At 51.6% G+C, this 57,671-nt stretch carries 18 protein-coding genes (2 of these 18 cut by a window edge); 6 read left to right on the plus strand and 12 right to left on the minus strand.

Annotated elements, in window-relative coordinates:
* Together EHSB41UT_RS24320 and EHSB41UT_RS24325 are read right to left on the minus strand one after the other, a co-directional pair.
* Window positions 1–7,053: the 5' end (the start) of a type I polyketide synthase gene (locus EHSB41UT_RS24320; RefSeq protein WP_165767146.1), read on the minus strand. 16,320 nt of this gene lie to the left of the window's left edge; the window shows 7,053 of its 23,373 coding nt (coding positions 1–7,053); its start codon is at window positions 7,051–7,053; the stop codon falls past the left edge of the window.
* Entirely contained in the window at window positions 7,046–19,138 is a 12,093-nt protein-coding gene (locus tag EHSB41UT_RS24325; RefSeq protein ID WP_106408270.1) for an SDR family NAD(P)-dependent oxidoreductase, read from the minus strand. Before EHSB41UT_RS24325 ends, EHSB41UT_RS24320 begins: the two co-directional genes overlap by 8 nt.
* Before the next feature lie 319 nt (window positions 19,139–19,457).
* Here EHSB41UT_RS24325 and EHSB41UT_RS04395 point away from each other — a divergent pair, with 319 nt between their 5' ends.
* Complete coding sequence (locus tag EHSB41UT_RS04395) at window positions 19,458–19,925, plus strand: hypothetical protein (protein ID WP_087107245.1); 468 nt, start codon at window positions 19,458–19,460, stop codon at window positions 19,923–19,925.
* A 156-nt stretch (window positions 19,926–20,081) separates the two neighbouring features.
* Here EHSB41UT_RS04395 and EHSB41UT_RS04400 read toward each other — a convergent pair whose 3' ends face one another.
* Entirely contained in the window at window positions 20,082–20,777 is a 696-nt protein-coding gene (locus EHSB41UT_RS04400) for a thioesterase II family protein (RefSeq protein ID WP_087107247.1), read from the minus strand.
* 149 nt (window positions 20,778–20,926) lie between these two features.
* Between EHSB41UT_RS04400 and EHSB41UT_RS04405 the strand changes: the two genes are divergently transcribed.
* Entirely contained in the window at window positions 20,927–22,204 is a 1,278-nt protein-coding gene (locus tag EHSB41UT_RS04405) for a cytochrome P450 (protein ID WP_087107249.1), read from the plus strand.
* Window positions 22,205–22,248: 44 nt separating this feature from the next.
* On the opposite strand, the gene EHSB41UT_RS04410 is transcribed toward EHSB41UT_RS04405, so the two are convergent.
* Window positions 22,249–23,103 (minus strand): SDR family NAD(P)-dependent oxidoreductase, encoded by an 855-nt coding sequence (locus tag EHSB41UT_RS04410; protein ID WP_087107251.1) that lies wholly within the window; start codon window positions 23,101–23,103, stop codon window positions 22,249–22,251.
* A 134-nt stretch (window positions 23,104–23,237) separates the two neighbouring features.
* Here EHSB41UT_RS04410 and EHSB41UT_RS04415 point away from each other — a divergent pair, with 134 nt between their 5' ends.
* The 3 genes from EHSB41UT_RS04415 to EHSB41UT_RS04425 all read left to right on the plus strand — a co-directional run bounded on the left by EHSB41UT_RS04415 (window position 23,238) and on the right by EHSB41UT_RS04425 (window position 25,665).
* Window positions 23,238–23,465, plus strand: a complete 228-nt coding sequence (locus EHSB41UT_RS04415) for an acyl carrier protein (RefSeq protein ID WP_087107253.1) — start codon at window positions 23,238–23,240, stop codon at window positions 23,463–23,465.
* 179 nt (window positions 23,466–23,644) lie between these two features.
* On the plus strand, window positions 23,645–24,919 hold the full coding sequence (locus EHSB41UT_RS04420; RefSeq protein ID WP_087107255.1) for an AMP-binding protein: 1,275 nt from the start codon (window positions 23,645–23,647) through the stop codon (window positions 24,917–24,919).
* Window positions 24,916–25,665: a lysophospholipid acyltransferase family protein gene (locus tag EHSB41UT_RS04425; RefSeq protein WP_087107257.1), complete on the plus strand. Its 750-nt coding sequence runs from the start codon at window positions 24,916–24,918 to the stop codon at window positions 25,663–25,665. Before EHSB41UT_RS04420 ends, EHSB41UT_RS04425 begins: the two co-directional genes overlap by 4 nt.
* A 7-nt stretch (window positions 25,666–25,672) precedes the next feature.
* Here the strand turns inward: EHSB41UT_RS04425 and EHSB41UT_RS04430 are convergent, their stop codons facing one another.
* The 6 genes from EHSB41UT_RS04430 to EHSB41UT_RS04510 form a co-directional block, all read right to left on the minus strand.
* Window positions 25,673–26,455 carry an alpha/beta hydrolase gene (locus EHSB41UT_RS04430; RefSeq protein WP_165767147.1) on the minus strand — a complete coding sequence of 261 codons (783 nt, stop codon included), beginning with the start codon at window positions 26,453–26,455 and terminating at the stop codon, window positions 25,673–25,675.
* A gap of 23 nt (window positions 26,456–26,478) precedes the next feature.
* Entirely contained in the window at window positions 26,479–27,309 is an 831-nt protein-coding gene (locus tag EHSB41UT_RS04435) for a tryptophan 2,3-dioxygenase (RefSeq protein WP_087107260.1), read from the minus strand.
* Between the two features lie 20 nt (window positions 27,310–27,329).
* Window positions 27,330–30,590, minus strand: coding sequence for an efflux RND transporter permease subunit (locus tag EHSB41UT_RS04440; protein ID WP_087107262.1), 3,261 nt, complete (start codon window positions 30,588–30,590; stop codon window positions 27,330–27,332).
* Entirely contained in the window at window positions 30,520–31,695 is a 1,176-nt protein-coding gene (locus tag EHSB41UT_RS04445) for an efflux RND transporter periplasmic adaptor subunit (RefSeq protein WP_165767148.1), read from the minus strand. The genes EHSB41UT_RS04440 and EHSB41UT_RS04445 overlap by 71 nt, the downstream gene beginning before the upstream one ends.
* 135 nt (window positions 31,696–31,830) lie before the next feature.
* Window positions 31,831–45,999 carry a type I polyketide synthase gene (locus EHSB41UT_RS24330; protein ID WP_106408271.1) on the minus strand — a complete coding sequence of 4,723 codons (14,169 nt, stop codon included), beginning with the start codon at window positions 45,997–45,999 and terminating at the stop codon, window positions 31,831–31,833.
* Window positions 46,000–46,036: 37 nt separating this feature from the next.
* Window positions 46,037–47,653, minus strand: coding sequence for an FAD-dependent oxidoreductase (locus EHSB41UT_RS04510; RefSeq protein WP_087107267.1), 1,617 nt, complete (start codon window positions 47,651–47,653; stop codon window positions 46,037–46,039).
* A 220-nt stretch (window positions 47,654–47,873) separates the two neighbouring features.
* On the opposite strand from EHSB41UT_RS04510, the gene EHSB41UT_RS04515 reads away from it, so the two are divergent.
* Window positions 47,874–48,749: an SAM-dependent methyltransferase gene (locus EHSB41UT_RS04515; protein ID WP_087107269.1), complete on the plus strand. Its 876-nt coding sequence runs from the start codon at window positions 47,874–47,876 to the stop codon at window positions 48,747–48,749.
* Window positions 48,750–48,782: 33 nt separating this feature from the next.
* On the opposite strand, the gene EHSB41UT_RS04520 is transcribed toward EHSB41UT_RS04515, so the two are convergent.
* Window positions 48,783–57,452, minus strand: coding sequence for an SDR family NAD(P)-dependent oxidoreductase (locus EHSB41UT_RS04520; protein WP_087107271.1), 8,670 nt, complete (start codon window positions 57,450–57,452; stop codon window positions 48,783–48,785).
* A 2-nt stretch (window positions 57,453–57,454) separates the two neighbouring features.
* A protein-coding gene (locus EHSB41UT_RS24335; protein WP_106408272.1) for an SDR family NAD(P)-dependent oxidoreductase crosses the window boundary here: on the minus strand, window positions 57,455–57,671 show its 3' portion. It continues 11,750 nt past the right edge of the window; only the last 217 of its 11,967 coding nucleotides appear in the window; its start codon lies off the right edge, out of view — the gene reads right to left on this strand; it ends in the stop codon at window positions 57,455–57,457.

Here is a 57,671-nt window from a genome sequence, read left to right on the forward strand (position 1 = left end):
TGCCGGCAAGCCACGGCCGCGACGATGGCTGACCAGCGTATCCATAAATACATTGGCAGCACTATAGTTGCCCTGCCCGGGCATACCCAGCAACCAGGTTGCAGAAGACAGCACCACGAAGAATGTTAAGGGTTTGTCTTTGGTCAATTTGTGCAGATGCCATGCCCCGGCCGCTTTTGCGGCATGCACCCGCTCAAACCGCTCAACACTCTGGTTCAGAAGAATGCCATCATCGAGAGCACCTGCCCCATGGATAACCCCTAGCAGCGGGCCATGCTCCTGCTCCATAAACGTCAGTAGCCGTTCAAGGCTGGTGCGGTCACTGATATCGGCCTGCCGAGGGATAACGCGCACACCTTTGCCAGACAACCTGTCAATCAACGCCTGAGCCTCAGAGCGGGGCGCGTTGCGATTCACCGTTACCAGAGTACCGGCTCCCCAATCGGCCATCCGTTCCAGTATGCTGAGCCCAAGATCGCCCAATCCACCCGTGACCAGATAAAAGCCGTTTTTATGTAATTGCGGTACCGGCTCTGGTGGAGCGGATCCGTCCTGTTCAGCCATCCGGAGGCCATAGCACTGCTGCCCGCGCCAAAGCCAATGGGTTTCCGGTGCCTTATCCTTGATGGCGGCACGGAAGAGGGTCAGCACCTGTTGTTCAACGGGGGCAAGGGAGGCATTCGGGGTACGGGTGTCAAGATCCCCCAGATAGCAGCACAACTCTGGATGCTCCCGCGCCATAACCGAGCCAATGCCCCAGAACAGGGATTGCCCCGGATAAGGAATCTCACCAGCACTGTCGTCTGCCAGTCTCTCTTCAGGAATGACCCAGTTATTGCAGGTCAGTAACCAGAGTGTCGGAGGCTGTACAGATTCATAAAGGGTTTCGAGAAGGTGGGGCAAAAACGGAACAAAGCGTGAGAGAACATTATCGGCAGGAGCCAGTAAGAGAATGTGGGGCGCGCTATCCTGATGACCATTATCTTCAACAAGCCACTGCCGCAACCTGGATTTCCCGTCTTCCCCGGTAAGCGCCAACTCCCCCAAATCAAATGACGTGCAGGGGATACCGGTCTTTTGGAAAGACTCAACAATACGTTGTCGGGTAATGGAGTTACCCGCCTGTTGACGACTATCGCCGATTACCACTACACGGCAATGGCTATCAACACTCTCATTCCGGGTATGTACAGATGGTATCGACAAAGGCTGCCAGACCAGTGACCAGAGGTCTGACAAAGAAGGCCTGGCATTAAATGCAGCATCCGTCGCCTGTCGTGCAGTGATGCCCTCCATAGCCAGCCAGCAGTGTCCGGCAGGATCATAGAATTGCAGTTGGGCGTTCATACCCTCAACAGAGCCATCATCTTTCAGGGCGTAGCTCAGCCGCTGGTAATTGCAGAAGCCACCATCACACGACTGTACTTCCGACAAACATTTATTTTGCGCCGGGATACAAACCTGAAGCCGCTCTACGGAAAAGGGCACCAGAGCCCGTTGCTCAACACTGGGCAGGCAGAGCTGGCCACAACTGAACAGGTTATCAATCAATGCACTGTCAACAGGGGTATGCTCTTCCCCCGCATTCTGCGGTCTGGCCATTTCCACCAGACAACTATCAGCTTTTTCCTGCCAGCCCTGACGGTACCAAAACCAGTCCGCCCCCCAGTTCACCCCCTGCCTTTTTAGCCGGTAAGCCAGCTCGTTCTTCGGTAACGGGTTGCCTTGGCTTGCTTTGAGTGCATCGTTATCTATCGACGGCAAAGGCTCTTTATTCGCCAGAATCCTCCCTCGACAGAACACCCCACCAGCATCATTTTCAACCGAGAATCGCCACTGTTCGCCTTCGGACTTAAGATGAAGCATGACCTGATGACGGCTGCTGTCATCAGGCAACAACAATGGATGGTCAAACTCTATAGCTTCCAGTGCAAAGCTGTTCTGCCCACTGACACGGGAGAAAAGTGCAATGGTCTGGGCAATATACCAGGCACCCGGAACAACCACCTGATCGCCAACTCTGTGTTGATAGATAAGAGGCGTCGTCTGCTTATCCAGCTGGCGGACTTCTTGTATCGGTTGAACGTGTTGGATGTTTGGGACTTGTTGAACAACAGTCTGAGGACGTAGAGCACTATAGTATTTACGTTGGAACGGATAGAGCGGCAGATTCATAAAACGTGCAGCCCCCTCTCCCAGCACCCCGCTCCAGTCAGGTTCCCCCCCCTGCTCAACCCACTGTACAAACCCCTGCCACAGTTGTGATCCGCGCCCCTGCTCCGGGACATTTCCATCAAGACAGGCCAGTGCGTTGAAATCACTGCCGACAATAGTTCTGACCAGGTTAATCAGCACCGGTTTGGGGCCCATTTCCACCCACAACCGTGTCTTTTGTGCTTCCGATTCCTTACCCGCGAGTAACGTTTTTACACTGTCGTAGAAACGTACCGAGGACAGGATATGGCGCACCCAGTAATCAATTGAGGCCATCTCCGCATCAGCTTGCTCACCGGTAACATTGCAGATCAATGGCCAGCGAGGCTGAGAGAACTGTATTCCACCAATATGTTCCCGAAACCTGGCTGTCATGGGTTCCATCAGTGGCGAATGAAAGGCATGGGATACCATCAGCGGGATGTAATCGATGCCTCCGGACTCGAGTGTATTCTGAAGTTGAGCCAAACCCGACAGGGAGCCGGAAACGACAGTCTGCTGCGGCCCATTAACTGCTGCGATCACAACATCAGGCACAGACAACAGCGGCAAAATATCCGCTTCTGCGGCCATAACCGAAACCATACCGCCCTGCCGTGGCCCCTCAACCGGAAGCTCCTGCATCAATTGCCCGCGAGCGGTGATCAGAGTGATAGCATCCTCAAGACTGAACAATCCCGCTACACAGGCCGCGGTAATTTCTCCCACACTGTGACCCAGCAAAACATCCGGTTTCATACCCCAGACCAGCCATTGCTGCGCCAGAGCATACTCCAGCGCAAACAACGCCGGTTGCGTATAACGGGTCTGATTCAACAGCCCACTATGTTCATCCGAAAAGAGCAGATCGGTGAGTGGTAGAGTGAAATGGGGCGCTAAAAGCTGAGCGCATTGATCAATGGCCTGCGTGAATGCTGACTCCCGGCCATAGAGGCTTTGCCCCATCCCGGTATACTGCGAGCCCTGCCCGGTAAACAGCCATACAATTTCAGGATCATCCGTTTGCTCAACGGCCTGCCTCTGATTTGCAGTAAGCTCTGTAGAGAGTTCAGGCCAGCTGTTGGCAGTAATAACACGACGGCACTTAAGCAAGGCCCGGGTCTGGGCCAGATTCCAGCACAGATCCCTCAGGGTAAACCGAGCGTGTATGCCAATATCTCCGGCAAGTGTCGCATACTGCTGGAGCAAATCTTTCAAGGCATTCTGGGAGCGCGCCGAAAAAATCAGCGGCCATGGCCGTTCATCATCCTTTCCACCAGCCTGAAGTTCCTCAGAAGCCTGCGCGGATTCCAGAATAATATGGGCATTGGTACCGCTCATGCCAAAGGAGCTCACCCCGGTCCGGGCTGGTTGCGGTAACGGCTGGCTAACTGTTGGTACCTGCAACCCGTCCTTCCAGTCGATACGCTGACTCAAAGGCTGGCAGTGAATCTGCCCGGGAATACGCTGATTACGGAACATCACCAGCACTTTCAGGACTCCGGCCAGACCTGCGCCCGCTTCCAAGTGCCCAAGATTGGCTTTCACCGTCCCCAGCCACAAGGGGGACTGGATATCTCGCCCTTCACCGTACACGGTCTGAAGGGCTGAGGCTTCAATCGGATCCCCCAATGCCGTACCAGTACCATGGGCCTCGATATAATGAATATCAGCCGGCGACAAACCGGAATTAACCAGAGCCTCCCGGCACACCAGCTCCTGTGCCTCCGCACAGGGGACGGTCAAACCATTGCTGCGTCCGTCATGGTTGATCGCACTGCCACGTATCATTGCCAACATCGGGGTCAATATTGGATGATCACTGCGAACAAGATCGGCCCGACGCAGAACGACAACAGCACAGCCTTCTCCACGCCCATAGCCATCAGCGTTCTCGGCAAACGCTTTGCAGAGTCCGTCCGGTGCGATAGTCCGGGCATGGGTCAGGGTGACAAAGTGATCCGGGTTAAACATTAACTGCACACCCGCCACCAGCGCCTGGTCACACTCCCCACCGCGCAACGCCTGCACCGCCAGATGAAGCGCTACCAAGGATGACGAGCAGGCGGTTTCGACCGTCAAGCTTGGCCCCTGCAGACCAAGGTGCCAAGAGAGCCGGCCGGCGGAAAAGCTTTGCTGGCTTCCGGTCAGATCATAGGTGTCCTGTACCGAATGGTTGACAGCATTCTCAGCGACCAGCCGCTCATGGTAATCACTGGAGCCAATGCCGATATACACCCCGGTTCGTGTGCCTTCCAGATGGTCTGGGGAGAGGCCCGCATGTTCCAGCGCATGCCAGCACTGCTCCAGCAGCAACCTCTGCATGGGGTCCAATTTCTCGGCTTCCCGAGGGGAAATCCCGAAAAAGGCGGCGTCAAACATTTCCGGATTTTCAATAAAGGAACCCCTGCGGCACCAGCTGTTTCCGGGAGCCTTCCCTTCCGGGTCATAGTGACTGTTGCTATCCCACCGGTCTGCCGGAATGTCGCCGACAGTATCCCGCCCCTCTTCCAATAAACGCCACAGGTCATCTAATGAATCAACGTTACCGGGCAAACGACATGAAGCCCCGATAATGGCAATAGCACCGGGGGGAATCGTATCTGTAGAAAGAACCTCTTTCGGCTGGGCTGGCTCTGGTTGTGATTGAAGTGTCTCTGGAGATTTGGCAGTTCTGGTTGTAGCCTGCGCCAAAGGTACTAACCGGCGGGACAGAGCCTCTATATTACGGGAGCCTATGACCCAGGCGGGTGGAATAGTCAGGCCAAAAGCCTGTCCCACACGATTAGCCAGCTCAACCGCTGTCAATGACGTCAGCCCCCGGTCAAACAGGGCGTCTTTAATTGTCAGTTCTTGCCGCTCTAGCCCCAACAGAGCTGTAGCCTGATCCAGAAAGCAGTTGGCCAGATCCGTCTGTAATGTGTGATCCGAAACAACCTCCCTTGCGGGCTCGATATTTTGAGGCTGTGGACCTAGGAGCGCTTGAAACGGTTGTTCATCAGTGAAACGGGCAATAGCCAGATGGGAAGGCAGATTCCCTTGTTCCAGCGCTATCAAACACCTATCCAAAGCGGCCAGCATCTGCTCCGGTTTTGATGGCAACACTCCGGACAACTCTGAAGCAGCATCCCGGACCATACCGGTTCCCTGCCATATTCCCCAGTTGATCGAAACCGCTGAATGTCCATTCGCGCTCAGGTATTCAGCCAGACCATCCAGCCCGCCATTTGCTGCCCCATAAACCGTTTGCCCGACGTTGCCCACCAGGGAACAGACTGATGAACAAAGCAAAAGATGACACTCTTTATTGGCTCTTTCACCCTCCGATAGTGCCTGGAGACGTGTCAGCATCAGAGCCCCTTCCACCTTGGCCCCGGTGACTGCCTGCCAATCATCCTTTGTCTGATTTTCAAACAGGGCATCCCGCAAAACGCCGGCACCGTGGATAATCAACGACAACGGGTAACCATCACAGGCGGCCAACAGTTGTTCTGGTAGACGGTCATCACTGACATCACCTGTCAGAGCAACCAGTACACAATCGTCTTTTACCTGCTCCTTCCAGCGGGCCAGAAGACATTGATTAGCATCGGATTGACTGTTTCGACTTAACAAAACGATCCGCTGATAGTCCTGTTTGATGGCCCAGGAAACCAGATATTGCCCCATCCCCCCAAAAGCACCGGTAATCACAATGCTTCCTGAACGGGTGGAATGCGAGCGGCTCTGGGACTCAGCAGGGTTATTTATTACCTGTCCGTTCATGGCCTGCAATTGATCGCCCCGCAGACGCAGTACCATAGGGGAGGATGCCGATCCACAGAGTGCGGACCAAAGCAATATCTTCTGGCTATCGATATCCCATGAAGAGCCAAGCTGCAGCAGGCGTATCGGTAGATCCGGCCACTCTTTTTTGAGTGAAGGCAGCAGACCGCCCAAAAGGCCCGATATCAGAGTGTCACTAAGGGTTTCCTCGCTTCCACCCGTTAGCAGAGTGATTGATTGGCAAGCACGTTGGCCACTCTGAAGCCGCTGGCCAATACCTTGAAGCTGCTGAAAATATTCCCAAACCTGCGCCAGAGCAGGTTCTGTTTCCGGCAGGGAGATAAGCAGATGACCGGTTGGCGCCAGGTCTGAGAATGCATCACCCACCTGTTCTATAAGCGATGCCTGTTGTCCTTTTTTCGACAACAGGGGTTTCAGACGGGCACTCAGTGTACCATGTAAGTACCAGATCTCACTGGCCGCCTGGTCTGGTGTGGCTGAGGTATAGGGCTGCCAGCTGATGCTGTAGAGCATGGGGGCGCTATTTGTATCAACACCGGGATCAACATCCGCATCCGGCGATGATAATGACGCGGGAGAGAAATCCTGTGTCTGTAATGGATAAAGCGGCAACCCGGTCAGATTCATCCGTTCATTGCCGTATAAATGCTCAGACTCAAGACCGGCACCAGAAAACACACGTTGAACCAGTGCCTCGCAATTTTCCTGAGCATTGCCGGGGTTTAATTTTTGCAAAAAGGTCTGCCAGCTTTCAGCCATATCCTCTGGGTAGATTGGCTGGTTAGCCACCCGGAGTTCAGGGGGATACTGATCTTCAGGTTGAGAGGAGAGCACCTCCAGAAGGTTAATTAATTCCTCCCGATCACCTGCAAAAAAAAGAGCCTGCCAGGGCATTGTTGATCGTGTGCGTGCCAAGGTGCTCGCAAACTGCACGACAGATAACTCCGTTTCCTGACGACAGAATTCCAATAATCTTCCGGCCCACTCGGCAAGTGCAGCACGACTGAATGCGGAGACCAACACTGGCACCCGCTCTTCCCCCTGAGGAGTTTGCCCCCACCATCTTTCACTCATGATCAGGCTCCTCAAGGATAAGATGGGCATTCGTACCACTGATACCAAACGCACTGACAGCCGCTCGTCGTTTATCTTTGGTGTTAACCGGCCAGGGGATTTGTTCTCGGGGAACAGTCAGATTGAGAGAATGCCAGGGAATCTCGGGGCTAAGTTCCGAACAGTGCAGGGATGCTGGAATACTGCCATGGTTCATGGCGAGTACTGTCTTGATAACACCGGCTACACCCGCTGCAGCCTCACTATGGCCAATATTGCCTTTTGCAGACCCCATCCATAGCAGCTCGGAATCCCGGCGGCCTCGGCCATAAACTTCACCGACTGCGCGGGCTTCAAGAGGATCACCCAGCCGGGTTCCGGTGCCATGGGCCTCCATATAATCAATATCACTGCCCTCAAGGCCAGTACGTTTCAGGGTTTTACGGAGCAGTTGAATCTGCGCCTCACCATTGGGGGCAGTTGGTCCCTGGGAGTGACCATCCTGATTGATAGCACTGGCGCTAATAACTGCCAGTACAGGATCACCGTCTCTGCGTGCATCTTCCAGCCGCTTAAGCACCACCATGCCGCAGCCCTCGGCGGGGACAAAGCCATCCGCATCAGCAGCAAAAGGACGACAGCGGAAACGAGGGGAGAGTACATTCATACGCGCGAGCATCGGATAATGCCCAGGCCGCTCAATCAGACTGACCCCACCGGCAACAGCAAGGGAACAATCATCATTCAGCAACCCCAAACAGGCTTGATGAATAGCAACCAGAGACGAGGAACAACCGGTATTGATTGGCATATTGGGACCCTGTAGCCCCAGGCTATACGACAACCTGCCAACCATTGCGCTGTGTTCACTGTTTATAAGATTGGTCGCGTTTATTGCGCTGTCCGGAAGGTTCAGCATCCGCCCCTGATGACCATTGGCATAGAGCCCGATCCAGACGCCGGTATCACTGCCATAAAGTGTTTCACGCCGCTGTCCCGCCCGTTCGAGGGCATTCCAGGCCGTTTGCATCATCACAAACAGTTGAGGATCCAGCTCGCGGGCTTCAGCGGGGGCGATACCAAAGAAGCCGGCATCAAACAAATAGATGTTTTCAAGGAAGCCACCCTCGATATTACTAAAGCCAGTCCCGGTCATCGTGTTCAGCCGCGACTTCGGTACCGGGCCAACCGCATCGGTTCCTGACTTTAAAAGCTCCCAAAACTCTTCCGGGCTATCAGCCCCACCCGGGTAGCGACATCCCATGCCAATAATGGCAATTCGCCGATCAGGTGCAGTCGATGTGCAAGGTTTGCTGTTTGGTGCGGGATCATCAGCGTTCTCTGTCAGAAAGCTATACAGACGCTCAGGGGTTGGAAAGTCATAAAGCAGACTTATTGGCAGGGGGCGGCCAACACGCTTCATCAGCCGACTGCGAATCTCCACAGCGACTAAAGAGTCCAGACCCATCTCTCGAAAAGATTGTCGGGGGGATAGCTGATGATCCTCCGGCCAGCCAAGGCTCTGGCATAACAGCCGATCAAGCTCGCTGCGGGTCAGCTTATCTTTAGATCGACTGTCGTCTATCCCGGTTTGTCTCGTGTCGGTTTTGATACCATCGGCTGTCACTGAAGAAGCCGCAGGCTCCGGATAAACCATAAGCTGCCCACAGTGACTCTGAGCCATGGTTTGTGCAAGCAAGACCGAGAGGCTGGATGCCTGCATCGGATAGACGCCATCCCGAGCAAAGGCAGCCAGTGCTTCCGGACGGGGAGGATGACGAGCCGCCATCCCAAAATCAGGGATTACGGGCAGATTAAGACTGCAGGCAGGAAGTCCTGAACGTATCCGGAATTCGGCCAAAGTGTCGAGCAGAAGATTGGCTGCGATATAGGCACCCTGCCCCGGGCCTCCCGCAACAGTCACGACCGACGAACACAGCACAAAGAAGTCCAGTGCTCGTCCACATGTCAGTTGATGCAGCTGCCAAGCACCCAGTGCCTTGGCAGACAGGACATCCGCCATCACCTCCCAGCTCAAGCCGGCAAGGGTAATGTCGTGTATAGTACCGGCCGCATGGATAACTCCTTTCAGCCCGTCTCCAGCCTGCAGCCAATCCTTTTTGAACAATTCTGCAAGAGTTTGCGGCTGGCCGATATCACCATGAACACAATGAATCGTTATCCCATCAGCTCGAAGGCTGGCCAGCCTCTTCTCAACACTCTGTGAGGGAGAGTTACGCCCCAGCAGAATTAATGTACGGGCACCGTGTTCTACCAGATACTCCATCCATGCCTGACCAACAGCACCAAAGCCACCGGTTATCAGGTAACTGCCGTTTTTAGTCAGGGTCACAGCCCGGGGGCTTTCAGCAGGAAGAGAATCCATAGTCAGGCGATAACACTCACCCTTGTGCCAGTGCAGGATAAGCATTGGCTCTGAAAGAATCGATTCCGAGAGAATGGTTTCTATAAGCTGTGGCCTCTGCTGAGGAAGTGAACTCTCAGCGGAAAAATCCAGATGACGACAATGGATTTCCGGCATTTCCTGATGAATAGCCCGCAACAGGCCAGCTGTACATGACAATGCAAGAGAAGCCGATAGTGAATCAGGTACGGTTTCATCATCAAAAGGCTGCGCGCCCCGAGTGATCATCCAGAATGAACGAACTTCAACAGCTGTCGAATCCAGATCATGTTCTACTTTCAGCAGCCTTCGGAGAAAGATTAATAGTGGTTCGCATGCAGACCAAACCTGTTCCAGCAGCCCTTCGCCGTCGACAGCGGGGAAATAGAGAATATCTGTGGGCGCCCGTTCCATCAGGCTCTGGGCATTCGCCACACTCTCCAGCTGTAGCCACTCACAGGATTCGCCAGAAGCTGTGAGTTGCCCCGTTATCCCGTTCACATCAGTAGCACTGCTGCAAATACACAACCAATGCCGTGTGTCTTTATCGGCACCCTGCTCTGGATCACCGAGAAGAACAACATCGCTGGCCGACGCCATTAAAAGTTTCTGGAAGGCTCCTGAACCGGGGACAGGTACAACACGCCCCCCATGGAACTCCGCCGCAGACAGCTGCTCAAACCATTGGGATGCGTTAATCAACGGATGCTCTGTTCTCTGAGGGTGGTCAGTAAAACACCACCAGCCATCAAGCAGGCCAAAGATAAGATCAAGCCAGGGCACCGGCTTCAGCATCTCCACGAAAATGAACTGGCCTGAAGGCGCGCACAAAGTACGGATATGCTTCAGGCACTGCTGAATATCCGGTGTCGCATGAAGGACATTAACAGCTATAACAATGTCGTATGGTCCTAGCTGGCTAACCGGACTGCCTGCTGGGTTCTGTGAGATATCAAGGGTCTCAAAAGTAAACCGATGGTTTGGGTTATCCAGTCCTATCAGGCTACTCCTCGCCATGGTGACAAAACGCTGGCCAATATCAGTAAAGGTGTAGTGAACCGGCGTGTCTGCAAGCTCTCTCAGTACCGATTCTGTGGTACTGCCGGTTCCCGCTCCAATTTCAAGAATACGAACCGGGCCGGACAAACCTCGGGCCAATGCAGCAACCTGCTGGGCCACTTGCTGATTGATAAGCCTGGATGTCGCCATATCCCGATAGATGCCCATAACATCCTGACTGTCACCATCAGGAAAAACCAACGACAAAGGATCAACAGTACCGCTTAACACCTGTCCAAGCTGTGGCGCACATCGTTTAAACAGTCGAACGGCGGGATGGCTTTTCTGTTGTTCCGGTATAAGGGTATTAACTGAGGCTGCCTGATGCGGTTCCTGCCATTGCCAGGAATGTCCATCCGCAACCGGCAGGCAGTAGCCGTTGTTACGAAGAATCGTCAACAGCCTTCGGTAGAGACGCCTTCTGGGTATATGAGCAGACAATGGATCCGGGAAAACTTCGGGATCAAATGTGCAACCGGGTGTGGTTTCGACGCCCAGTACGGGGAGCGCTTCCATAATAGCTCGCACACTCAGTTGATTCAGAATCTCCAGCAGCTGGTTTTCCTGATCAATGGGAAACTCGTCCGGTCTATCCGTTGCGGACAGTGGGTATTGTGTCCAGCAGCGGCCTTTAAGCTGAAAGCCTTGCGGGTGTCGGGGCTCAGCTTGTTGTTTGTACGATGGCTGTTTTTGGGGATGACTCTGAAAGCGGAAGGTTGTTTTGTTGTAGGGATAGACAGGCAGTCTGAGAAGAGGTCGCCGGACGTTTGGGTAGACTACTGACCAGTCCAGATCATACCCCTGGGTAAACAGGTCAGCCAATGTCGTGAGGGCCAGACTTGGCGCTACCGGAACATTATCCCGATGCCTTTCCGGCATATCCGACTCTGGAGAGCTTTGCCACAATCCATCCCACTTATCTTCAGTTACCGCTGTCGTTTTATCCGGGGCTGAATCTGAACGGACCAGCGACAGGTACTGCTCCAGCTTCTGATTGATATCCGCCAACGAATCAGCAAGAAATGCCAGCCGCCAGGCAAAACCGTCTCGGGTCAGGGCCAGACTATGGGCCAGTTGTTCAAGGTTGGTCGCTGGATATTCATCAATATACTGCTGCAGGTTTACCGCCTGCATCATCAGCGCCCGCGGTGTTTTCGCAGAGAGAATGATCAGAACCGTTTCCGCAAATGAAGGTTGCTCACTCTGTTTGTTATGTGGCGGTGACTCCACCAAAACGTGGGCATTGGTACCGCTGAAACCAAACGCGCTGACCCCTGCCAGAACCGGCTGATCTGCATCGGGCAGAGACGTGCCTGCCGTGACAACTTTTAAGGAAGGTGGTTTTTCCTCACCGTTATCCGAGTGAGGGAGTAGTGCCGTGCAGCGAGGATTGACCTGCTGAGCATTTAAGCTCGGCGGTACATAACGCTTCTGAAGACAAAGAACCGTTTTGATCAGCCCTGCAATACCGGCCGCCGCCTCGGTATGGCCGATATTACTTTTCACCGAGCCGATCAGCAGACTTTTATCAGGTGAGGCAAACACATCCGCCAGCGCATTGGTTTCAACGGGATCGCCGAGGGGCGTGCCCGTACCATGGGCTTCTATATAAGCCACTTGCTCTGCATTTACCCCGGCGCTCTGCAGGGCGGATTGCAACAACCGGGATTGTGCTCTGCCATTAGGAGCGGTTGGTCCCTGGCTTTGGCCATCATGATTGACAGCGGTTGCACGGATAACGCCATCAACCCTGTCGCCATCCGCCAACGCTTGTGACAACCGCTTGAGTACCACAACCCCACAGCCCTCTGCCCGAACATAACCATCAGCTTTATCGCCAAAACTGTGGCAACGGTCTGTGGGGGACAACGCCTTAAGCTGGCTGAAATAAATACTGCTCTCAGGCCCCAGAATCAGGTTAGCGCCCCCGGCGATCGCTAGATCGGCATGCCCCTGTAACAGGCTTTGGCAGGCCAGATCAACGGCAACCAACGATGAGGAACAGGCTGTATCTATGGCGAGATTGGCGGCATTCAAGCCCAGCCAGTAAGAGAGTCTTGCGGCCATGGCACTGAACGAGGTGCCCAGAAGTGAATACGGGGTAATCGTGTCAGCATCGGCCATCACGGTACTCTGATACTCACTGCCGCAAAAGCCGGCATAAACGGATGTCATGCTGTTGAGCAGCCCGGTACAGGTTTGCCCGGCCCGTTGAAGAGCCTCCCAGGCCACCTCCATAAACAACCGAAGCCTTGGGTCCAGATACGTGGCCTCTTTCGGCAGTACTTCAAAGAACTCATTATCAAAGTCGTATATATGATCGAGAAAACCACCAGCTCGGCAGATCATACGACTCGGTGTTCCTGCTTCGTGGCTATAGAAGGCTTCTGGCTCCCATCCCCGATCAGGAATGCTGGTGATTGCATCAGTACCCTGCTCAAGCAACTGCCAGAACTGCTCCGGGCTGGTTACACCTCCCGGAAAGCGACAACCCATCCCGATAATGGCAATCGCATCTTTCTTACCTTTGATAGCGTCGGGTGAAGGGCTATCACTTGCTCCCCTGTTATCAGACTGGCTGTCCAACGTTTCCATCAGGTGGTCAATCAGAGTCTTGATAGTTGGGTAATCAAATAACAGAGATGCAGGCAGATTAAGCGCCAGCTTGTTGTTGAGATAACGCCTGAATTCCACCCCCAGCAAGGAATCAAGCCCTTGACCTTCCAAAGGGCGCCCCATATCCAGATGGCTGGCACCACCGGGTAAAATGCGCTGCAAGCCGGAGATAATGAGTTGCTGCAGGTGCTCACGGGTTGGCTCTATCGCCTGTTGATTATCCTGATCACCCTTTTCACCACCTTTATCAGAACAGCTAAGTGCCTTAGCCTCTGAACTCACCTCTTCAGGTAAGAGTGGCTTGATCAATGGAAGCGCCGTGACCTTATCCGACTGCAGATCGAGAGAGAGAATGGCGACACTTGTCGACTGTTCCGGTTGGGCTAACACCGGTTCCCATGCGTCCAAGGCCTGATCAGGATCTAACGCCTGCAACCCCTGCTGATGGATGTAGTGCCACTGGGATTCCGTCATATCACTAGCCATTCCAGTACCAGCCCAGTGTCCCCAATAGATAATCTGTACTGGAAGACTCTGTGCCCTGCGCAGGTTAGCAAGACCTTCCAAGCTCGCGTTTGCGGTGACGTAGCTCCCCTGTCCCGGAATGCCAAAGAGCCCGGAGACCGATGAGAACAACACTAGATTCGCGGCAGGCCAATACCTGACCAATCTATGATGCAGATTCCAGGCGCCCCATACCTTTCCGGCCATCACCCGTTCAAATTGTTCCGGATTGGCTTTTATCAGAGCACAATCTTCTATAACGCCGGCCAGATGGTAGACCGCAATCACCCTGCCTTGGGGCCGGATTTCATCACACAGGGCATCCGCGATTTCGGGACTGGAAATATCTCCCTGCCAGAATCGTACTGATGCTTTAGTCGCAGCTTTGCTATCGGATTTTCTGTCTGCATCAGTCTGCCATTGGCCCAGCAGCGATTGTTGTTTCGATGTCAGTGGCTTTCGTCCAACCAGCAGTAATGTGGCTGAGACCTGAGTCCGTAACCAACCGGCGAGATGTATTCCCATGGCCCCGGTTCCCCCGGAGATCACAATTATCTCTTCAGCATGGGGCGAGAGAGCTATTGGCTCGGATGTTGTTTGAATAGATGACCTGGAGCTACCGAGATCATTCTCAAGCACCAGTTTCCCGATATGGTGAGCACCAGCCATAAAGCGCAAAGCCTTTTCGCTATCGGACAGTGGAAACGTCTGAACCGGCAGAGGCTGGAACACCTTTTGTTCAAAGAGACCGTTCAGGTGTTGCAAGGTGGCGGTTATATGATCGGGATTGGCAGCAGCCACAGACATAAGATCGAAGTGGTGATAGCTGATTTCCGGATAGTGTTCAGCCAGCCATTCTGCAGATCGGATGTCAACCTTGCCCAACTCAATAAAGGTGCCCTGGGCAGTGAGCAGGTCGAGGCTGCGATCAAGGATATCGCCAGTCAGGCTGTTGAGAATCAGGTCAACTCCAGACTCGCCATTATCTGGAAACAACTCCCGAATACCCTGATAAAAACCGGTATCTCGTGAGCTGAACAGATGCTCGACTCCCATTTCCCGCAAAGCATCCCACTTCCTGGCACTGGCTGTTGCGATCACGCGCGCGCCACGGAAACGGGCGATTTGCACTGCGGCCATCCCGACACCACCGGCAGCACAGTGTATTAACACCGTCTCCCCAGCCTGAAGATTGCCGAGTGTCACCAGTGCATGCCAGGCCGTTAACCAGACAACCGGAATGCCGGCCGCCTGGGAATAATCAAGCCATTCCCCTTTCCGGCACAGGTATTGCTCGTTCGTGGTCGTGTACTGAGAGAAGCCACCGGGAGCCAGACCGTAAACGGCATCACCGGACTTCAGGCGCTGACAGCCCTCTCCAACCCGGGAAACTGTACCCGAGACTTCCAGACCCGGCTCTCCCGCCTCACCGGGATAGAGCCCCAGAATATTCATGACATCACGAAAGTTCAGCCCGGCACAGCGGACAGCAATTTCCACCTCGCCAGCTTCCGGAGATTGGCGAGGTGAGGAGGTAATGCCAAAGCCGCCCAGCTGCCCCGGCTGCTGAATGATGAGCTTCCGCTGTTGCGTTTCGAGGCCAAATTCGGGTGAGGCCGAGCGCAACCGCAAACCGTGGAAACCGTTCTCTTTCCAGATAACAACCGACTCGGCAGGCCTATCCTTCAGACACGCCTCTATAGCCCCTTGATTATGTGCAACCGTGATGCAGTAAAAGCTCTGCTCGGAGTGCTCAGCCACAAAGACCCGGGACAGCCCCTGCAGGGCAGCCACCATCAACCTTGAGGCTTCGTTATCGTCTTCTGTCAGTAACCAGACTAAAGGCTGGGAGGGTTCTTGCCGCTTGATGGCCATCTGCAGCATTGCCAGAGCTTTGTCGATGGCCGCCATAACCTGCTGACGGGCGGTGTCGCGAGTGCCGGACAGCGTCCAGATAACCAGATGATCATTCTCTTCTGAAATGGACAAATCCATTTCACTCGGCCAAGGCCCGGCCTCACCGCAAAGCTCCCAGCTCAGGTTATAAAGCGACGGTGGATGACTATCGAAAGACACACCAAGAGGCTTCCAGCCCAGTTCGGGAACAGCATCAGAGGCTGTTACAACAGGGGGGGAATAAGGTCGAACAATAGCCTGAGACTGGCCTTCTTCAATAGAAGCCCTTTGAATAATGGCATGGGCATTGGTACCACTGAAGCCAAAGGAACTGACGCAGGCCCAGCGAGAGGCAGGGCCGGGCTGGTTCTCACTGACAACCTTGAGAGACAGCTCCTCCCACGGAATAGCGGACGACAGCGGTTGACTGTTCAGGTTAGCGGGCAGTTCGCCATGCTCAAGGGCCAGCACGACCTTGATTAAACCGGCGACACCCGCTGCGGATTCCGTGTGACCGATATTGCTTTTCACCGCCCCCAGCAACAATGGACGGTCTGCATCTCGGCCTTGACCATACACGGCATTCAATGCTTCTACTTCTACCGGGTCTCCTAAAGCGGTTCCCGTTCCATGAGCCTCGGCATAGCCGATATCCCCTGCCCCGCAGCCAGCCTGTTGCAAAGCCGAGTGGATAACCGCTTGTTGTGCCAGTCCGTTCGGTGCAGTCATCCCCTGACTGTAGCCATCATGGTTCACCGCACTGCCTGCAATAAACCCTCTGGGTGCCTGTGTGTGTAGCGCCGTTTCTACTCCAGCGTTATTGCACCGGGTCAGTATGACAATACCGCTCCCCTCGGCACGGACATAACCATCGGCCTCGGTAGAAAATGTACGACACCGGGATGTTGGTGATAGCACTCCTAGTTTTTGGTAATAAAAGGTTGTTGCAGGGTCCAGCAGCAGATTAACGCCACCGGCAATTGCCAGATCACACTCGCCAGCTCTCAGGCTCTGGCAGGCTTTATGGATGGCAACCAATGAGGAGGAACAGGCAGTATCAATCGCCAGATTCGGCCCGTGCAGATCCAGCCAGTACGACAATCGGCCGACCATCGCACTGTGTGCAGTAAAAAGCAGGGTGTTGGCGGTTATATCCCCCTGCATACGACGGGACAGATGCTCGTTGCTGCTGATGCCGATAAACACACCGGTCCGGCTACCCCGTAACTGGTCACGCGTAAGCCCTGCATCAGTCAGCGCCTGCTGTACCACTTGAAACAGCACCGCCATTTGTGGATCCATCTCTTCAAGGGCGGATTCCGGTATACCAAATGCGGCTGCGTCAAAATGGCTGATATCATCGAGCAGCCCGGCACCTTGAGGCAGCTCCCGGTTGAATGATGCTGCCCAGCGCTGATTGGTTAAGGGCTCGATACCATCCTTTCCGGAGATCAGCAGCTCCCAGAATTGTTCTGGGTTATTAATACTTCCGGGAAAACGACAACCGATGCCTACAATGGCAATCCGCTCATCCTTTACCTGTTGATTCGTCTCTTTAGTTGATGGTGATACACCTGTTTTCTGCAGGTAACCAATCACAGCTGCGGGGGTTTGGTAATTAAACAACAGTGTTTTAGGAAGAGTCCCGGCACAGAGGGATTCCAGCTTCTGATGTAACACCTGGGTCAGTATGGATGATAAGCCCTGATCCCTAAGTGCTATGTCGGGTTTCAAGTCATTGCGATCAATACCAAGAACGGAGGCACAAATCGTGAGTACGTTCGCGGAGATTTCATCGTGGGACAGGAGTATTGGTGCCTGCCATTGTTGTTCGGAAGGACGCCTCTGCAGTGATGGTGTGGGAAATGCCCGAGTCTGAAACGGATACCCCGGCAGAGACACAATGCGCCCCGAATCCAAAGCCAGCGTCCAGTCTACAGAATGACCATCCCGCCAATTGGCAGCCAGCGCTTGCAGAGAGTTTGATCGTTGGTCTTTTACCGCCGGCACATCATGCGGTGGATGCAGCAACTGCGGATTTTGATAGCGGGAAAGCTGCTCAAGCAACTCCTCCCGATTGCGCCCCGTAATTAATACACGGCAGTCAAATGACTCTCGACCTACGGCCAGAGTGTACATGACATCCTGCAGAGAGATGGTTGGGTTTTGAAGCAGCCAATGTTGGATATTATCCAGCTGCTGCTTCAAAGCCTCTGGGGTTTTGGCTGAGACAGGAAGAAGAATTTCGTTATCGTCTTTATCCTGGGCAGGCGCCTGAGAAGGAACCACGGTATCAGATTCAGACTGTGCCGCCTCAACAATGACATGAACATTGGTACCACTGATACCAAAGGCGCTGACACCCGCCAGTTTGTTTCCCGCACCCCAGACTATTGGCGTTTGTGAGAGCTGTAGCCCCGGATAATCACCACCCGCTAACAGGGAATGTGATGCGTCCAGTGCAGATGCAGGTCTCTCATGGCTCTTTAAGACAGCAAGAGCATGCACCAGGCCTGCCAAACCGGCTACGGCTTCCGTATGACCGATCTGCGCTTTCACCGCTCCCAGAGGTAATGCATGTCCCCTTGCAGCTTCGCTATGACTGAACACCTGTTGCAGCGCCGCGAGTTCAATCGGATCCCCAACTGGGGTGCCGGAACCATGGGTTTCAAGATAACCAATATCCTCCGGCAGACAGCCCGCATCCGTCAGTGCCTGCTGAATAACGGCTTGTTGTGCCGCCTGATCGGGAGACGTGGGAATTTTTGTACGACCATCATGGTTGGTGGCCAAGCCGCGTATGATCCCGTTTATGGGCCGTTTTTCTGCCAGTGCCCGCTCCAGAGGCATTAGCACTAATGCAATGCATCCTTCTGCGCGTACATAACCATCGGCTTGAGTAGAAAAACTGGCACAGCGGCCTTTAGGAGACAACATTCCGGCCAGCCCAAGACGACAGGTGTACAATGGATCAAGATTGAGCTGTACGCTACCAACCAAGGCCTGATCGCACTCTCCGGCCTGCAGTGACCGACAGGCCAACGCCAGCGCACTTAGACCTGATGAACTGGCAGTATCAACAACACAGGCCATACCACTGAGATTGAGCGCATGGGCTATACGCCCTGCCAACATCGCCCGGTTATCCCCCGTAACCGGTTTGGCATCCGGGTTCAGAAATGGTTGTTGTTCCTTTGATCCGGCTAAACAGCAAGAAAAATCATCCTGACTGGCACCGACAAAGACACCGGTTTTGCAGTCCGTAAGAGCAGTATTAGTTAGTCCACTCTGCTCAAGAGCATGGTAGGCCGTCTGCAGCATAAGCCTTTGCCGAGGATCCATCCCCGTGGCTTCTGCATCTGATAGCTGGAAAAAGCCAGCATCAAAGTGATCATAATTTTCCAGCCAGCCAGCACGTTTCCCGTATTGGCTCCAGAGTTGAAACATGTCCTTATCAGACAAGTGGTCTGGTATACGATTCGGCGGGCAATCGCGAATACAGCGATCAACACTATAAATATTTGAATTAGATAAACAGTTCCATTTGGATCTATTATTTAAAGCCTGATCAGACCGGTCTTCATCTCCGGGCAAGAGAGCCGCTATTCCACCAATGGCGTACTGCACACATTCCCCTCAAAGCTCGCCAATAACCATTGCTTGGAGAAAAGTAGTCGTACACGTCTGATATCTTCAAGTCGATCAAGGACAGGTTTTAGAAGTCAGCTTAAATTTGCCGCTACCAAACTGTAACAAACAGTCTATTCTTGTCTTCTATTTTTCAACATGAGTGAACAGCATATTGCCTTAATGCACCGTAGTACCTAATCACTGGGTTATTTAATTATAACGTTGAGAAAATTTGTTATATCTCCTCTAACGGCTGGATATGTAATTTGTATTCTATTATCCAGACTACCGAGCTAAACAGAAAGAGATCTTCATTATGTTTGCACGAAAGTATATAAACACTTTTTGTGGTGGAACTGTTATGGCTGCCCTAATGGCCATCGGATCTTCACAGATACAGGCAGATGAAAGAAATTCTTATGACCAGCTAAAAGATTGCTACTTCGGACCCGCGTCCTGCAAAGTTACGTTCAACTTCCAACAGTGCAAGCCAATGGTGCCCGTCACTGACGCTGTCACAAAATCTGCAGAGAGAATATTGGAAGCTAATCTTACCAATTGGCAGCCATATCACTTAATGGGTGAGGATAAGATAAATCATGACATCATTCTCACTAACCACTTCCGTTATTTTATAAACTTTGATGCAGATCCGGTATGGGCGACTGAATCGATAGTAGCCTCAGAAACAGGTGACATTTATATTGTGTTCCATACTGACAGCACGAAATATCTCTTATCAAAATGCACACCTAATGCGTTTAGCATCTACCAACAAGAATGAATTTAACACTGTGAAATAACAGGGTCATCAAGGCAGCCCCTATCATCCCTGATCGGAACTTCACTTCCAAAAATTTAAAATTAGAACAGTGAAGATTCCGATCCTTCTAGTTACAAATAGGATTAACTCATCTAAAACAGAATTAAAAAATAAAAATCAAGAATGACTCAACAAGGTATCAACAATCATCTTAATAATTTCCCCTCTGTTCATTTCCAGAAAGAAATGATTCCCTTGATACTGATAATGGCTATGATTTAGCGTCGTGTAAAGCGACCATTTTCTTATGAAGTCCTGGATTGCCACATCATCACAATCCCCGGCAAGCGTAGTAATAGGTACTGAAACCGTGTTGGCGTAATGTCCACTCCAGGACTCCACCATGGCATAGTCTGTTTTCAAAATCGGCAACAACATTTGCAACAGTGCAGTTTCTGACTGCAACACTTTAGGAATGCTACCTAGCCGGGTTAACAGCGCAATGATCTGATCATCGTCTTTGTCAGACAGAAACAGTTTGCGCTGATAATGAGGAGGCTCACAACCTGACAAAAAAATATGGACTGGCACCGGGAACTGAAATGACGGTGCGGAACGAACAATTTCATAACTGAGCATGGCGCCCATACTGTGCCCGAACAGACTATATGACTCCCCTTCCTGCAAGCGCTGACTCATCTGGTGAACCAGATCCGCAACCATGTCCTCTATAGTCGTAAGTAATGGTTCGTGAAAACGACTCCCACGCCCCGGCAGAGATAAGGGAACAAAAACCATATCTTCTTTTCCAGAATCCCAATCCCTATAGATGGTCTCGCTCCCGCCGGCATAGGGAAGGAAAAAAATGATCATGGTGATGAACGTCCACAATGAGTGAAATGAGACTCAAGTTAGTGGAATTTTCTTCAAAAGCCATGCCTCCATACAACCATGGTCTACGATCTTTGATCAGACCGGTTTAATACCAAGATGCAGACTCAAGACAAGCTCAAGGTTGGATCATGACCAATAAGGAAAAGCAGACAAAAGAGCACTTCTGCCCAGACTTTCGTTCTGATTCATTCCTGCAGAACAGCAAGAAAGTATTCAAAGCCATGCATGATTCCGGCTGTCCGTTTGCCTTTTCTGAAAAAGACCAGTACTACGCTGTTGCTTCCTACGATGAGGCACGGGAAATACTTGGTGACCATGACCGCTGGGAGAACAAATATGGCGCCGGTCTAAGCTATTCACACCCCAATTGCGATGTACTTCTTGGTACAGATCCACCGTTGCATACAACCCAGGTTAATATTCTTGCCAAGGCTTTTAACCAGAAAAAATATCACGAGATACAGCCTGCGCTGGAGACGTATATACAGAGCCAGTTGCAATCCTGGTACAGCGATGGTCAGGTCGATATTCAGCGTCAATTGTTCAAGGTCTTGCCGGCATATGCACTCTGTACATTGCTGGGCCTGGGCGCCATTACCAATATTGAGAAGGAGTGGCCTGAACACTTCGCCGAAGCAGCTATCGCCATTGCCGAAGAGCTTTATCAGCCACAGGATACGAAAGCCGAGAAAATTACCACCCGCGCAGCCCGTCCTGAGTCGGCTGAAAGCGTGATGAAATCTGTCGCCCTTATGAGAGAATTTATCGGGTATTGCAAAGATGGGATGAGATCCGGAGCTCTGGATGAAAGCAGCAATCCGGTCTGCTGTTTATTAACAACCTGTGACAGCGATGGGTTCCTCCTTTCTGAAGAGGACATCTTTGGTGTGCTTAACTTCCTGCTCCTGGCTGCGGGTACATCAACCACGATACTGCTTGGAAATATCACCTACAGGTTGCTTAGCAATCCTGAACAGTTTGAGTTGATAAAGAATGATCGACGTTTGGTAGAACATGCCATAGAAGAAACACTCCGCATAGACTCCCCGATCAACGGCCTGTTCCGGACAAACCGCGAAGAAGAAACCCTGGGGCCTTACACCGTTAAAAAAGACAGCAAAATTTTAATGCTTTTTTCCGGAGCGAATCTTGACCCTAAAACTTTTGATGCCCCTGATACCTTCAATATCCTGAGGGAGCTTTCCGATATCAAGAAGCATCTCTCGTTCGGCTACGGTATACACTACTGTCGCGGGGCGGAGCTTTCCAAAATACAGGCACGATGTGTGGTCAACATGTTAATCGATAACTTCATTGACCTGAAGCTAATCGGGGAACCAATCATTCAAACCAGAGCACCTGCCCTCAATGGTTTTGAATCGTTAACTATTGGCTGGGTCGTTTAGATAATGATGTCGTAAGAAAGACATCGACAAGAAAACAATAGAAATCATTTATCATTATGACTGTTTTTATTGGTCTGCGAGAGAATCATCGCCTTGAATAAATGAAAGCCGAGCACTTTATATAAAAGCACCATTCTCTTGGCCATATAGCCCGTATAATATGTGCGCCTTGGCTTAGGATCATTGATAATTTTCTCGATCATTTTCGCCATGACCATGGTGGAACAGGCCTTGTTATTTTTACATTGAGAAAAAGCTTTATCCGTCTGCGCTATCACAAACTCATACAGCGCCTTGTAGGATGAACTTTGCGTTCTCTGTACAACATCCCCCCTCGCGCTATGCCAGATATCCGTATCAAAAAAACCTGAAACAACAGTACTCACATTAATATTGTATTGTGAAACCTCCATCGAAAGGCTGTTGGACCAAGCTTCCAAAGCATGTTTTGTCGCTTCATACCAGGCTGAGAGTGGACAAGAGATTACACCTGACACAGAGCTGGTACTTATGATCAGCCCCGATCTGTTTTTGCGCATATGCGGTAAGACTTCCTGGGAAAGACGAGACAATCCAAATAAATTTGTCTCAAATAGACGCCGCGCATCATCAAGGCTGACATCTTCAATCGCACCGTAAAGACCAAACCCAGCATTATTCCAGAGAACATCAATTCGCCCTTCACAATCCATGATTCGGGACACAATTGATTGGATATTTTCCTCATCAGTGATATCAAGAAAGAGCGCTTCACCACCTTTTCTCTGTATCTCCTGCATATCGTTCACGCGTCTTGCAGCGCCATAAACTCTATACCCTTTACCACATAAATATTCCGCAGTGGTTCTTCCTATTCCTGATGATGCTCCAGTTATCAGAACTACTTTTTTGTCACTCATTAGGAGTACATCCCGACCAGAAAGAATAGCGAAAGTTTAGCCGGATAATACGTTCAGACCTCGCTCATTTTCTCTGTGAGAATGCAGTACATAGTCTATATTCACCACCGAATTCATCCTCAGCAGATCAAGCTATGGCGACCCCACAGGAAGTTCTAATAATACTGGCAAAGACAGGCCTTCCTGACGTTGATGAAAACAGTGATCTGGCAAACGACTCCCGGTTCGACTCCGTTAAGTTGATAACCTTCATACTTCTTATTGAAGAAGCTTTTGGTATAAGACTGGACTTGAAAGGCTTTGAAAAAAAACAGTTTCGCAATGTTATTGCTATAGCAGAGGCTATCAATCAACAGTCATAGGCTCTAACACCTTCCATTCATAGCTAACTGGATAGTCAAATGTACTACTCATGGGAAAAACGTGAGTTCTGCGATCAGGATAAAGATGGTGACAGAACCTTTCTAAGTATCGAAGGGAGGGATATTGACTGGCGTGCATTCCAGATTGCTGTCACTAAAAAAAAAATATCTTAGAGACAATGGCGAAAGGCTATTGCTGCGTCCTTATTGGGGGTAGAACACTGTCATCACTGGAATGGATGATGGCCTGCTTTTCTGCCAAGCAGCCGTTCACGCCTCTCAATGCCGATACTGGTCAAGCAAGAAAGGAACAGATGCTTGACTCTATAAAAAGTTATTACCTAATTAATTGCCAGACTGATGAAATATCATCTTACGGTGTCGATCAAAATTCACCTGGTCAATTCCAGGATATCGCATATATCATTTTCACTTCGGGTACCACAGGTACACCTAAAGGTGTGGTTATCAGCAATAAAGCCATTAACAACATGATAAAATGGATGCTGTCATGGCCTTTCTACTCGCCAGAAACATCAGCTCTCAGCTTTTTCCCATTCAACTTCGATCCAACGATATTTATTCTTGCCAGCATGTCGGGGTGGGGGGGCAGGCTGACACTGTTAGATAACGAACACCTCTCTCATCCCAGTGAAATTATCAATACGATACGTAGCAACAAAATATCTTTCTGGTTTTCAACGCCAACGCTGTTGCTGAAGTTTCTTCTTATGCATGATTTTCACTGCAAGAGTTTACCTAGCCTGAGCTTTTTCTTCTTAACAGGGGAAGGATTACCAAAGGCTTGCTTAAGATATCTGGCAGAAAAGTTTCCCGCTGCCAAAATCCATAATGCCTACGGCCCAACAGAAGCGGTTATTGGTGTATCAACCTCAGAAATTTCCATTAATGATATCAATGACGAAGGCTATGTACCTGCTGGTCGCCCTCGTGAAGATATCGAGATTTTTATTGATAACCCTGTGGGCGATAAAGAAGGTGAAATCATCATTCGTAGTGATTACCTGGCATCGGGATATCTCAAAGATGGCCTGGTCACCTCTCTGGGCACAAAGCACAATGAATATCCAACCGGAGACCTTGGCTTTGTCAGTGAAGGTCGTCTTTACATAACCGGTCGGGTTAACCGCCAATTTAAATATTCAGGAATGCGTATTGATCCCCTTGAGATTGAACTTGCGATTTCAGACGTTTCAGGGGTTCTATTTGCAAAGCTTTCACCTAAGAAGGTTATGGATATAGTCGCCTCAATACATGCAGACATTGTACTTGAAGAGCATTGTGTAAAAGAGGACATGCAGCAGGCTATCCTCCATAAGCTGCAAGAGAACTTTCCGAAAGAGATGATCCCCTCCAGTTTCACCTTCACTTATTCATCTCAAGTGAAGCTTACCAAAAACAATAAGTTTTCCCCTCAGGACAATGAGCCATGATCAAAAGAAAACACCACATCATGGCCTCTATTATTTACCTGTTATGGGAAAAGAAAATCATACCGGTTATGTCTCGCATGTTTCCTGCCAAAAATAGTGATGAACTAAAAAGCTCTCTTAAGAACTCAATGGCAAGTTCTATCGTTGACATTCAAAACATGGGTGAAACCCACCCTGATGATATAACTCTGCTTGGTAACCCAGCATTACTAAAAAATGGTGCCATTATTGCCGGAATCCACATAGGTGATGACTCAAAGATACAAATCAAACTCAACAGCCTTGGTATTACCAATATGGCTATCGAAGGTAACGGTGGGTTTATTTATAGAAGTCTTGAAAAAAAGATGACACGTAAAGGGTTACGCTTTATTCGAGGTGACAACAATGCTCTTCACAAAGCCTCAGAAGCGCTTAGAAACGATGCTGTTATCTATATCTCTGCCGATATCAGGACTCAGCAGACCACAACAGCAAAGCTATTGAATACCGAGTTTTATGTTTCTGACTTTCCTTTTTACCTTGCAGAACTTGAGAATAAGCCACTTTACCTCTCATACATAATTAATAATGATATTCACCTCGAGCCTATCGAAGCTCTCCCAACCGATGATGTGTCCTCTCTGAAAAAAATACAAAGCTTAAAAGCAGCCTACTATAAAAGAGCCAGTGAAGTTATTGCTCAGTATCCTGAAGAATGGTGCTGGATGCTGATTGGTCTCAATCTGATCAAACCGGTTCAATAATTGTTATTCAGATAAGGTTATCAGCCATCAGCACATCAAAATGGTTATGATTACCTACGATTCTAAACCGTGCTTGATAACCATTACACCGCAGCAGCTCTGCGTAATAAAAACTTTGCCGAATAAACTCCGTTGTATCATGCTCAGAAACAACAATTTCATAAGTGATATTCTTTGGCGGAAGATGGTAGATGGGCGATAGAGGCTCGATATCATCACGCAACAATCCTAAAGCACCGTTGACCGGCGTTTGCAGAATGGGCCTCAAATCATAAATGCCACTAATCAATATAGCCTTATCAATTCTCACTCCTGCCGACTGAAAACGCTTACCTGACCTTGTTAACATCATCGCCACCAAATGCGCACCGGCACTATGGCCTATTAGCCTTATATTGGCTGTGAAGAAACCATAGGTTGCTGATTCTTGTGCCAACCAGAACAGTGCCTTCTCACACTCACCAATCATTTCATCAATCGATCCTTCTGGTGCCAGCGTGTAGTGCAGTGCCGCAAAGCCGTATCCCGAGGCGATACAGTTTTCTGCCATCATGGCTGCGGTCTTGTGGTCGGTCTCCTGCCAATAGCCACCATGAATAAACACTACCAGCGGTGAGCCCCTTTGTACTGGCGGAAACAGATCAAGAATATTGTCGCGTTTATCGCCGTACGACAGGTTTTCATAAACCTTTAAGGTATTTCTTGCCCGCTGACTTAATTGCCGGTAGCGAGAAAGATAATACTCAACGCTTTCAGGACATTGCGAACTTGGGGAGTACTCTCTTATCAACTCTTCCCGACTGAGGTGGCTTATCACAGGCTTTGAAACAGTCGGAAACGAAGTTGATAAAGATCAGGGAAGAGCTGTTTCTCCATAATTTTTTTAAGATAAGGAACTCCACTTGTCCCCCCCGATCCCGGCTGCATACCAATAACACGTTCGACAGTAACGGCATGTCGATGTCGCCACTGTTGTAAAAGACAGTCTATCTCGATCAGTTTCTCTCCTAGGATAAAAAGATCCTGATACCGGTCAGAGTTTCTGTATATAGTCAGCCAAATATCCACAACAGCAGAATGTCCGCTATATCCCTGAGAGTAATCTCGCTCAAGAAGCTCCGCAGGTAGCAAGAATCCCCTTTTGTTTAGATAAAGAAGAACATGGTCATATAAAGAGGGTCTTTCCAACTCCGCAGTTAATAGCGTATACCCTTGTAGCATCTCCTCGTAACGCCTCAAGCAAGATAGATCCCTATCTCCCAGTGCGTATTCAATCAGTCGGTATCCATAACTCTGTAATCCGGATGAATTTCCAAACGCAGACCGAAACGCAAGAAAGTCGGTTGGCGTTAATGTTTGCATACACTCCCACACCGAGATCAATGACCGCAGAATTGCGTGAATCCGTTCTATTTGAGTCACGGCAGGTAAACATCGAGATTGCTCCAGCAGCTCACAGGTTTCCCGAATTTCATGGTGTAACAGCTTGAACCACAGCTCACTGATCTGATGAATCATGATAAACATCATCTCACCGGCAGCAGCCGGTTGCTGGAATGTCTCCTGGAGATTCAGCAGAACATCCAGTTTCAGAAAATCAGCGTAATTTTTCTGTTTTTTATCACCGTCTCTTTCGGCACTCATTTCCACGTCCCATGGTTGTCTTAAATCTTATCGACATTGGCGAGGCGAAAACATTTGGGGCCAGCCAGAAAGACCATAGTCGGTAGAATGACCAGCACAAGCACCGTGCTTACAGATAACCCGACTATCAACGTCCCGCACAGCCCCAGCCATCGGGCGTCCACCATGCATAAAGGTAACAACCCAAGAATCGTGGTCAGACTGGTACTTAATACCGGCCCCAGACGTTTGACACCGCCATTGACCACCGCATCAATAAAGTCCCGGTCCTTGAGCTGCCGCTTTTTTACAAGCTGATGCTTTATCGCCGCAATCACCACAATTCCGTCATTCACTACAATACCGGCCATCACGATCATGCCTATCATCGAGTAGAATGAAATCGGGATGTTAACCAGAACAAAAATAACCGCTGTTGCGGCCATGGCCAGAGGAATCATGGTGATAACAAAAAGAGGGAGGAGATAGCTATCCAAAGCCAGTACCAAAACCAGATAGATAAGCGCCAAAGCCAGCATCAATGCCATCATGGCATCACTATGGTTTTCATCGATAGCCTCATTATCGCCCTTGAGAACAAGACTGTAGCCTTCCGGCAATCTTTCCCTGATGGACTGAATCAAAGCCTCCACCTGGCTTAATAACAACCCGGTGTCATCGGTTTCAATATTGGCAGTGATCAGAAGACTCCGCTGCCCGTTGAAATGGGTCAAAGCCTGATACCTTTGCCCGGGTTCCCTGACGGTCAGATCCACCAGCAACCGCTTTTCCCCACCACCGCCAGTCACCCGTGGCAGGGCATTCAGGTCATGGTGATCAGAGGAGAGCAGTACGTCGCTGTCGCCTCGGCCCTCAGCAAGCGTCCCAAGTGGAAGAGGATCCCCAAACGTGAGAGCCATCTCCTCTGCCAGGTCACCAGAAGTGATACCGTATCGAGCCATGGCATCACCATCCGGCGCATAACGCCAATCACTTAATCCACCACCCTGGGAGTTCAGGATGTCATAAACCCCGGGGATACCTCTTAACTGTTTTTGCAGATTGATACCAATAGTCGAAAGTACATTCAGATCCTGCCCAGTCACGACAATCTGTACTGCTGGCACCAGCAGGGAGCGTCCTCCCTTATGGAAAAATCGGATCTCAGTACCAGGCCATGACTTCATTAGCTGTATCAGGGAACTACGCAAGTCAGAAACGATAAAACCTGAATTCCTATCTCTTAAATCCCGGGGCTTTAACTGCAGGCTAACGCCAAACTGGCTGTCGTTATCACGTTCAGCAATCAGGGATGTATAGTCCATACGACTCATTGGTGGCTGTGAGGACGGGAACAGTTGGTAACGCTGAATTTCGTGCTGACCATCCAGAAAGATCTCAACCTCCCGGGCGACTGTGTCCATAGTTTTGCGATCAAGAGGCTCGGGGAGAATAATTTTAATATCAATAAACGGATCATCGACCGGAGGCGCAGTCTGCTCCGGCAAGAGTGCTGCAGCCGTGAGACCGGTCACGATAGCAATAGCCGTTATCACACAATACCGCCGTGCCTTTTTTTGGCTGGCTATTGGGCCTGTACGCAAATAGTGGCCCAGCCAGGATTTCCCCCTCTCAAGATAAGGGGCCGCCCACGGTGTTGCTGCAAGCTTTTGGGAACCAGTGTGAGAATCAAAAATATAGCGGGACAGAGGCAGAATAATCAGAAACGCGACCAGATAACTGACAATAATAATGGCCGACAGAGTATGGGGTATCGCTCTTAAAAAGCGTCCTTCAACACCATTCAAAAAAAACAGGGGAACCAGTGCCAGCAACGTCGTCATTTGACCGGCCAACGAGGGAAAAAAATAGCTTTGCAGGGTAAAGCTAGCAGCTTGATTAAAAGTCAGCCCCTGTTGATGCAACGCATCGAACAGACCTTCCAGAATCAGGATAAAAATATCCGCGATCAACCCCATGGAAACAATCAGCCCGACAATGGTGATGATATTGATCGACGATCCCGTGATATAGAGCACGCCAATGGCTCCGACCATGGAAATTATCACACCGACTCCCGCCAGAATGGCCGAACGCCACGACATCATCAGCAACAGAACCACCATCAGAATAATCAGCGTCTGGGCAAATGCCTGCAACAGCATGTTGAACTCATACCCAACATGCTCACTGGTATCATCAATAAACTGTAACTGGAGCCCACTCAATGAGGTTTGATGCTGAAGTTGAACGACACCGGCCCGAAGTGCCTCCCGAACATGACTGGACGATGTCTGTATATCACTCCCTGCCACCCAGGAGACCGTCAGCATTACGCAGGGAATGGAACGCTCCCCAGGGTTACTGCAACGCATCAACCCTGAACGGGTATTCGGTTGATGCACGACACGGGAAATATCCGCCAAACGGATAACCCGCATGCCACCCTCCTCCTCGATAGTGGCAATCGGTATATCAGGCAGCTGACGGCTATCTACAAAGTATCCGGTATAAAACCCGGAAGCATCGAGCGGCTCGCCTGATGCCAATGAACGGGCCTGCCCGGATGACCAGATGCCATAACGGGAAGCATCCCGCAATACGGCCGCCAGGGTTTGTATGCCTATATTCAGGGCTGCCAGAGCCGCATAGTCCGGTTTTATCACAACCTCATGGGGAGTCCGGCCATAAATCTGCACTTTCCCGACTTCGGGCAATACGCTTAATTGATCTTTTAATGTGTCCGCCGCACGGGTCAGATCCTGTATACTGACGCCGCTGAGCAGCACCTTCATTTGTGGAAGATTGGCAATGGAGGCCTGCACAATCAGGGAGCGCTCTACATTGAGGTGCGGCGGGATCCTGGCTTCTGCTTCCCGAACCTGCTCCCGGATCTGGGCCATCATATCCGGCATATTGCCGTCCAGATCCAGGTCAAGATAGATAACGGCATGATGATCACCGGCACCACTTTTGATGGATCGGATAAATGACAACGATTGCAGGTTTTCTTCTATGCGACGAACGACTTCACGCTCGACCTGCTCCACACGGGCACCCGGCCATTTTACGTAGATCACCGCAACGGGAAGCTCAACCTGGGGATATTGTTCAACACTGATATGACTGGCTGATGTCCATCCAAAGACGAGCATAAACAGCAAGAGCAGCCATCCTAACCGGGTAGAGAGAAAAAACTTCTCACCAGGAAAAGGACTGATGGATGGCATATCAGGCACCGCCCTCAGTAACAGCGCCAGAGTCAGTGTCTGCATCAACCTCATCACTGACGAGAACGCCATCAAGATCTATTCCATGAGGCTCCCGGACAATCACATCACCGGCTTGCACACCTTCAAGAATATTGACCATCGAGCCATCGGTGGCCCCAGGCACAACAACTGTCCGGTAAGCGTGCCCATCCTGAATGCGGTAGAGATATGCTTCCTTACCCGTCAACACCAGAGCGCTTTTCGGAACAGCCAGAACACCCTCTTCACACGACTGAAAAATAGTCACTTTCATGTCCTGCCCATCAACCCACGCTTTTTGTAGATCGGGTTGTAGTTCGGATGGTTGTCCACCCAGTTTCAATGTGACCAGTCGCGTCTGGGTCTGCTGACGAATTCTGGGGGAAATACTGCTGATCTCAGCCGGAAGACAGCGGTTCTCCCGATCACAAACACTTGCCGTCAGACCAACACTGAGTCGAGCAACATCACGATTAAGAAGGGTCAGGTTCACGGTATCCTGCTCGTCCGAAACAAGAACGACAGCCGTTGTACTTCCAGGGATTGAAGCCTCCAGCACCATTCCGTGCTCTCTGATATTGAATTCCGCAATAACGCCATCAAACGGTGCCCGGAGTACAGATTGTTCCAGCGCCAGTTCCAACAAGGCCAATTCAGCCTCAAGGTCACGCTGCCGACTTTTCAGTGCTTCCTGTTCCAGACCTCGGGCCTGACGTTCCAGTTGGGTAATATCCAGGGCGTGTGTCGCCTGATCACGCTCCGACTGGGCCACGGATTTTTGCTGGGCCAGTGCTTCGATACGTTTTAACTCCCGCGCCTTCTGACTCACCTCCCGGTCAGCCAGGCTGGCAGATATCTGTAGCTGTTGCCTCTGTATCTCCAAACTGTCCAGCCGGGCGCGGATGCGCTCACTTTCCAGTTGCAACTGTTTTGTATCAAGCTGGCCAAGGGGCTGCCCCAGGGGAAACTCCGTACCGGGACCCAGGACGCGTGCGCCAACCGCCAGTTTTTGGTTCCGGGTATCCTTGCCCAGCGCTGAGACTTTCCCACTCTGTTCAAAGAACAGTTCTACGTGCCTTGTCGCTTTGAGCTGACCATAACCCTGAATGGTTTCGCAAATGGAAACGCGAGAGGCAACATCCGTGGCAAGGCGCATGGGAATCGCCTGCCCTGCCGGTGAATTTTGCAGATCATCTTTCTGCCAGAAGCATCCTTGTAACAGCAAGACTGTCAGTACAAAGCTCGTTATCGGACTCACTATTTGAGAAAGGGCATTCATTCTGGAGCGATCTCACCAGCCAGCCTTGGCAGCCAGTTCTTCTATAACCTCGGCCACCCCTCTGGCATTCCCTGCTTTGGCAACGGTCAGGTGATCACCGGGGTTATCTTTGATAACCAGCACATCCCCAACCAGGCTGTTCCAGCCCAGATCATTGTCTATATCCTGTGCTTCAGCCATCGGACGTTCAGCCGCCCTGATCAAAGCCACAGGACAATCAAAAGAGATACTGCGCTCGTGCTGGTTCACACGGGAAATACGCGTGGTATTCATAATAAAGTCTGCCAACAGGTCATCATCCAGGTGCTTGAAGTCATCATGGCTGGCTCTCAGCCAGGAGATACCAAAATTGATGGCGTCTTCCGTAGACATATCGTCAAGGTTCTCGGGGAGGCTGCGACTATGGTCCTTGAGTTTCACCACCCGGTTCAGCATATTGATAAACAACAGCACACGGTTTGCGACCGTTTCGGCACCCTGCATCTGAAAATAGTGACTGTTCTGAGAAACGGGCGCATACATATCAATAACAACAAGCCCGGTCACCTGCAGTTCCGGATCAGCCATAGCCAGCCGCGCCATTTCAAACGCCACCACCGCACCGATCGACTGCCCGGCAATCAGCAGATGACGAACGCCCTGGCGCTTTAGAATATCCAGATTTCTGGCGGCAATAGCCTCGGTACTGCTGACCGATTCACTCTCAATTTTTCCGGGATATTCGAGGGCAACAACAGGAATGTCTGATGCGGGAAGGTTAAGCGCAGCACACAGATCCCGGTAATCCATGGCATGGCTCCCACCTTTGGGAATCAACACCAGCGCGCGGGCACTATTCTCACCTGATTTAACCTCGCCTGATTTCAGGGTAACCAGGGCATCGAAGTTATTGTCCTCAATAGTTCTTCCACTGGCCTGGCCTTGCTGTTCCTTAGTCTGAATCGCCTGAATATGCGTCCAGACGAACCGTCCAAGATCATTCAGGGTCGGATAGTCATAGAGCAAAGAAGCCGGCAGAGAAACAGACAATTGCTGATTCAGCCAGTTACGTATTTCCAAAGCCAGAACAGAATCAATACCGGTCTGCTGTAAGGGAACGGAGGGATCAATAGACGTCAGATCAAAAATATTCAGCAGATGCAGGCATTTCTTTTCCAGCGTGGCCAGAATGTGTTGCATTGGTTCAACGCTGTCTTCTATTGGCAGCAACCGGTAAGCGAATTCATCGCTTTTCTGGATTTTTTCCGGTCTTGGTTTGTCGATCTGGATACGGGATTTGAAAAATGCCTCGCTGGCAGGCATCACCATAAACTGACAACAAGCCCCCGTCGTGGCTTCCGACCAGACTGTGGCAAAGTATTCCAATACCATCTCTGGCGTTAGTGGCGAGACACCGATCTCACTCATACGTTGTTGTGTTGCAGTGCTGAGTTCGGCAGCAGAACCCAGTTCAGTGATTCGCCCCCAGTTCAGACACAGGGCAGGCAGTCCCTGTTGCCAGCGGTGCCAGCAGAGGGCATCAAGTCCGGCATTGGCGGCACAGTGTGCGACCTGTCCCAGCGCGCCTGTCAACGATGACGCCGCTGAGAACAGAATAAAATGTTTCAGCTCATCACGGTCATGCAAAAACTGTTGAAGATTCCATGCCCCCTGCAGCTTGGGCCGCAGGCAGTCCCGGTACTCTTCCTCTGTCAGGTTCTGAAAGGTTTTGTCATTCAAAACCCCGGCCCCGTGGATAACTCCGTAAATGGTCCGGTCACGCAGACAAGCTTCCATGGCCGTATAGTCGGACACATCAAACTGCAATGTTTCAACAGTGGCGCCTTTAGCCATCATCTCAGCTAGCTTTTCTGCGACATCCGGGGAGGGTTCCGATCGGCTCACGAGTAATAGGTTCCTGACACCCTGATCAACCAGCCACTCCGCAAACAGCAGGCCAAGCCCTCCAAGTCCACCGGTAATCAGAAACCATCCGTTATCGCCTGACAGCTCCGGCAAGGTGACTGGCCCAGCGTTATCCTGCTGGTACGGCACGATGGTGGAGGTTAAGCGCAAAGGTTGAGTTATCTGCTGTTCAGACTCAGGACGGGAGAGGTGAATCTCTTTACTGATAAGACGTGTTTTGTCTGCAGTATTACCAAGATTGGCCAACTCTTCGGACAACGCTTTCAATCGGGCTTCTACCGTAAGGTCCGGAGACATATCCAGTTTTAAGAAATGACAAGCCGGGTATTCATATTCCAGTGTTCTCAGAGCTCCCCAAAGCGGGGCATGTGCGCTTTCATAAGCTCTGTCATAGCCACTAACATCGCCTTGTGAATGCGCAGGTTGCGTCTGCAGCCCCACACCATAAGCCACCCTGCGAGACACCATCACAATATGACAACCGGCCTTGAGTTGTGGCAGCCACTTCTGCAAAAGAAACAGCGATCGACTGTCCTCTGCCAGTAAGGTGTTCTGATCCTGCGATGAAGTTTTTTCCGTCAGCGCATCACTAACCAGCCAGAGCAGGCCGTCGGCACGGGTTGCAACAACGTCCCCTTCCGTAGAGTTTTTCTGACCACTGACAAGGTTGATATTGTATTGCTGCAAATATCTCTGCAGCGCCGCAAAATCCTCCGAGCCTTCAGCATTCGCCGGTTCCCCCAACAACAACCAGTTGGTTGCAGGTTGCGTTTTTTTGCAGACGCAATGAAAGAGACTCTGGCCGCTCTCGTCTGATGACAGCGCATCATCAGACAGCGCTAACTCCGGACAACACCACTGCTGATAACCATACAGAGGCAATAACCGAAGCCACTGTTCACGCTTTAATAGCGGATGGTTCGGACGCAATGAGGTATCTGTAAATCGCCACCAGCCATCAAGCAGCCCAAAAATCAGATCGATCCACAAGCTGCTGCTGGTTCCTTCGATAAACAGTAAATGGCCTTTATCCCGTAGCAGAATATGAAGGTTCTCAAGAGCAACACCAATATCACAGGTGGCATGGATAACATTGGTGGCGATAACGATATCAAAGCTATCCGACTCCAATCCCTGCCCGGATGGTTCCTGTTCCAGATCAAACAAACTGAAAAAGACCTTGTGATGTCCTGCCAGCTGTAGGTGAGCAAGGTTCTGTTTGGCCCTGTTAATAAACTGCGGGGCGATATCGGTGAACTGGTAATCAACGGCAATGCCGGATAATTGCTCAAGTACGGCAAGCATGGTTGCCCCGGAGCCAGCCCCCACCTCCAGAATGCGCAGCGGTTGCTGGTTCTGGTGAGGTGTTTCCTGATCACCAAAGACATCGCGAATACAACGGCCTGCCAGCTCATTAGCCAGTTTCGCAACCGGCATATCCCGGTAAAGAAAATTCACATCATCGAGATGGCCTTCCGGAAACAGGAGTTCGACCGGATCGGACTGGTCGAGGATGATATCTGCCACTTTGCGTGAGCAGCGGATATACAGTTCTATCGCTGGAGAAAATTCAGGGTAACTGGTCGTTAAAGCCTCAAGTTTCTGATCGGTATTTGCTGGAACCCAGGCTTTGTCCGTCCGTTGCCAGGTATCCACATCACCGTCTTTTCTATTCCAATACCCGGCGGTTTCTCCATTGATAAGCAACCAGCGTAACAGTCTCCGGTTTTTCTCCTTGAGCTTTTTCTGCTGACTAAAGCACTCCAGATCAACAACCGGTTCCTCCAGAAGACCCAGAGTGCTCAATGCGTTAAGGCTATCCTGCACGGCTATAGCTTCCACCGCACTATTAAACTGTCGGACCCGATGCAGGGCATCGATTTCTTCCGGTGCAATCGACCACCCTGACTTTTTGCGAGCCTTGTTAACAGCAACAGGCGAGGCAAGTTGCCCGGCAGCAGCTACCGGTATCGGCTCAGGAATCCAGTTCAGGGTATGCAGAGTGTGATAATCAGCAGCTTCCTGTGCATTCGCCCCTAAGCCCTGAGAGTTATCAGCCTGCTCCAGCTGCCGCAGCAGACGCTTAAGTGGCGCCCGCTTGATAATGTAACGCTCGATATCAAAGACGCACTCACCATCCCGATTCCACATCCGGATATGACCGGTTACGGTCTCCATGTTTCGGTCATCAACCACCTTATAGTGGGCGGTAACCGGCCATTTCAAGGTACCGTGGGTTGTCAGGCCAGCCAGTTCAAAAGGGGTATAAGCAGCAATATGCTCAGGGTTAATGTCTCCGTCAGCCATCAGGCTGGCGCCGATCGAGAACGCATTATCAAAAAAGACCGGAGCAAAGGGTGATGCGATGTCTTTGTTATCCGGAGGTTCCATCGTCAGCATCACCGACTTGTCGCCGGTATGAACAGACGTCACCCATCGCCATAGCGGGTCGTACTGAAGCTCAAACAATCTGTCGGCGCGATCAACCCATTCGGCGGGGGAGATCGCATGCGGATGTTGCGCCTCCAGTTTTCTCATCCCATCAAACGAGATATCACAACCATCATGAGCATACGGCGCGCGGCTTATCCGTCCCCGGCAATGAACAATCGTTCTCCCTTGGCTATGGCTCCAGGTCATAAACTGCAGAGTCTCGCCTTCTGTTTTGTTCTGTTCATCCGGCAAAAACTGTAGGTAAATGACATCCTGATCCCTGGGCACCATTGGCTCAATAAAATTACAGTGCACAACCTGCAAACGGGTGGTTTTCCAGTAATCCGCCGCGGTATCCATGGCAATGCAAAGATGCACCGCCCCGGCCACAACAGGTTTCTGGTAGACCCGGTGATGGTAGAGCCACTCGGTCTGCTCACGGGAGACCGGAACAATAAAACGAATATCCTGACAATTATCCGGGGCTGGCTGTCGCATACCAGATAAGGGATAGGCACCCTTATCAAGCCACCAGTCCAGCCCGTCAACAGCCGGCGATAAGCTTTGCCGATAGTCCTGCTCCTCAAAGGGATAGCCAGGCAGCGCTATGCGCTGAGGGGCATTCTGATATTGGCTCTGGAACAACTGCCGCCAGTTCAGGCCTTTTCCCTGCAGGTAGAAGGCAGCCATTTGTTCGGCAGTTATATGTTCCCGATCTTCCCCGTCATCAGGATGATGGCCTTCCAGAGCCAACTGGCTGGCGGATAAAGCCGCATAGCGAACCGGAGCAAAAGATGGTGCCGGTTGCTGTGTCTGAATCTTATCCTTGACCTTTAGCAGTTCACTCTGAAGTTCTGCCAAAGAGCAGGCCATAATCACCAATCGATGTTGGAAATGATCACGGCTGATCAGCAGACTGTAGGAAAGATCCAGAAGGGAAAGGTTCGGAGACTGCTCCAGAAACGCTGCATACCGTTCACAGTATCGCAGCAGTCCCGCTGCTGTTTTTGCGGAGAAGGCAAATACAAAAGGATTCTCTGTATTTATTGCGTGTTGCGATGAGGGCTTTGGCGTTATCTCAACGTTTACTGGAGAGTCTTCAAGCACCAAATGCACATTACTGCCACTCAGTCCGAAGGCACTGATTCCTGCTCGAGCGGATGTACCCTTATCAGGCCACGCCATCACATCGGACACAGGCCTGACCGGCCATTCTTGCCACGGGACTTTCTCGGTTAGTGGTTCACCATGCAGATGCGCCGGGATTTTTTTCGCTTGGAAACAGGCCAAAATTTTCAGCAGGCCCGCTATACCCGAGGCAGATTCAAGATGGCCCACATTCCCCTTGACCGAACCTATCCACAAAGGCGCGTTCAGGGAACGTTCGCCGCCAAACACCCGGTTCAGCACTTCGACTTCCACAGGGTCACCCAGTGCAGTTCCGGTGCCATGGGCCTCGATATAATCGACCGATGCTGCAGCGATACCGGCATTGTCCAGGGCTCGCTCAATCACCTGCTGCTGGGCTGCACCATTGGGAACAGTCAAACCGGCACTGGCGCCATCATGCCCGCTGGCGCTGCCAATAATGAGCGCCAAAGCCTTATCATCACGCCCGATATCTTGCTGACGTTTCAGCACGACGATACAGCAGCCTTCCCCCCTCCCATAACCATCGGCATTGGCGGAGAACGCCTTGCAGAGTCCATCCGGAGACAACGCCTGAGACTGGGAAAGTGCCACAAACCCGGCGGGGGAAAACATCAGTTGCACGCCTCCGGCAATCGCCAGATCACACTCTCCACTTAACAGGGATTGGATCGCCGTATGCACAGCTACAAGCGATGAGGAACAGGCCGTATCAATGGCCTGACTTGGGCCGTTCAGCCCCAGGAAATGAGAAATGCGCCCTGCCGCAAAACTGTTATGTGTGCCCGCCACATCGTGGGCACTCAACTGGCTTAAGTCTTTCGACTTCACCTGTTCATACTCAGAAGGGCCTATACCGATAAAGACACCGGTACGGCTCCCCTGCAGGGATGAAGGTGGAATACCAGCCTGTTCCAGTGCCTTCCAAACAGTAACCAGTAACAGCCTCTGCTGAGGATCAAGAGCGGTAGCCTCATGACTGGACATACCGAAGAACAACGGATCAAACCGATAGGGCGACTGGATAAACGACGCATCACGGCAATAGGTTTTCCCAGGTGACTGTCGGTTTTGATTGTAAAACAGATTGATATCAAAACGCTCTGTGGGGACAGGCGATACTGTGTCTTTTCCGGCCTCAAGCAGCGTCCATAAGCTATCGAGAGAGTCCACATCACCGGGCAGGTTCAACCCTGCGCCGATAATTGCGATGTGTCTTTTATTTATCTCTTTCCGCTCAGACCCAACCTCTCTGCGCTCATCATCTGAAGGAATGTCACCTGAAGGAGCAGCCTGTACATCCATCGCTCCACTTTGGTCCAGCCGCAATAAAAGCTCTTCTGCCAAAGCGATAAGGTGCGGAGTATTAACAGCCAGGGTCGCCGGCAGGGTCAGTCCGGTTTCTGTCTGGATCACTTTGCCTAGAGCAACCGCCTTCAGGGAATCCAACCCCAGAGTGAACAACCCCTGATTACAGGGAATCGTGGTGGCATCCTCAATTTCCAGCATCTGCGCGACCTGCTGCTGTAGCCACTCCAGCAAGGTCTGCAATCTGTCTTTCGGATCGGAAGCCCGTAGTTTTTGTAGCAAGAGGGAACCAGCCGAATAACCAGCATTTTCTGATGGCAAACGGGCTGCCCTCAACAGATTAAACAAAGGGCGAGGCTTAATGGCCGTGATCTTGAACAGAGCTTCTGTATCAAGATGGGCCACCATAAGCACCTGGCTGGTGGGTTCTGCAAGAAAACAGCCCAGCACCTGTCCAAACGCAGCCAGAGCCTCGTTCTTGGAGAGTGGCGGGCTGACCGCTATGGCTTCCGGGGTCAGCTGGCGGGCAAGTGTCGTATTCTCCCAGGCTCCCCAACACAGACTCAGGGTATGAGGTCGGGCTTTAGCAAACTGGTTTAAGGCAAGGTTGGCGGCAATATAGCTGGCCTGTCCGATATTACCGAGCTGAGAAACGGCGGAGGAGAACAGCACCATAGGCAGGGAGTCGATATCACGGGTCAGCTCATCCAGCCAGAGCGCGGACTGGTATTTCACTGCAACTAACCGCTGCCAGCGGTCACTCTCCTGACTATCCAGCAGTGCATCGTCCGAATAACCAGCCCCATGAATAACAAGGGACAGTGTGCCTCGCTGCCGACACTCGTTGATCACGCTATGTAAATCATCACGCTGACTACAGTCACCCTGTACCAGGGTTATACGGCTAAGGTCTCCTGAAAGTCGGGAGAGAAACGCCTGGCTCTTTTCATGATCTTCAGGGTGACGACTCAGAATGAACAACTGCGCTTTTTCATGATCAAGAAACCACTGAACAATCGACCGCCCCAGCTCTCCCGTTCCCCCTGTTATCAACACAACATCCAGAGGTTGCATAGCCGAAAAAGATCGATGCTCGTTCTGGCGCAGGGCTGTTGACTCAAGGCGGGTCGTGTAAGCAGCGCCCTGTTCGATCCGGAGTGCATCTTCAAGCCCGCGGTGCTCAAGCGAGCCATGATTAAGCAATGAGGCGACCACCTCTGGTACGCTTTTGTCGTCTATTGCCCACTCCAGATAGCTCCCGACAGTTTCCGGATATTCCATACTGGCTGCCAGAGCAAGCCCCGCCAGCAAGCCATTCTGAATACTGTGATGGCTGCCGTGATTTTCTTCCTCAACGGGTACGGCATGGGCAAGCCACAAGCGTCCGTTTCGCAGCTCCGGCAAAATTTTCTGACAAGCAGACAGTGCCTGTAGCGCATCATCAACGATTAACAGTATGTGCGTGTTGTTTTCGTGGTTTGTCTCTGAAGTGACCTGATGGCCTTGCTTCTCAAGGGCGTCAGACAAGGACTGAATCAGCGACTTGTGCCGCATTTCATCCACAGCGCGGACAGACCAGAGTCCAGACGGCCCAGAAATTCCGACAAGAGGAAATGATACGACAGTTTTTCGGTAAAATAAGGACTGCGCTTGTTGGTAAGTCTGAGGCTGCCCGACCTTCGCAGTTTCCGCCCAGTAACGTCGCCGCTGAAATGGGTAGGTTGGAAGAGCCAGCATCCGGCCCGGATCGCTGAAAACATCCTCCCAGGCGTAAGGTGGGGTGTTATCACTATGAATCGCCAACGCCCCAGTACAGGCCTGCTCGAGCTGGAATACCAACTCGTTGAGCGTCTTCGCCTCAAAGGCGACATAATACTTGTAGTGCGTTCTATGCCTTAATAAGGTCCATGACAAATCACGTAACTGCTTATGGATCACCTGGGAGCGGGGATGAAAATAACGCCCGACATAGTCTTTCAAGGCTTCCAGACATGCCTGCAAAGCCTCACGACTTTTGGCAGAGATAATAAACGGCCAGGCTTTTGCTATCTCTTGAGACTGGGCCGTTGCTTCTGAGGCTGTACCAGCACTCTCCACAATCACATGGGCATTGGTCCCACTGATACCGAAGGCACTGATGCCGGCACGTAATGGCTCGCCTTCCCGGGAATACCAGAAACTATTCTCTGTGACAGGCTCTACAGGAATGGTGGACCAGGGAACCTCAGGAGACGGTCGGTCACAAAACAAACTTCCTGGAATGCTCCGGTTTTGCATCGCCAGCAACACCTTAAGCAACCCGGTACCTCCAGCTGCCGCCTGGGTATGGCCAACATTCCCCTTTACTGAGCCCAACAACAGCTTGCCGGGACGCTGACGACTCTGGAAAACCTCAGCAACAGCATGGACTTCCATCGGGTCACCCAAAGGTGTGCCGGTGCCGTGCCCTTCCAGATAATCGATATCATCAGGCGTGCAGCCAGCATCCTGCAGAGCTTCGGTAATTACCCTGACCTGAGCCCGGCCATTGGGTGCCGTTAACCCCTGACTGCGACCATCCTGATTGATGGCGCTGCCACGCAACCGTGCCAGTATCACCGGAAGTGAAGGTTCATACACCGAGAGTACAATCGCGACACACCCTTCCGACCAACCTACTCCATCCGCATCCGCGCTATAAGGTTTGCAACAGCCGTCGTTAGCCAATGCCCCCAGCTGGGAAAACTCAATATACATCGCGGGGGTCAGAGTCAGCCCCACGGCGGCGACAATAGCCCGGGAGCACTCCCCTCTCTCAAGGCTCAGGCGAGCCAGATGCAGGGCGACCAAAAATGAAGAGCAGGCCGTGTCGATGGTGATAGCCGGTCCGGTCAGGTTCCATTGATAAGAGATTCTTCCCGAAGCGGTACAGCCCAGATTACCGGTTCCGGCAAAACCATCCAGCTCCTGATAGTCCGAGGCAGCCAAGGTTCCGTATTCATTGCCCATCTCACCGACAAATACCCCGGTGTCGGAACCGTTAAGATCCTGTTCCGTCAGACCGGCACGTTCGCAAGCTTCCCAGGTGGTTTCCAGCAGCAACCGCTGCTGCGGGTCCAGCTTGAGAGCCTCCTGCTCTGACAAAGCAAAGAAAGAGGCATCGAAGCTTGAGACATCATCCAGAAAATTACCGTAGCGGGTCGACATTCGCCCCGGAATACCGGTTTCAGGGTGGTAATAGCGGTTTACATCCCAGCGCTCGGGAGGAACCTCCGTTGCTACACACCCGGCCTGCTGGAGCAGTTCCCATAACTGCTCGGGAGTTGTCACCCCACCCGGCAGACGACAGGCCATGCCTGTTATTGCTACCTCGGGGATGGCTACCTCGGGAATGGCTGCCACTGGTTGCTCGACACATGTCTCCGGCGTACTTGATGTGTCTATGGAGTCTTTCGTTTGCTCTGTAGAATCCTCAGCCACCGGAGGTTTTGTCGGCAATGACTCATCACTCTCCGGACTGACCGTTTCCAGATAGGCGGCGAGATCTGCGGTTGTGGGATAATCAAACAACAGGGTCGAGGGCAGCCGAGCATTAAGATCCTTAGCCAGTAGATTACGAATCTCCAAGGCCATCAGAGAATCGAGCCCCAGGGATTTCAATGGGCTCGTCGCCGGCAAATCCATTTCCGGACGAAGCTTCATAACCTCCCTCACCCGCTGTTCGACCAGAGCCGTTTTATCAGATACCGACACACTGCTCACAGGCCGCGTTTGTGCATCGGGTTGAGGTTGATTCAGGGAAGAGGCTGGATGCACCAGCCGCTGACGAAGCGCAGGTTCAACATCAAGAATCGCCACCCGGCCAAGTGATGGCCCTGCAACGTTCAACAGCTGTTCCAAACACTCTGTCACCCGAGCCACCTCTATTGGTCGAAGGCCTCTATCCCGTATTCGGTTACGGTCATGTTCGCTCAGTGCACTGCCAATACCACGGCCTGCCACAGGGCCTAAATCAATCGCGAACCCCGGCATACCTTTAGCTGCACGATAATCGGCAAGGGCATCCAGAAAACCATTCGCGACCGCATAGGCAGCCTGCCCTGCTCCACCAAAGAGTCCCGTCGCTGAAGAAAAAAACAGGAGCTGCGCCTCAGGCTGAAACTGACAGGCCCAGCTATGCAGGTTCCAGCCTCCGGAAACCTTGGGGGACATCACCCTGTGGATTTGATCGTCACGGGTATTTAATACAGTGGCATCGTCTAATACCCCGGCCAGATGGATGATCAGCGAGCAGGTTTCCTGACGGATAGCGTCCAGCGCGTGATCAAGATCATTTCGGGAGCTGATATCTGCGGTAACAAAGCTGACCCGAATATTGCTGTCTTGTGATACAAGAGAGGCCTGAACAGATTCTTCCGGCAGAGTACGTGCGAGAATCACCAAATGGCCGACTTTCTGATCAATCAACCAACGGGCAACGGCGAGGCCAATCGCTCCGGTGCCTCCCACAACCACACAGGTCGTTCCGTGCAATACCTGATCAGCCCTAGGTTGTTCACGAACCAGAGGTTCCAGTACCCGAACAGTGCGCTGCTTACACTCCCACTCGATATAGCGTACAGGGTACGACTCTGCTGACCGGTCATGGCTAAACTCGCTCAGTTCGCACATCAAAAACTCATGCTCGTAGCGATCGAAATACACGCTGCGAAGATGCAGATCAGGGTGCTCCAGTGCAATAGTGCCAAGCAGTGGCGTCAGGGAGCGATGAAACAGCAGGGATAAATTGTCGGCATCGGTTTGATTGCCAATGCCGACCATGACCAATTGTGAAACTCCACCAGAGCAGCTTTGCTGCAACCCCGTCAGAAACTGAACCCATAGTGAGAGCTGTTGTGCCAACGTTGCCTGCCAGACATCACAGTCCAATCCGGCAGAGAAGACATAGAGAAAGAGGTACTGAGTAAGGCCATCTCGCTGATCGCCAGACAGGAGCGCCGACAGATCATCCTGCGAACGACCATCGTCCAGCCTTGTCGTATCCAGAGAGGCAAATATCGATTTATCTTTAGAAAGCTCAGCCCCTAATGAGCTTTGTTGAGGATCGTAAATCAGGACCACCCTGGTATCGGCAGCCATTGGCACATGCTCAACCGGTGGCAGTGGTTGTCTGGACAGGCGATACAGCAAACCATCGCAAGACGACCATTGTTGCTTTTGCACGGGAAGAAACTGGAGCGCCCGTAACCGTAGTAACGCACTACCCTGCTCGTCCAGATAATCAACATTTGTTGTTAAGCCATTCTCGGAAGCCTCTTGATTTTGAGCCTTCCGCATCCAGCCATATACAACAGAGGGTTCCCTGTCTCTGGTCCAGACAGGGGTGACGGTAACAGACCCGATCGAAAAGGGTAAAACCGGATCAGTTCCTTCATCGATCAGCTGTAAAATACCCGGAAAGACATTGTCAATCATGACCGCCTGCTGGACGACTCTCATCACATGAGCTTCAGAGTTGTCAGCGGTTCCGGCAGTCTCAACGGCCCAACCTCCCGCATTAACTGTCATCAACGCAGAGTGGGAGCCAACATGTAAGCTCTCCAGCTTTTGCCAGCCAGCACCCCACTCAACGTCCCCTCTGGACAAGGCCGCTATAACTTCATCGGTACTGACCGCATCGGGATGATCGCGTATGTGTTTTTCGATAACCGCGGCAGTGTCACTGCCTTCTTTGGCTTGCTCAATCAAACCTAATGGAGCACTGGCTCGGGCCAACAGGATCTCTTTTCCTTCCTGCTCACCAAACACCGACAGAGAGAGGGACTCATTACCGTTTTCGGTTTTCACCATCCGAACCGTCAATGTGTCTTCGTTCACGACCAAAGGCCGCAGAAACTCCACATGTTCCAGAGTTGAACCTTGTATTTGCCACTGCCTGCAGGCTTCCAGCAAAACGGCAATGTAAAAGGCACCCGGGATAGTGACCTTCCCAAAGACTCGATGATCCCAAAGTGCGCCATTGCTATGACGATCTATCGTCAAGATAAACTCGGAATGCTGATCCAAAAGTGGTGTCGCTTGTGGTGGCGTTTCAGAACGCGGATGCTGGGTAAAGGCATAGCCCGGCAGGATCATTTTCTTGCCGCCGCTATTGGCATACACAGCTTTCCAGTCGATACGGCATCCCTGAAGATGTAATTCAAGAAGTGTTTTCAGAAAGGTATCTGGATCATTGCGATCCTGGGTAGACAGAATAGTGACCTGAGGTTCATCGGCTGCGATTTGCCTGACCATCCCGGCAAGAACGGGCTGTGGACCACACTCCAGAAAGACCAAAGGCTTTCCGTGATACTTTTTCAACAGGTAACGTACACTGTCCAAAAACCTGACTGGACTGGTGACATGTGTCTTCCAATAAGCCGGATCACATTCCGTCAGCCCCAGTTCCGTACCGGTAACATTACTGATAACAGGGATAGCGGGTGGCCGATAGTGAAAGCGGTCCAGAAGCTTGCCAAAGTCCTCCTTCATCGGTTCCATAAGCGGGCTATGAAACGCGTGGGATACATTCAGGGAAAGAGAATCGATGCCCTGCTGTAACAGCTCCTCCGCCAACCGGGACAGTACAGACTTCGTGCCGGAAAGAATGGTCTGACCTGGGGTATTCACAGCAGCCACGGCAATGGTCTGCTCATACTGTGAACCCAGCACTTGGGAGATTACATCCTTCACCTGATTTTCGGCCGCCATAACGGCCATCATTCCACCGCCATCTGGCAAGGCCTGCATTAAACGACCACGCTCGCAGGCCAGTAATAACGCCTCCTCCAGAGTCAAAATGCCAGACAGGCAGGCAGCAGTGATCTCTCCCACACTGTGGCCAAGCACCACATCAGGTTGAATCCCCCAGGATAACCAGAGGCTGGCCATGGCGTATTCCAGAGCCACCAGTGCGGGCTGAGTGAAGGCGGTTTGATCAAGCTGTGGATGCTGTTCGAGAAGCAGAGACTTCAGGCTGATATCCAGTTGCCCTTCCAGAATATCCGAACAGCGGTCTATGGCCTGGGCAAAAACAGGTTCCCTTTCATACAAATAACAGCCCATGGAAGGGTACTGGCTTCCCTGCCCGGTAAATAACATGACCAGAGTGGGTGAACCTGCGGAGGTATCAACAGGATCATCCTCACGCTCCAGAGCCTGAACAAGCTCATCGACATTGCGACAGAAATAACCGGCCCGAATCGGGAAGTGCGTGCGGGTTGTCGCCAAACTAAAAGAAAGATTGATAAGAGAAACAGAATCCTGCTGACCAATAAACTCATGGAGTTTCTGTTTTTGTCCCACGAAATCCTGAGTTGTTCTTGCTGAAATCAACAACAGATTTTGTTTCTCAAGTTTCTCCGCCACTGACACCTCCTGAGCGGTTACAACACCAGCACACGTCTTATTTTATTTTTTGAACAACCATCTCTGACGAAAGCACACCACTGACAAAATGCTTCAGAGGCTGCACGTGCTCCTCCTTTCTCCATTCCGCAAACAGGTTTTCAATAATATGGTGGGTGTAAAAAGCCTCTGTCTGATAGCTGAAATAGCGAACAACCGGATGCAGGAAGTTGGATTCTTCGCCCCGGTCTCCGCAGTCCCTTGGTGGTCGTTCGATATCGAAGGGGTAGTCAAAAATGGTCGGCCCATGCTCAATGGAGAGCATCAACAGTCGATGGTGTTTCGCCAGATGTTCAATTGCATAGGCATAGGGTAAGTCCTGATAGATAGTGACGGAGCCGTCGTCCGCCAATACCAGACAGTCCACAAGGAACTTGGGTTGCAACCACAAAGATGCCGTCGTATTCACACGTTCAATGGCATAGGAACTGATAGCATCAGTGCTGGCGTCTATCTTTTGAGTCGGGTATGCCTTGTCAAAATATTTTTCACAAAGAAAATCAACCAGCGTCCTGATGTTGTAGCGGAAACCATGAATAAATCCGGACATGGTTTTACGGTAATCGTTGTACTGGGTCAGCGTCCCGGCGAAATACATATCCTTAACGTTGACGGACTCCCACTCTGCCGTCTGCCTGGGTAGCTTTTCACGATCACACAACTCAGGGCGACACTCCTCAGAGAAGAAGTCGGTATCCATGGCGAAACCCGTGCAATGAATAACACGGTCGTAATAAATGGTTTCCACTTCTTGTTCTGCACGCTTGTACTGAACAGTAACCTGAAAGCCATCACCATCCTTCTCAATCTTTTGGATATCCGCAGTGAAGGCCGCATTCTGGGACTTCAGCTGATAGGTATCGAGAAAGCTGTTGTTAATAGCGCGCAGGTGCCCTACATAATGGGTGCTCCAGGCCATTTTTAATGTATTTGGACTGGTCATATGTATCAGGCTGGCGTACGGCGTCAGTGCATTGGCCGTTTCAAAGGCCGAGTTACCTTTGCCAATAATCAGCACCCTTTGCCCGGCCATCGCTTCGGAATGCTCTGGAGTGAGATCCCGGTAGGAGATTGTCTGCTCAATGCCCGGGATGTGAGGTGTATAATCTTTCCCGAACCCTGTCGCTATGATCACTATACGACCATGAACAGATTCCCCCTGCTCACTGTTGACGATGAAGTGTTGTTCACGGGTGACGGATTCAACGTTGAATGAATAGCGTACCGGTATTTGAAAGTAAGCCGCATAGTAATTTAAATACTCAACCATACGATCAGCATCGGGGTAGTATTTAGTATCAAAGTCCTTGAACTTACGTGCCTGAGTATCGCAGGGTAAAAGAGAATTCCAGTCCCAGCGTTCATTGATCTCACTATTATCAATGCCGGTATAAACCTTATTGATAGAAATTAGCTGCCGATGAACCGGGAACTTTTCAAAGAAGTGGCCACAGCGATCATTGGCCTCAAGAACAACACAGGATAATCCTGCCTGCTTAAGAAAATAGGCCGCCTGTAAACCTGCGGGACCACCACCTACAACAATAACATCGTAAAACGAATGTCCTTTATTGTCGTATGAATTGTACTCATTGAGAACGTTGACTTGGCTCATAATGGTTCCTTTGGGAGGAACGAAAAGTAAGAGGGTTTTAAAATAGATATGACATGATAGAAATGCGAATCCCACTCAGATCGTTTCATCAAAAAACGACAATATTAATCAACCTGCTTGTACGAGATGGTTCTCTCAATATTGGTACGATTCTACATCGCCTGCTTGAATGGAGTGATAAGAGAAGCTCCACTCCGTCGCTAAAAGACAGGATACAATTATGGAATTCAAAGCCCTCTACTTATTGTTCTTTGTTCTGGTTATGGCTTTGTTTTTGTATATCCGTACCAAGAAAAACAGTTCAAACAACGAGTTTCACTCTCTGGACGATTTTGTTCTGAATATTCAACGAGAGAGCAGCTGGGCAAACCTCGGTTATTGGAAAAACAGCACGCAATATCCGGATGCAGCACGCCACCTTGCCACTTTACTAGGTAATCAACTGGGGCTCTCCCCAGAACATAATGTTCTTGATGTTGGATACGGCTGCGGTGACCAGATTCTTTTATGGAAGAACGATTATCGGGTCGCCTCTGTGGTTGGGTATAACAACTCAACTATTCAGACTCAATACAGCATGAGCCTGTGCAAAGGGCTCGGTGATGTTATTTTGTTGAACAAATCTGCCATGGATATAGACAGCAGGGATAATTTTCATCGGGTTATCGCCCTTGACTGCGCTTACCACTTCCCATCACGCCTCGTTTTCTTGCAGAAGGCTCACAAAGCCATGGTGACGGACGGACAGATCGGCCTTGTCGATATGATATTCCGTTTTGACAAAGCGACTCTGGCTGAAAAACTATTTATGAGGCTGATTTTTAAAATCTCGCACATGCCATCTGAAAATTTGTGGGATGAAGCAACCTATAGAGCACATTTATCTGACACAAATTTTAAAGTCATCGATTTTCACTCCATCGGGGAGTGGGTCTTCCTGCCTTTCCAGAGTTTCATTCACCAGCACCATCAATCCTTTCACAGCATGACGCGCGACAAGGTCTGGAGAAAGTTTTTGGCAGCCTCAAGAGTCTTATCATGGATGTATAAGAAACAGTACATCGATATGGTTGTTGTCACAGCCACAAAACAATAAGTGCATCCAAAAGCAACGGTATCAGGAAGACAATCAGGCACTGGCAAGTATCACATGGGCATTGCTGCCACTCAGTCCGAAAGAACTGATCCCTGCATACAGGGTACCGCTATCGTCTACTGGCCAGGGCGTTAACGACTGACATACCTGAACTGGAATATCTTGCCAAGGGATTTGTCGGTTCAGGGTTTGCGCATGCAAGTGAGGCGGTAACTGTCGATGCCGCATCGCAGCCATTACTTTAAGCAAACCGGCCATTCCCGCCCCCGCTTCAAGATGACCAATATTGCCTTTCACACTGCCAATCGGGAGCGGGCTTCTCCTTGCAGCAAACACCTCGGCCAGCGCCATAACCTCCAGCGGGTCCCCCAGTCGGGTTCCGGTCCCGTGCGCTTCAAGATACCCAATATCATCCTCCGATAGTCTGGCCTTGCCGAGTGCCTGCTGAACCAGACGCTGTTGCGCCTCGCTGTTAGGGACAGTGAGGCCGGGACCGGCACCATCATGGTTGATGGCGGTGCTGGCAACTTTTGCCTGAGCAGGGATAGCGAGCTGGTCGGCCCGGCTTTCCCGGGTCAGAACCAACACACCACATCCTTCACCACGACTGTATCCATCAGCATTATCAGCAAACGCCTTGCACAGACCATCAGCGGAAATGGCTCTGGCACGGCACAGGGCGATATACGTCTGCGGGAGCATAATGGTCTGCACACCAGCAACCAGTGCCAGGTCGCAATCTCCACTGTCCAGCGCCTGACAAGCCAGATGCAAGGCAGTGAGTGTCGAGGAACAGGCCGTATCCACGGCCATACAGGGTCCCTGTAACCCGAGGGAATGAGCAAGCCGACCTGCGGCAAAACTGATATGGCTGCCGGTCACCGAGTACATATCCGTTTCCGCCCGGAGGTGCCTCTGAGTATGGCTAAACTCCGGTGGCCCAATGCCGAGAAAGACACCCACCCGCTCTCCGCGGAGATCATCAGGCACAAGACAAGCGTTCTCCAAAGCCAGCCAGGCATTTTTCAGCAATAGTATTTGCTGCGGGTCCATCTTTTCAGCTTCCCTGGGGGATATTCCGTAGAACAACGCTTCCTCAATACCGGGCAGCTCAACAAAGTGTCCATAGGGACAGTAAGATCGATCAACCCTATCCTGATCAGGACTATAAAATCCCTCCAGAGGCCACCGGTCTGGCGAGATCTTCTCCCGGGTACATCGCCCCTCTGCCAACAGCTGCCAGAACTGATCAAGGTCGTTCACGCCACCAGGCAGGGTGCAACTGGAGCCAAGAATAACAACCGGATCCACAGCGGCTGTGCAACGCTCTTCAACCAGTGTCGCTTGATTGTCTTTATTTGGGGAGGAGCGGGGAGATTTAAAACGGTCACACTGCTTATCCAAAAGCGGCAACAGCTTTCGAGCCAACCCCCCAAGATTTGCAGCACTGATAATCAGAGCTGCATCCAGAGTAAGTCCGAGGTTCTTGCTGATGGTGTTGGCCAGGCTGACCATCATCATCGAGTCCATACCCAGGGCGAAAAAGCCTTCTTCCTCCGAGAGTGCGGCATCAGGCTCCATACCCATCAACTGCAACACCTGCTCTTTAAGCCAATGCGTGAGCAACCGCGCTTTCTCGATTTCGGCAGCCTGAAAATACTGATCAAGGAAACCATTATCTTCACCTTGAAACGAGTGTTCAGGTTCATCGTCCAGATTCTGGCTCTCAGAAAAATTGATGCGTTCCCGCATCGCTTCACTCAGATCCGCAACCACAGAATGTCCCGTGGCAGCGGTTGCCGAGAGCCGCCCAAGCGCTTCATGAGGTGTTAATGGATAGATACCGGATGCAGATAGTGCATCCAGTGTTCGACTGCGGGTCGCCATACCCGCCTGCCAGGGGCCCCAACTAATAGTCCGGCAGGAAAGTCCCTCACGAGACAGCCGCTCAGCACCGGCATCCAGCCAGGCATTGGCGGCGCAGTAGGCGGACTGAGTTGCCCGGCCGGTCACACTCGCCAGGGAAGAGAAGCAGATAATATGATCGGGTCTCAGGTCTTCGGGGAGCGATGCCAGCGCTTCAAACCCCATAACCTTGGGCCGCATATTATTTCGCAAAGTCTGCAGATCAAGCTCTGCCAGCGGCAGGTTCTCGGAAACCCCGGCACAGTGATAAACGACAATAGAGTCTGACGACCGGGAACGCATGGTTGCCAGCAGGTTCGCCAGCACATCTGGTTCACCAATATCCCGCAGCTCAATCTGAAGGCTACCCGTTTGCGGCAACCGGCTCTGAAGCTGCTCCAACAGTTGCTGCCGTTCGGGATCCTCCGGTCTATGGCGGCTAACCAGTACCAGTTGCTCAATCCCCTGCTCCACCAGCCAGAGTGCCGTGTGCAGTCCAAGGCTTCCCAGACCACCAGTAATCAGGGCCTGACCAGACAACAACGGTGCATTATTCTCGGGTGAACTACTGCTCTCCTGCAATATCGGGCGATAGAATTGCCCCCTGCGATAAGCCATTTCTGTCAGAGATCGGGTCAGAGATCGAGACAGAACATATTGCCGGTATTCATCCCGCTGTTTTAACTGTTGAATAACCTCAGCGGCATCGTCCCGAGCGCCAATATCCAGCAGTACGAAAGTCAGGTCTGGATATTCCTGAGCAATACCTCGTACAAATCCCCGGATAGCACTCTGCTCTGAACTGGCAATATCGGAACCAGCAGAAATATCACCCGGCAGGCGTTCACCTTGCCGGGTCAGTACCCAGACCACCTCTGGCAACGATTCGTTAACAAGGTGGGACTTTAACGCCTGAAACTGCTGCTCCACAGCCGAGAAGACGTCTCTCCCAGGCTGATCGTTCGTTGGCCACACAATCACATGACTGTTATCGTCTGTCTTTATATTCGAGTCAGCTGCAGTTTGGGATTGCAGGGCTTGCCAGACGCGCTGGTAAACCTTAAGGCTTTCACTCTTAATCTCACTAGTGGTCGCACTTCTGGTCACACTCTTTTTCGATGCGTCATGCAACCAGTACGCTGAACGATTCCAGGGGTAACCCGGTAAATCCAGAGGCTGGCCTTCACGGCCTTGCCACACAGCTTTCCAGTTCACCGAGCCACCGCTCATAAACCATTGCTGCAATCCTGCGCCAGGGTCAGAGAAACAACAGGTTTGAAGGTCATATTGTGCGGATAATGGCTCAACACACACAACAACCCGGGAGTGTGAAAGCTGACTGCTATCTATCGATGGCATGCCTTCGGTATCGACCTTCATAATCGGGACAGTCTGGTTTTCCACCAACTGGGAACAAGTCTTGAGTAAATGAGGATCTGCACGTCCTGTCGTTTTTTTATCCACCAGCTGCTGAGCCATGGCAAACGCATCGTCCAATGACTGGTCATCACTGAGAATACCGGGCAGTGCCAGTCCTTCCGCTACAAGACTGGATCCGTTGATCCCCCAAAGCCGCCATGTAGCAACTAATGCGCAACCAATCCCTGCAATCGCAAGATCTCTATTTGGTGAATCCTGTGCCGGCTCGGATAACTGTAAAAGCAGGCCTTCCAGTGCGATGCCCATAAAGGCTGCCCAATGCTCAAGAACCTCCATAAAAGTCTGTTCAGAACGGTAATTAGCAACAAGCTGACGCAGGGCATCAGGGGCTTCTGGCAAATTCAGCCATAGAACGGTTTCATCAGCAGCAAGGGGATCACATCGCTTCTGCTGACCACTATGAGCGGCAAGCCATTGCTCAAGTTCCTCATAGAGATCACTGAGATTTTCCGCAGGAACAATAAGCCGATATTCAAACGATGATCGTCGTACAGCCAGATTCCAGGCCAGATTTTCTGCGGTTACAGCTTCGCTATCAGCCAAATCCTGACAATACGCCAGCATCTCTTCAACCATGGCACGCAAAGATTCGGGAGAGCGTGCTGACAGCAGAACCAGTTGCCAAGACCGAACTTCCAAAGCAGGTTGCGTACGGGAAACAACTTTCCGTGCAGGAGCCTGTTCCAGTATGAGATGAGCATTGGTTCCACTAAATCCGAACGCACTGACCCCTGCCCGGTAAGGCCGCCCGGTTTCTGGCCAGCCCGACAAATGCCGGACTACAGAAATCGGGATAGCATCCCAGCGAATTTGGCGAGACACCGGTGTGCAGGAAAGGCTGGCGGGAAGCTGGCCATGCTGCATGGCCAGAACAGTTTTAATAACGCCGGCCACACCTGCTGCCGCCTCGCTATGGCCGATATTACTCTTGACCGAACCGACCTGTAGCGGTGTTTTACGACTGCGTTCATGGAACACACTTGCAAGCGCATTGATCTCAATCGGATCGCCAAGTGCGGTTCCTGTGCCATGGGCCTCCAGATAATCGATATCCGTTGGCTGCAGGGCGGCCGCATCCAGAGCCTCCTGGATAACCTGCGCCTGTGCCGGGCCGTTGGGTGCCGTCAGGCCCTGGCTTCTGCCATCCTGATTCACAGCACTGCCCCGAATAACCGCAAGGATGTTATCGTTATCGCGTTCGGCATCGGCAAGCCGTTTAAGCACAAGAACGCCACACCCTTCTGCCGGGACGAACCCGTCGGCCTCCTGCCCAAATGGACGACACTGCCCTGTTGATGAAAGGGCTCCAAGCTTGTCGAAATAGATCTGTCGGTAAGACGAAAGCAGCAAGCTGACACCACCTGCCAACGCCAGATCAGATTCCCCGTTAATCAGCCCCTGACACGCAAGATGCAGACTCACCAGTGATGAAGAGCAGGCGGTATTCACCGGCATATTCGCGCCTCTCAAACCCAGCCAGTAGGAGAGACGTCCGGCCATGGTGCTGTGTTCCGAGCCCAACAAAGTCCAGCCATCCAGCTCTTCTACACCGGCCTCGGCAATCTTCTTCTGGTAGTCGTGGTGGTAGAGCCCGACAAACACTGACGTCCGACTGTTCCACAACTGTTCTTTGGCCAGTCCGGCTTGTTCAATCGCCTGCCAGGCTGTTTCCAGCAGCACACGCTGTTGCGGATCAAGGGATGCGGCCTGACTGGGGGGAATATCGAAAAAGAGAGGGTCGAACATGTCAATATCATTCAAATACCCGCCATGTCCTTTGGGCCCTGCAACCGGTTGATCCAGAGCCAGACGGCGGCGGTCAACGGGCAGCTCTCCAACAGTATTCAGACCTTCAGACAATAACTCCCAGAATGCGTCCGGAGACTCTGCTCCGGGAAAGCGGCAGCCCATACCGATAATGGCGACTGCATCGGAATGCGGAGTACGCTTATCGCTTGCATCCTGCAGCCTGTTCTCCGGCTCCACGGTTTCTTCAACGGACTCGGTTTCAGCCAGCAAAGGACGGATATGTTCGACCAGCGCATCTACTGACGGGTAATCGAACAGTACAGAGCTCGAGAGCGGTTGCCCCAAAGCCTTAACAAGCTGATTACGCAGCTCAACCGCTTTCAGGGAGTCCATGCCCAACTCTTGAAAAGAAGCCTGATCAGTCAGGAGTGATTGATGCTGTTCGTCTAGAACCGATTGCACTGACTTCCTTATCTGCGCCCGTAACTGCTCCCGCAACAGTGATCTTAAACCGGTCTGGCCGTTTATTGGGTTGGCATTGCTCTTCGGGCGACTGACCTCAGGTATGTGTTGCGCGGCCAGCGTACGAAACACAGCTGGCAAACTATCGCCATGAGCGCCCAGAGCCTGCGGGTCAATCGGTGAAACAACCCGGCTCCCGTACGCCTGTTGTGCCTGTAGCCTGAAAGCGCGAGTCATCCCGTCCATTGCCTGCACGGGCGTCATTGGTTTTATATCCAGCGCCTGCAGAGTGGAAGCCATGGTCGTATTACTGGCCTGTACCCGCTCAACGCCAACATCTTTCACCGCCCCCCAGTCAAGAGCCAGCGCAGGCTCTCCTCTTACCAAGCGGTACTCCGCCAGCGCATCCAGAAAACAGTTACCTGCGGCATAAGCGCCAAGACCGGGAGGGCATGAGAGTGTGGCAGCGGATGAAAACAGCAGCACATACTCTGGCATTAATGCCTCAGCCAGCCGGTGCAGATTCCAGCCACCCTGCACCTTGGCTCCCAGAACCTGAGCAATACGTTCCGCAGTCTGGTGGCGAACCACCCCATCATCAAGACTGCCCGCGCAATGGACTATTCCTTGAACCTTGCCCTTAAAATCACCCTGCGATATCAGCTTTTGCCCCAACTGTTCCATTGCCTGAGCATCACAGATATCAATCTGCTCCACCGAAAGTTTAAGCTCCGGATACTCTGTCTCTAAACGCTTCAAGGCTGGCGTTTGATCCTGCGATAAACCATGACGGGAAAATAATATGACCGTCCTGATACCCTGCCTGGCAAGCCAGCGTGTCGTAAGCAAAGCCATGCCGCCGGTACCGGCAATCAGCCACGTCCCCTTTGCTGCGGTTAACAGTGGGTTACTAACATCGACCTCGGTATCATCCGGATCGTTAATCAGCCCCCGGGTAAAGAGGCGTTTTCTCCTCAGGCTGTAGATATCACTAGTTTGGCTGTTGGCCAGCATTAACAGCCAGTCTGTATCCACAGGCTGATCCGCATCAACGATAACACCTGCAGTTTCCGGCACTTCACTGGCCAGGGTGCGAACAAGTGCAAGAATCGGAGCCAACAGGGGCTGTACGTCCTCACTTGGTTTGCTGGCAAAGGCTTGTTGGCAGAGAACATGCAGACGCGGTGGAGCCGGTGCATCATTAATCCATTGCGTTATGGCTATAAACTGCCGGATCAGCGGCTGAATAAGATCAAGGGGATCATCGGCCGTGTCGAGAGTAAGACTGGGCAGATGCCAGCAGAGATCAGTTGTCTTACCACTTGCACTCGCACTGGCGTCTTGAAGGGAGGGCAACTCCTGACCTGACTGAACGACAAGACAAGTGTTCTCTACCTGAACGCTGCCGTTTGAATTGTGGTCGTTTGAATTGTAGTCGTTTGATTTGATGGGGGCGCGAGCCAAAATCAGGGTCTGTGGACACTCTGCGGGGACAGGCGTCATTGCCTGATCAAAGCCAGCCAGTTCAAGCTGCTTACACCAACTCCCCGGTGACAACAGAGGATTATCAGACCGTAATTTGGTATCGGAAAACTTCCACCAGCCCTCTAGAAGACCGAAAACAATATCAATCCATGTCCCGGGGTTGGCTGCTTCCTGCAGCAACAACCAGCCGCCATCATGCAACAACGCCCGGGTATGCGTCAGAGTATCGGCAATACTCTGGGTCGCATGCAGAACATTCGAGGCTATAACAAGATCGTAACCTTGCTCACCATCGCTAATGGAATCCTGCTCAATATCCAAAATAGTGAACGACAGTCTCAGGCCACCACATCCATTAAAATGCCCCAGTCGTTTTTCCGCATCCTTGAGCAGAACCGGCGATATATCGGAAAAGGCGTAGCTGAAATGCCCAGGGCAGGACTGCAGATATTCCAGCAATGGCTCCGTTGTGCCTCCGGTACCGGCACCGATCTCCAGTATTTTCAATTCACCGCCTGCTGGAATGGTCTCAATCAGTTGCTCCAGCACCTGCTTGATCTGATGGCTGATGTACTCGTTGTCTGCACTGTCCCGGTAGAGGGCATTTACCAGTGAGGTATCATTGTTCGGAAAGATCAGCTGCTCGGGTTTCACCCTACCCAGCAGCACATCGGCCAGTTTTGGCCCCGTAGCATGCAGTAGCCGGGAGGCAGGGCTGGGCTCTGCCGGTACGCTTTCCGGTTCATCAAGCATCACATCGCTAACAGAGGGTTGCCAGCACCAGTTTTCACCGCTGTCATCTGGCTTTAAGTAGCCAGCAGCAACCAACCGTTTGAAAAGCAGCCGAAACAAGCGACGCTGGTTATCAACAATACCCAGAGTATCCGCCAGCTGATCGGCAGAAGGAATGCACGTCCCCGTATCAACAGACACACCCAGCGATACAAAGGCTGCCACCATATAGTGGCTGGTGAGTCGGTCAAGCTCGTCACGATAACTGTCAAATGCCTGAAACCACTGACGATTCGATACATCAACCACTGCATCAGCCACTGTTCCGGTCATGCTGATGGGCGAAGGGAAATAACCCGCAACAGGAGCCGATAACGGCGTTGCCACCCACTCATAATGAAACAGCAGATTATCCGTACCAGTGCTTTTGTTATGGTCAGATATTGGCAGCTCAGTGTTTACCCAGTGGCGTTTACGCTGGAAAGGATAAACGGGCAAATCCAGCCGGCATCTCGTTTGGTCGGGATAGAGTTGCTTAAAAGCAATCTCATTGCCCTCAACATAGAATCGGGCAACCTCTTTCAAAGATCTTTCCGTCAGCCCTCTGTCAGCCAATGCCATCCCTGACTCCGACAAGGATTTCTGACTATGGGCGTCACCATAAAAGCAGCTATCCGGCAGTGGTTCAGGAGAGGCTTCACCGGTATATACCGCTAAAAAGCTATTCAGCTTCTGGCACAGATCAGACACAGAATCAGCACAAACAGCCAGCCGATATACAAAGTGACTGCGATAGACCCCAAGGGTATAAGCCAAGTCCTCAAGACTAACCTCATGCCCTTCAAGGTAAGCGACCAGGTTATGGCATTGCGTGATCAGTGCGGCAGGAGTATGGCCGGAAACAGGTACCAGCTGCAGGGGATGATCCATTGTCAGGGAGCCTCCTCAACAACAATATGGGCATTAGTACCGCTGATACCAAAGGAACTGATCCCCGCCCGACGTTTTCTCAGCGGACTGGACGACCAGACCTGAGAATCAGCAGCTGGAATTAAAGGAGAGTGCTCCCAGTCAACCTCTCCGGAGAGCTGGCTGAAGCTGGAGGAGCCAGGTATCTGTTCATGGTTCAGACACAGGGTTACCTTGATC

This window comes from Parendozoicomonas haliclonae (assembly GCF_900174585.1).
Classification (GTDB): Bacteria; Pseudomonadota; Gammaproteobacteria; order Pseudomonadales; family Endozoicomonadaceae; genus Sansalvadorimonas; species Sansalvadorimonas haliclonae.

What these genes read in the sequence shown, in the direction of transcription:
- EHSB41UT_RS04395 (WP_087107245.1), top strand. Translation starts at nt 19,458, where the DNA reads ATGTTTGCACGAAAGTATATAAACACTTTTTGTGGTGGAACTGTTATG.
- EHSB41UT_RS04400 (WP_087107247.1), bottom strand. Translation starts at nt 20,777, where the DNA reads ATGATCATTTTTTTCCTTCCCTATGCCGGCGGGAGCGAGACCATCTAT.
- EHSB41UT_RS04405 (WP_087107249.1), top strand. Translation starts at nt 20,927, where the DNA reads ATGACCAATAAGGAAAAGCAGACAAAAGAGCACTTCTGCCCAGACTTT.
- EHSB41UT_RS04410 (WP_087107251.1), bottom strand. Translation starts at nt 23,103, where the DNA reads ATGAGTGACAAAAAAGTAGTTCTGATAACTGGAGCATCATCAGGAATA.
- EHSB41UT_RS04415 (WP_087107253.1), top strand. Translation starts at nt 23,238, where the DNA reads ATGGCGACCCCACAGGAAGTTCTAATAATACTGGCAAAGACAGGCCTT.
- EHSB41UT_RS04420 (WP_087107255.1), top strand. Translation starts at nt 23,645, where the DNA reads ATGGCGAAAGGCTATTGCTGCGTCCTTATTGGGGGTAGAACACTGTCA.
- EHSB41UT_RS04425 (WP_087107257.1), top strand. Translation starts at nt 24,916, where the DNA reads ATGATCAAAAGAAAACACCACATCATGGCCTCTATTATTTACCTGTTA.
- EHSB41UT_RS04435 (WP_087107260.1), bottom strand. Translation starts at nt 27,309, where the DNA reads ATGAGTGCCGAAAGAGACGGTGATAAAAAACAGAAAAATTACGCTGAT.
- EHSB41UT_RS04440 (WP_087107262.1), bottom strand. Translation starts at nt 30,590, where the DNA reads ATGGCGTTCTCGTCAGTGATGAGGTTGATGCAGACACTGACTCTGGCG.
- EHSB41UT_RS04445 (WP_165767148.1), bottom strand. Translation starts at nt 31,695, where the DNA reads ATGCGCCTTGCCACGGATGTTGCCTCTCGCGTTTCCATTTGCGAAACC.
- EHSB41UT_RS04510 (WP_087107267.1), bottom strand. Translation starts at nt 47,653, where the DNA reads ATGAGCCAAGTCAACGTTCTCAATGAGTACAATTCATACGACAATAAA.
- EHSB41UT_RS04515 (WP_087107269.1), top strand. Translation starts at nt 47,874, where the DNA reads ATGGAATTCAAAGCCCTCTACTTATTGTTCTTTGTTCTGGTTATGGCT.
- EHSB41UT_RS04520 (WP_087107271.1), bottom strand. Translation starts at nt 57,452, where the DNA reads ATGGATCATCCCCTGCAGCTGGTACCTGTTTCCGGCCATACTCCTGCC.